The 40,793-nt window shown below is 37.6% G+C and carries 33 protein-coding genes (1 of these 33 running past the window's edge); 1 reads left to right on the forward strand and 32 read right to left on the reverse strand.

Annotated features, from left to right (window positions below):
- The 24 genes from BM201_RS11580 to BM201_RS11695 all read right to left on the reverse strand — a co-directional run.
- A protein-coding gene (locus BM201_RS11580) for an alpha-L-rhamnosidase-related protein (RefSeq protein ID WP_092542791.1) crosses the window boundary here: on the reverse strand, window positions 1–926 show its 5' end (the start). The gene continues 1,273 nt to the left of window position 1, outside the view; only the first 926 of its 2,199 coding nucleotides appear in the window; the start codon lies at window positions 924–926; the stop codon falls past the left edge of the window.
- Window positions 927–996: 70 nt separating this feature from the next.
- Window positions 997–3,732, reverse strand: coding sequence for an alpha-d-galacturonidase (locus tag BM201_RS11585; RefSeq protein WP_092542793.1), 2,736 nt, complete (start codon window positions 3,730–3,732; stop codon window positions 997–999).
- A gap of 9 nt (window positions 3,733–3,741) precedes the next feature.
- Window positions 3,742–5,325 carry a sodium:solute symporter gene (locus BM201_RS11590; protein ID WP_092542795.1) on the reverse strand — a complete coding sequence of 528 codons (1,584 nt, stop codon included), beginning with the start codon at window positions 5,323–5,325 and terminating at the stop codon, window positions 3,742–3,744.
- 13 nt (window positions 5,326–5,338) lie between these two features.
- Complete coding sequence (locus tag BM201_RS11595; RefSeq protein ID WP_092542797.1) at window positions 5,339–6,427, reverse strand: Gfo/Idh/MocA family protein; 1,089 nt, start codon at window positions 6,425–6,427, stop codon at window positions 5,339–5,341.
- A 1-nt stretch (window position 6,428) separates the two neighbouring features.
- Entirely contained in the window at window positions 6,429–8,309 is a 1,881-nt protein-coding gene (locus BM201_RS11600) for a right-handed parallel beta-helix repeat-containing protein (RefSeq protein WP_217643057.1), read from the reverse strand.
- Window positions 8,310–8,423: 114 nt separating this feature from the next.
- Window positions 8,424–11,234, reverse strand: coding sequence for a glycoside hydrolase family 2 TIM barrel-domain containing protein (locus BM201_RS11605; protein WP_092542801.1), 2,811 nt, complete (start codon window positions 11,232–11,234; stop codon window positions 8,424–8,426).
- A 40-nt stretch (window positions 11,235–11,274) separates the two neighbouring features.
- A complete protein-coding gene (locus BM201_RS11610; protein WP_092542803.1) occupies window positions 11,275–12,852 on the reverse strand; it encodes a glycoside hydrolase family 28 protein in 1,578 nt (525 codons plus the stop codon).
- A gap of 16 nt (window positions 12,853–12,868) precedes the next feature.
- Window positions 12,869–14,578, reverse strand: coding sequence for a hypothetical protein (locus tag BM201_RS11615; protein WP_092542805.1), 1,710 nt, complete (start codon window positions 14,576–14,578; stop codon window positions 12,869–12,871).
- 10 nt (window positions 14,579–14,588) lie between these two features.
- A complete protein-coding gene (locus BM201_RS11620) occupies window positions 14,589–16,088 on the reverse strand; it encodes a sodium:solute symporter family protein (RefSeq protein ID WP_092542807.1) in 1,500 nt (499 codons plus the stop codon).
- On the reverse strand, window positions 16,088–17,014 hold the full coding sequence (locus BM201_RS11625; RefSeq protein ID WP_092542809.1) for a dihydrodipicolinate synthase family protein: 927 nt from the start codon (window positions 17,012–17,014) through the stop codon (window positions 16,088–16,090). Before BM201_RS11625 ends, BM201_RS11620 begins: the two co-directional genes overlap by 1 nt.
- A gap of 94 nt (window positions 17,015–17,108) precedes the next feature.
- The gene (locus BM201_RS11630; protein WP_092542811.1) at window positions 17,109–17,963 is read right to left on the reverse strand and encodes a fumarylacetoacetate hydrolase family protein; all 855 of its coding nucleotides are present in this window, start codon (window positions 17,961–17,963) and stop codon (window positions 17,109–17,111) included.
- 11 nt (window positions 17,964–17,974) lie between these two features.
- The gene (locus tag BM201_RS11635; RefSeq protein ID WP_092542813.1) at window positions 17,975–18,736 is read right to left on the reverse strand and encodes an SDR family NAD(P)-dependent oxidoreductase; all 762 of its coding nucleotides are present in this window, start codon (window positions 18,734–18,736) and stop codon (window positions 17,975–17,977) included.
- A 6-nt stretch (window positions 18,737–18,742) separates the two neighbouring features.
- Window positions 18,743–19,372 carry a DUF3826 domain-containing protein gene (locus tag BM201_RS11640; RefSeq protein WP_092542815.1) on the reverse strand — a complete coding sequence of 210 codons (630 nt, stop codon included), beginning with the start codon at window positions 19,370–19,372 and terminating at the stop codon, window positions 18,743–18,745.
- Window positions 19,373–19,458: 86 nt separating this feature from the next.
- Window positions 19,459–20,370, reverse strand: coding sequence for an alpha/beta hydrolase (locus tag BM201_RS11645; RefSeq protein WP_092542817.1), 912 nt, complete (start codon window positions 20,368–20,370; stop codon window positions 19,459–19,461).
- 22 nt (window positions 20,371–20,392) lie between these two features.
- Complete coding sequence (locus tag BM201_RS11650) at window positions 20,393–21,631, reverse strand: tagaturonate epimerase family protein (protein ID WP_092542819.1); 1,239 nt, start codon at window positions 21,629–21,631, stop codon at window positions 20,393–20,395.
- 16 nt (window positions 21,632–21,647) lie between these two features.
- Window positions 21,648–23,021, reverse strand: a complete 1,374-nt coding sequence (locus tag BM201_RS11655; protein WP_092542821.1) for a glycoside hydrolase family 28 protein — start codon at window positions 23,019–23,021, stop codon at window positions 21,648–21,650.
- Window positions 23,011–23,358 (reverse strand): cupin domain-containing protein, encoded by a 348-nt coding sequence (locus BM201_RS11660; RefSeq protein WP_092542823.1) that lies wholly within the window; start codon window positions 23,356–23,358, stop codon window positions 23,011–23,013. The genes BM201_RS11655 and BM201_RS11660 overlap by 11 nt, the downstream gene beginning before the upstream one ends.
- Window positions 23,358–24,119 carry a rhamnogalacturonan acetylesterase gene (locus tag BM201_RS11665; protein ID WP_092542825.1) on the reverse strand — a complete coding sequence of 254 codons (762 nt, stop codon included), beginning with the start codon at window positions 24,117–24,119 and terminating at the stop codon, window positions 23,358–23,360. The genes BM201_RS11660 and BM201_RS11665 overlap by 1 nt, the downstream gene beginning before the upstream one ends.
- A gap of 135 nt (window positions 24,120–24,254) precedes the next feature.
- Complete coding sequence (locus BM201_RS11670) at window positions 24,255–25,241, reverse strand: pectinesterase family protein (protein WP_092542827.1); 987 nt, start codon at window positions 25,239–25,241, stop codon at window positions 24,255–24,257.
- Window positions 25,241–26,188, reverse strand: coding sequence for an alpha/beta hydrolase (locus tag BM201_RS11675; RefSeq protein WP_092542829.1), 948 nt, complete (start codon window positions 26,186–26,188; stop codon window positions 25,241–25,243). Before BM201_RS11675 ends, BM201_RS11670 begins: the two co-directional genes overlap by 1 nt.
- Window positions 26,189–26,191: 3 nt before the next feature.
- A complete protein-coding gene (locus BM201_RS11680; RefSeq protein ID WP_092542831.1) occupies window positions 26,192–27,448 on the reverse strand; it encodes a glycoside hydrolase family 88/105 protein in 1,257 nt (418 codons plus the stop codon).
- Window position 27,449: 1 nt separating this feature from the next.
- Entirely contained in the window at window positions 27,450–28,481 is a 1,032-nt protein-coding gene (locus BM201_RS11685) for a DUF4861 family protein (protein WP_092542833.1), read from the reverse strand.
- 133 nt (window positions 28,482–28,614) lie between these two features.
- Window positions 28,615–29,019 (reverse strand): carboxypeptidase-like regulatory domain-containing protein, encoded by a 405-nt coding sequence (locus BM201_RS11690; RefSeq protein WP_092542835.1) that lies wholly within the window; start codon window positions 29,017–29,019, stop codon window positions 28,615–28,617.
- Window positions 29,020–29,070: 51 nt separating this feature from the next.
- Complete coding sequence (locus BM201_RS11695) at window positions 29,071–30,513, reverse strand: glycoside hydrolase family 28 protein (RefSeq protein ID WP_092542837.1); 1,443 nt, start codon at window positions 30,511–30,513, stop codon at window positions 29,071–29,073.
- A gap of 237 nt (window positions 30,514–30,750) precedes the next feature.
- Here BM201_RS11695 and BM201_RS11700 point away from each other — a divergent pair, with 237 nt between their 5' ends.
- Window positions 30,751–31,773, forward strand: a complete 1,023-nt coding sequence (locus BM201_RS11700) for a LacI family DNA-binding transcriptional regulator (RefSeq protein ID WP_092542839.1) — start codon at window positions 30,751–30,753, stop codon at window positions 31,771–31,773.
- Here BM201_RS11700 and BM201_RS11705 read toward each other — a convergent pair.
- The 8 genes from BM201_RS11705 to uxaC form a co-directional block, all read right to left on the reverse strand.
- Window positions 31,768–33,384 (reverse strand): UxaA family hydrolase, encoded by a 1,617-nt coding sequence (locus BM201_RS11705; RefSeq protein WP_092542841.1) that lies wholly within the window; start codon window positions 33,382–33,384, stop codon window positions 31,768–31,770. The two genes, BM201_RS11700 and BM201_RS11705, sit on opposite strands and share 6 nt — an antisense overlap.
- A gap of 40 nt (window positions 33,385–33,424) precedes the next feature.
- Complete coding sequence (locus BM201_RS11710) at window positions 33,425–34,870, reverse strand: tagaturonate reductase (protein WP_092542843.1); 1,446 nt, start codon at window positions 34,868–34,870, stop codon at window positions 33,425–33,427.
- Between the two features lie 15 nt (window positions 34,871–34,885).
- Entirely contained in the window at window positions 34,886–36,175 is a 1,290-nt protein-coding gene (locus tag BM201_RS11715; RefSeq protein ID WP_175487029.1) for a TRAP transporter large permease, read from the reverse strand.
- Window positions 36,172–36,639, reverse strand: coding sequence for a TRAP transporter small permease (locus BM201_RS11720; protein ID WP_092542847.1), 468 nt, complete (start codon window positions 36,637–36,639; stop codon window positions 36,172–36,174). Before BM201_RS11720 ends, BM201_RS11715 begins: the two co-directional genes overlap by 4 nt.
- Before the next feature lie 4 nt (window positions 36,640–36,643).
- Window positions 36,644–37,627, reverse strand: a complete 984-nt coding sequence (locus BM201_RS11725; RefSeq protein ID WP_092542849.1) for a TRAP transporter substrate-binding protein — start codon at window positions 37,625–37,627, stop codon at window positions 36,644–36,646.
- Entirely contained in the window at window positions 37,624–38,295 is a 672-nt protein-coding gene (locus BM201_RS11730; protein WP_092542851.1) for a bifunctional 4-hydroxy-2-oxoglutarate aldolase/2-dehydro-3-deoxy-phosphogluconate aldolase, read from the reverse strand. Before BM201_RS11730 ends, BM201_RS11725 begins: the two co-directional genes overlap by 4 nt.
- Before the next feature lie 170 nt (window positions 38,296–38,465).
- A complete protein-coding gene (locus BM201_RS11735) occupies window positions 38,466–39,488 on the reverse strand; it encodes a sugar kinase (RefSeq protein ID WP_092542853.1) in 1,023 nt (340 codons plus the stop codon).
- A gap of 3 nt (window positions 39,489–39,491) precedes the next feature.
- Window positions 39,492–40,793, reverse strand: a 1,302-nt coding sequence (uxaC, locus tag BM201_RS11740) for a glucuronate isomerase (protein ID WP_092542883.1), incomplete at its 5' end; no start/stop codon positions are given.

Here is a 40,793-nt window from a genome sequence, read left to right on the forward strand (position 1 = left end):
GAAGAATTGAATTCCCCGCGATAGTCCAGCGGAAGATATTCGTAAAGCATTGAAATGGAATCGTACTTAATGGAAGGATCTGCCTGCACCTGGACATAGCGAAATGCCTTGGATTCATCATGAGTATATTCTGTAGGTTGATTGCCATCAAACTGAATATAATCCAGCGTTTCACACCTGGCAGAATCCATCGCTTCTTCGCGGGATTCTCCATAATATAAAGAAAGCTGCCCTTCTCCTTCCAGGCCATGAACTTTTATGTACCCAAAAGTTTCTTTACCAAAATCGACCAATTCCCCGTCTCCAATTTTCTCTCTTTTCTTCGCATTCCAGGGTTCGGTTTCCAATCTAAAATCTGAAGGATTCTCATCGGGCGAATCAAATTTCCAGGAACCCACAGCTTTCCAGGGTGTGCCCGATTGTTGTGCATTTCCTTCTTCATCGATCCATAGTTTATCTTCGTTGGTAACGATCCATGATTCGTCTGAATTGACATATTTCCCATCGATATAAATGGATGGCAGAAATTCCTGGTTATACACTTTCAGGGATATGGTATGCTTTCCTGGTTCAATGGTGATGGATTGTGGCTGACCGTAAATTTGTTTCCCATCAACCAGTAATTGGAATGAACCTTCAGAGTGAATACTTACTTCGTCTGCTTCGGGTAAATCTACTTCCGCCTGGAAAGTGACCAAGGGAAATGGACTATAATAACGCCACAGCGGTGGAAAAACAGCCTCTCGTTCGGTTCGTCGCACCTGCATTTTATTGCTCAGCCAGATTTCAAAATCCCCGGGATACCAGATCCAGGTCGCATCATTTTTTTGAGAATTCTGCTCTTGGGAGACTACAGAATTTAATCCGAAAAATAAAACTAAAACAATAGCCGCAATTTTGGCAAAGGAGTATCTCAATGATTTCATCAACTAATAAGCCTAAGTTATTGTTGAAATATCCTGAAAAATAATATTGAATATATCCTGTACCTCCCTGTTATTGTTTTGAAGCTGGATCCTGAAATAACCAGTCTATGGCTCTTTTTCCTATTAGCCCGGCATCCCTGCTTTTTATATTTTGACTTGCGGGTATAAAACCTAGAATTAAAACTCGCCCTTTTTCAAGTTTAAGTTCATTTTCTCCGGCATCAAAACGATAGGTATGTATATTAATTTTTGGGTAATCATCCAGTTTTAAGGCATTCGCTAAAGCGATATCCGCCTGCCCACGAACATTTCCTGCGGCGTGGTTTTCCAATGTAGGCGCAACAAGATTTTCATCATCGGTGGCATCCTCAAAAAAGCCTACCACGACTTTAACTGGTTTTTGATTTTTGAACTTTAATACGGTGCCACTTTCTATCTGTTCCTGCTCTTTAAATTTCACACCGGTAAGTTTCGAAATTTCTGGAGCTGTTTTGATAATCTGCGCACTCATTTTATCATATACCAGGCTACCTGTGGAAACCGGATACGTTTCTTGATTAGAAATTATTTGAACTTCAGCAGGTTGCCATGCATCGATTTTTTCGTTTACTGGATTTTCGCTTCCAAAGAGGCTTAATTGTTTTAGATTTCTACTGAAATTTTCCAATTCTTCTTCGTAAAGCGGCAGCATTTCAGACCATAACTTATACTTTCCTTCATCGCCACCAATCGGAATTCTTCTCATGGAAGTCTGCATACTGTTTGCATATCGATATTTACCTTCTGTCAGCTTCACTAGTTTCCGATAATGCTCGAGGCTTTTTTCCAAGTGTGGAATGGCCCTATTAAGTGCTTTTTTATCTCCTGAATGATCATATTCTAAAACGAGCATTGCCGCTTTTACTTTTTCTGAAAAGAAATCGGCAAATGCTTTATACGCATGAATATCATTCTGAAGTCGGTTAAATTCTTCGCTATTTTTACGAACACTACTTTCGGCTTGATCAATCGCTTCAACAGCTTTTTTACCGTGAGCCATAATTTCCTGAATAATTTGCGGCGGAGTTTCTCCTTCATGAGGTTCCTTATTAAACTCTTTCTCCGCATATTCAATCAGAATTTCTCCTTTTGGACCGGTAGACTCATAAAACCCGGGATAAACCCTCCATTTGTATGGGTTTACCAGCTGACTCATAAACATACCTAGTAACAACGTCTGCCTGTTTCCTTCGGTTATTCCGAAACGCCTCAGGGTTTTGGGAGCAATCTCTCCGGTCTCCTCATAGGCTGTTAGAATCTGTTCTGAAGCAGCCCGATCAGTACCGTATTTTTCAGAAAATTCATCGCTCCAGAATTCAATTTCTTCATTTCGGTCTCTTTCTTTTTCCCAGGCGTACCTTCCCCAGGCCTCATACCAGATCCAGTCGCGATCCATTTCCAACAAACGTGGTTCCGTGTCATCTGCCGCATATGGCCAATCCCAGTACGAAGCCTGCGGATATAAGTGCAGCGCGTTAGCACCATGAATGTCATGCATGGCTTTTACCGTTTTCTGAATAAAATCTGGCGAACCAAAACGAAAAGGTTCCAAATTGGCCAGAATATGAACGTTTGAAATATGGACCGATGCCAGGCTGCTCAAATCCTGATGAATCTTCGTCCATGGACCTCTGGGCTCATAAGTAGTGATCGATTCCCCTGTGTATTTATGAGTGGTATATAAATTTTTATAGAGCGGAAAAGCGGCTTCCACAACCTTCGGTGCATCGGTATCGTGGGCGCGTAGGATAATTGGTGGTTCATCTTCCCTTCCCAGTTTTTGCACACCATCCTTTACCCCGGGAATAATAGTATTCGTAAACCAGTCAATATCATTTTCAATCCCGCTCATGGCTTCTCCTAAAGCAACCAGCAATCCAACATTTGGATATTTTTCAATAAATGCTGAAATGGACTTTCTTGTATAATCCTCTAATAGCGGAGTAATTTCACGTCCGCGATCCTGGGTAACCATATTATGATGTTCAGCAAAAGGCTTGGAAACTATAATGTTATAGAACATCTGGATCACCCAAATTCCTCTTTTATTAGCTTCAGTAGTTAGGAATTCAAACATTTCCTCGTTCTTCCTGAAGGTCTCTTCATCTACTTCCAGAGCGTAAGGATAATCTTCCAGTTTCACCAGGGAAGCAAAAGGATGACCATTCCATAGATAAAGGGAATTATACCGATTTTCGACCAGCATATCCAGGTATTTTATCCAGAGTTGCTTATCATAAAACCAGGGGAAGTTTTCCGGAGTATAGGGATATTCATATACATGTCGCCCGGGAAGAATATTCATTTTTTGCATCCCGATAGCTGTTCCCCGTAAAACCATTTCGGGCTTATCGCTAAAATCGATATTTTCCGGTATTTTTCCTTCAGATTTAATTCTATCGGCAAGCTCCATTGCTCCATAAAGAGCACCAGATTCATTATTCCCAATGACATATATTGTATTGTCTTCGGAAAAAATTCTAAATGCTTCTTTAGAATTGGCAATTTTGGACTGATCTTTTTCGGAAATACTACTCTTATACCAGTCCGAATCTTTTTCAGCAATAATGATGAGTTTTTTAAATTTTGCATGATTCTTCGGAGTATTCTGAAAAAATTGAACCTCTTTTCCCTCGTTCTTAAGTGCTTCAATTAACTTTTCAGAACCAAAATTGATCCTTGGCGATTCTTTATCGAATGAAATTGCAATCTGAGCATTCAGTTGTAATGAAAAAACGATAAAAAATAGGCTTAAAATGGTTCTCATGAATGTTTTTTAATTTCCGTTGAAGAATATATAGAGACCTATCATTACGATAAATAAGGCTGCCCACATCACTTTAGCTGAAGGCTTCAATTTTGGCAATTCCCCGTAATCCAGCGTACTTACATACTGATTTTTGGATTTATCAGTAAGAGAAAGGATAACAATAAGCACCGAAAGAAATACAAAAATGTAAAAAGAAAGTAATAAAAAGTGAGGCCAGAAATCATAGTCCGCTGCGGGAAATATCCAAAGGTAAAACACTCCTACACCCATGCTTAAAATTGTTCCTAAAATAAGAATGGTATTAACCGCTCGCGTGGTAGTTTTTTTCCAGAGAACACCGAAAAGAAAAACTACGGACATAGGTGGCGCAATAAACCCTAGAATGGATTGAAAAACATCGAAAAGATTTAAACCTTTAATGCTATTTATGGCAAGAGTGATAAAAATGGCCAATATCGCTCCTACTACGGTGACGATTCTTCCTATTTTCACCACCTGCTTCTGGCTAGCTTCCGGTTTAAATTTCTTTACATAAATATCCATGGTGAACACGGTGCTCAATGCATTTAATGCCGAATCAATTGTACTTACTAAGGCAGCGATCAATACCGCCATCACCAGACCGGTCATTCCCACCGGGAACATTTTGGTTACCATCGTCATATAAGCTTCATCTGGGTTTTGCAATTCCGGGTACAAAATAAAACAGATCACCCCCGGCAGAATAAATAAGGGAACATCCAGAATCTTTAGCCATCCGGTAAAATTTGCACCCAGCTGTCCCTGCTTAATATTTTTCGCCCCAAGAACCGACTGCACCATAGACTGATCTGTACACCAAAACCACACACCCATTACCGGGTAGCCCAAAAGAATGGCAAGCCAGGGATAGTTAGGATCATCTGCCGGAAGAAATAAATTCCAGTATTCTGAAGGTGTTTCGGAAACCAGTGTATCTATTCCTCCAATCTTATAAATGCCTGTGATGGTTAAAGCTAAAGAAACAACGATCAGCAAGATCATCTGGAAAACATTGGTAGCTGCAATAGCTTTGAGTCCGCCTGCGATGGTAAAAAACGAAGCGATAATGATCAAAACGATGATCGATAACCACATTGGAATACCGAGAATTTGCTGAATTAGAATTCCCCCGGCAAAAAGTGTAAGCGAAAGCCAGCTAATTAAAACAGTAACGATAGTGTACCAGGCAAGAATATTTTGGGTGGAATCACCAAAACGCTTACCCATAAATTCGGGCAAAGTTTGTGTTCTCGCGCCCAGATAGCGAGGGGCAAAAACCACTGCCAGTAAAAATATGAATATGAAGGCATACCAGGCAAAATTACCTGCCACGATACCCGTAGTATAACCAATACTTGCCGAAGCGATAAGCATGGAAGGCCCCACGTTAGTTCCCCACATGGTAAATCCAATACTGGTCCAGTTCAGAGAATTTCCTGCCAGAAAAAGGTTTTCATCAACGCCCTTCTTATCACGAAAACTTGCCCAATAACCTATTCCGATTAGGATGAGTACATATACCCCAACTACAATAAAGTCGGTTACTGTCAATAATTCGTGAATTTCCATAGTAATTTAAAATTTATTGCAGATACTCTTCAAGGCCGAATTCCTGAATGATCTTTGAAGTTTTTTCTGGTTTGCCAGATGCAAGCGATCGTTCCATTGCTTTCAGAAGCACAATAGTTCCGATTCCTTCAATTAAATCTGGATAGGCCGTAAAGTCCTTTTGAATACTATCTGCGAAATAATTGAGGTAATTTTCATATTCTCCCGCATGATGGCTTTTGCCTTCAAACCTGAAGAAATGTTTCAATTTATGTTCCCAGGTAATCATTCTTTCTTCACCGTCCTTATCGGTAATCGCGTAGCGCAGATCCATATAATCTCCCTGGCTACAACCTAAATTTCCGCGAAGGATACAACTCATTTCACTATCTCGCTGTACGGGTTGCACAGGTCCCGAATAGGCGCCACCAACCCTGGCAATTCTACCATCTTTGGACTTGTAAATGAATTGCATGGTGTCGTAATTCTTTAGCCCACCCTTTTTGCCGTTTTCGCTAAGCATTCCGTAGCCCATCACCTCTTCAACCTCTGGTAGATACCACCTGATGAAATCAACGGGATGGCTCAACCCTCCATAGAGCCATTTAAAAGAATCTTCCAAAGCCCAGGGTTTTTCGAGAAACCAGCGATGATCTGCATTATAATAGGCTTCCACGGTAACTAAATCGCCAATTAGCCCATCTTCAAAGTCCATTCGCTGTCGCTTCATTGGTTGAAAGAACCGGCTACTCTGACCTACAAATAATTTTTTCCCGGTCTTTTTCTGAATTTCGATCAGTTCCGCGGCATCTTTAAGATCATCGATCAAAGGTTTTGTGCACACTACATGCTTATCATGCTGCAAAGCCAGTTTGATGTGGGATGCATGCAAATGATCTGGAGTATAGATCGCAATCGCCTCGATGGAGGCATCGTTCAAAAGATCCTCATACTTTGTGGTATAGTCATGAAAATCAAACTCCTTCGCGCGTTGTTTACAAACGTCTATATTCAGGTCGCACATTTTAACCAGTTCCACTTTTGGACTGGATAAGGCAGCTGAAATTGTGCTTCGACCTTCGCCTAATCCAAGTATTCCCAATCGGAGTTTTTTATCTTTCATGCTAATTTTTGATATTTTGAAATTCAGGCTGTAGACCGGCCTTTTCCTTTATTTCTTCAGAAACATCTGGCCCATTATTTTCCCATAGATTGCCGGGTCCAGGACTGTTCTCAAAAAACTTATCTCTTTCCGTCCAATTATTGACAGCTCTTATATAGGAAGAACCCTCATCATAATAAATGTATTGATGATGGTGTGGCATATGCGCATAAGGCGCTTCTACCAGATCATAGATGGCATTTTCACTGATTTCCGTATTAGGCTGAGCTGAAAGAGTATAAATTCCGCCAACATCATACATCTGCTTGGCAAAATGATGAATACGATTGGCATGAATCGTATTATTTCTGGCGATGGTGATGGTTTTTGTCCAACTCCAACCTACGCAAATTCCGCTATAATTGACATCATAAACTTCATTGTGTGAAATATTGATATCATGCGCTACACCCACACTAATCCCTACGCAGCCCCAGTCTTCATTGGTTACATCTTCGATATAATTATTCTGAATTTTTAGATTATGAACGATCTTCCGGTCGTCATCCGGATGATAAGGCAAGTGCGCTTCAAAAGCCGGACTACCAAAAAATGCCGCCTGGATCGCAGTACCTCCAATATCTTTAAAAACATTTCCGATAACCTCACTTTCAGAAACGCCAGTCACGTAATCCAGTCCCGTTGCAGCCATATGTTGAAAATCACAACTTCTGACTTGAATATTTTTAGCATTTGAAACTTTAAAAGCCGCTGGTTGCCTTTCAATCCAGGCCTGGTTTTCCAGTGAAGCTTTATCGGGTGTTCCCGGCTCCTGAAGTTTATAGGCATCTACAATAGACCAGCCAGCCTGTAAAGGAACATGACCTTTTTTGGATGGACGCATCCAGGTAGTATGCTGAAAACTGATATTTTCAAACCGGATGTTGGTTACAGGATTATCTAATGTTCCTTCTACTCTTACCAGCGATTCCAGAACCGGCACAACAATCTCGGCATCATTTGGATCTTCGCCGGGCTTTGGGTAATAATAGATTTTCTGATTTCTTTTATCCAGGTACCACTCACCCGGATCACTTAACAATTCTGAAGCACCGGTAAGATAGAACGCAGAGTTTCCGTTATATTCATTTTTTGAATCTATAAATGGCGCCGGCCATGGATGTTCAAATTCAATTTCACTCTCTGGCTGATGAAATTTCACTGCGGTACTGTCGCCATGATTCTCCATAGATTTTACCCGCAAATTGGCGATTGCCCACCATTGGTGAATTACAAATTCCAGGTCTTCCGGATTTTCAAAGTCCCATTCTGGTGTAGGGATCCACATGATTTCGTTTTTGGTATCTGCGGAAAGGATTCTGTCTAATTCTTGTTCTCCTAAATTGGTCGCTCTTTTAGCTTTTTTCCCGTCCACCCACATCTGGCGAAATTCAACTGTATTACCGCCGAAAGTTGACAAATCTGCGACCCAGAGTTTGTTTGCTATTTCCGAAGAAATTTTAAGATCAGAAATATGGGCTTTGTTCCATTCTTTAATCTCAACCCCTCCTGATAAAATAGGTTTCGAAGTATCAGCTGCTCTTATGATTGTTGCAGAATTTTCAGTTCCGGAATCTTCGTGACGTATCAAAATTGGTTCATAAAGCCTATAAATTCCTTTCTCTACGATAATTTCGATATTCTCATCTTTTTCCAGCTTGTTGAGTCGGCGTAACTCCCTTGCTTTGCGTAATGCTGCAGAAACCGTAGCCAACGGACTTCCATTTTTACCAGAATTTGAATCATTTCCGCTGGAAGAAACATAAATTTCCCTAGCATTTATGGAAAACCCAGAAATAAGCATAAGAATACATAAAATTATGAGTGCGTATTTAGAAAACATGAGCAGATCAATTGAATTTATCATTCAATAATAACCAAAGTGGGTATCGATCCTATCCTGTACCTACACGATTGAAAACGAAAATTTTCCGCCGCTTCTCAGCAGTAAGAAAATTTATTGATCTGCTGAAAAATTGAAGAATAGGGTCATCTTTTTACTACGAATTCTCCAGTCATCAAAAGTGCCGTAATCAAAGAAAATATTCTTTTGGCCGGCAGGCCCCAAACGTTCCGGCTGATTCGTTTTACTTCCTATTGCAGGAATAGCCTGCATAAAGGAAATATCCATTTCAGGAAATGCCGGTGAAGTTCTAGCCTCATATATGTCATGGGGATATTCCGGAGTAAAAAGTCTTAGAAAAACATCATCAGTTGAAGTCACTACCAAGAAATTTTGTTCTTCCGATTGAATTTCCGCCCAGTACAAATTGGCATGATATCCTTTAAATTCAGGATAAACCATTGGAGAAACACCAGTAATCATATTATTATAATCTTTCTGATGAATATCAAACTCTACACCATGCATCCTGTTTTTCCAAACGCGATACGGGCCTTTGCCTAACCATTTTACTCCTTTTACTAACTCTTCAGGATATGAAAAATCCAGGCCCATATAATCGAAATCTACGTCGTATTCTTCAGGTTTGTAAAATACATCCAGTTTAGCCCATCCCGATGGATAAAAAGTCCAGGTAAATTCTTTCATCCTGGATTCTTCGGTAAATGAGCTAATAATAGAAATAGAATCCTGCGATTTTTGAAGAGAGATAGAATCAAAAATCACTGTCCCGGCACTCAAGTGCGGCCCTTCTTTAAACGGAATTTCACCATTTTCATTGGCCACATACTTCAGTTTACCATCATCTTTTCCAATTCGATATTCAATATCGCCAGCGTTAATAATAAACTGATCACTTTTTTCATTGATGTTCAGAGAGTTCTTTTCAATCTTATTCATCATTTCAGTAATAATATCTGTCGGTAATTTGATAGGCCAGCTCCAGTTGTAAATTTCTTTTCCGAATTTATTGGTTGCAGTGATATAGAGCGCATCATAGGTAAACCAGTTTTCAGGTAAATCGAGTTGTAATTCCCCTATTCGGTTGGGCTCGATATCTGGTGAACTGGCTTTTCCCTTTTTATTTACTGCTGAAGTGTTTCCTCCAGGTAAAGGAAATTTTTTCAGTTCCCAGCTGAAATCAACCTCTTTTAAATTGGTGTAAAAATACCGATTTTCAATCTGAAATTTTCCTTTGAAATTTTCAGTGAGGTTTATATCCTGAAAATGCACGGGAGACCAGATCTCCTTAATAGCGTAATAACTGGCCTCTTTTTCATGAAATGGACCTAGAATTCCATCGGCCGCTGAACCGTTGTAGGTATCAATTTCCCCGGTATCGGTTCGTTTTACGCCTTCATCTGCAAAAACCCAAATAAAACCACCTGAAGCAAGAGGATTATCCCATATCATCTTATTCCAAAAATCATTAAGTCCTGCTCCCGCACCACCATCGTACATTCCATGTAAAAATTCGGTTGGAAAAACAACATTTTGACCATTCCAATATGTACCTACTCCATAATTATAAGGCCGGTAATGTTCATTTGATAATCCATTAAATGTTTGCCATGGATGAATCGTCCTACGTTTCTGAATGTCGTATTTCTGAAAAAGTGAATCTAAATCTGTATTATGCCCACCTTCATTTCCATTATCCCAAAATAAAATGGAAGGATGATTAACGTCCCGAATCACCATTTCCTTTACTAGCTTCTTACCCGTTTCAGTATCATAAGATGCATGCCATCCAGCAAGTTCGTCAAGCACAAAAAGACCTAAAGAATCGGCTACGTCAAGAAAATGTTGATCTGGTGGATAATGTGACATACGCACTGCATTCATATTCATACTTTTAATCAATTCAGCGTCTTCGATACTTCTAGTTTTACTTGACGCACGACCCGTAGTAGGCCAGAAAGTATGCCTGTTTACTCCTTTAAATTTTATTTTAGTTCCATTTACATAAATTCCATCTCGCTCACGTAATTCTATTGTTCTAAAACCAAATTCTTCAATAACCTCATGAATTATTTTTCGGCTCTCCTTTAAACTAAACTGAACTTTATAAAGAGAAGGATCTTCTGGATTCCAAGGTTTAATATTTTTGAAACTAGATTGGATTTTTACCGATTCTAAATTTTTATTCACTTTAACCGAAAATGGCTCACCGATTTTTTTGCCTTCCACATCGATGATTTGCCCATACAAACTTCCTCCGATTTCGATATTATTGAAAAAAACGTGAGCTTCAAATTTACCATCAGCATCGGCATTGATCGCGACTCGTTCAATATTCTGAATCGGCTTTGCCTGTAAATAAACCGGGCGAAAAATACCTCCGAAAATCCAGTAATCAGCATGTCTTTCTGCCTGATTCACGGATTCATTAGCAGAATGTTTTTTCACTTTTACTTCGAGTAGGTTAGTGGCGTTGTAGTTAAGTAGATTAGTAACATTATATTTAAACCGATAAAAAGCTCCTTGATGTATCGGGCCTGCCAGTTTACCATTGATTTTTACTTCGGTATCTGTCATTGAACCTTCAAAAACGATTTCTATTTGCTTCTTGTGCCAGTCTGAAGGAATACTGAATTCATATTTGTAATATCCTGTTTCTTTTCCCCGTTCTTCGTCCTTTGCATGTCCATAATTATAGGTACCAAAACCAAATTGCTCCCAATTGGAAGGTACAGGAATCGTAGTCCATTCATTCGCTTTTCGTCCTTCATCAACTTTAAATTTCCAGCTTACGGTTTGATCACTACCGGTACCTGACAGGTATTCAATTTGGGTTTGTTGCGATCGTGCCCATACGCATACCAGAAATAAGAATCCAAGAATAATATTTTTAGAGTAATTCACCTTTTCTACTATTAGTTTATAGTTCTAAAATTATTTGGGTTCAATTAAATTGAATTGAATCAGTTAAATCTCCACTCTTTTTCAATACAATTTTATCACCGGGTACCTTAAAAACTGCGTCTTCAAAACTGATATTTCTTGCGTCTAGAAATATCATTAACGAATCATTACTTTTTACCTTTATATGGTTAAATGATAGATTAGTAGCATCATTAACAACAAAGAGCTCTTCACTTTCACTAACACTAACATTTTTCATTTGAAGGTTAGTCATAGGTGATTCTGGGATTCCGTAAATTTTTAAAAAAGTTTTTGCATTCTCTACCAGAATATCTTTCATGTAAATATTCCTGAATTGGGGAGTAAGATCATTGATTTCTCGCCTTGGCATCCTTTCAGCTAGATTTCCAACATACATAGGCTGTCCAAGCATATCCCATTTAAATGCTGTTCCATGAAGATTCATTCGAATTCTTTCGTAATACAGGTTCTCACCTCCGCCTCCCCGAGGTCTTCTGGTTTTAAATCGAATACCTACTCCAGTATTGTCAAAAACACAATCTTGAACATAAAGATTTTTAATACCCCCAGCTGTCTCACTACCTACAGTAACTGCACCATGTCCTTGCTTGGCTAGGCAGTATCTAATTACAACATTTTCTGTAGGCATATTTACTCTTAATCCATCTTCGCCTCTTCCGGCTTTCATGGTAAAACAATCGTCTCCACTATTGAGGGTAGAATATTCGATAAGAACATTTTTTGAAGATTCGATGTCGATACCATCTCCTCTAGGTATTCCAACAGAATTTACTGTAATCCCTCTAATTATTACTCCATCACAATAGACCGGAACAATATTCCAGAAAGCAGTCCTTTCCAAAGTAACACCTTCAATATAAACATTAGTACAACTTGTTGGAGATATTAGCATCGGTAAAAAAATGGACTCCCCATTATAGCCTTCGTAAACTCTTTCTTCCACAGGCTTCTCAATAGGAACAAAATTTTCAGTAACATCTTCCGTCATCATCTGGCTTTTCACAGGGCCTTCTTCCGGCCCGTATATGGTTCCTTTTCCAGTCACTGCAATATTATCCTGTTCATAAGCATATATACAAGCTCCAAGAGACATCACTTCAACGCCTTCATGTCGTGTAAAAACAGCAGGTCTGTAGTCTTCTAATTGTCCTGAAAAATATAGTTCAGCCGCTTCCTCCAGATATAGGTTCACATTGTTTTTTAGTTCAATTCTTCCAGTTTTCCATTTACCATTTGGAATAATAACTTTTCCACCACCCTGCTGGCTAACCTCATCAATAGCTTTTTGAATAATACTTGTGACTATCTGACCTTCTTTCCCTCCTTGATTTCTAATATTTACTTCTCTATCTTCAAAAACTGGTCTTTTAAAGCCTGGCATCTTGAAAGGTGCTTGTATGGGAGCTATGGTATCGGGCATATTATCAGCTCCAACTTCATCTATCTTTACGATGCTATCTAAAGAAAAATACTGCTTATTTTTAATCTGAGATAATTTCTTTTTCTCAGGATTTTTACAAGAAACAACTGAAGATATTAAAATCATTAAAAAAATAAGATTGAATAATTTATTCATGATAAGTTTTTTAATCTTACTTTCCTGCTAGCTTCATTTTTGTTCTTTCTTCCCCTCCATTTAGCAGGTAAACCAGCGGCAAAGGTCTATCTTGATTTTCTATGAACTGAGGACGATTTTGCCATGGAGTAATGGATAGAACATTAGTAAAATCCATCCAATATTGTAATCTTGAAGGCTTTAAACCCCATGTCATGTGAAAGTGATTTGCAGGAGCATATTGTTTATATTCAATCATCGATGCATATCTGGGTATGACAAAGGTGTGAGGCCATGTTGGGTTGGCACCATCACAAATTATTTGAGCTAATTTTGATGGTAGCTCGACAGTTTCAGCCTCGTCCCAAATCATAGAGAACATTCCGTTTAAGGATGAATATGAAAGTCTTGCTGCAATTCCCTTAATTTCTCCTGGTGATTTAAAATGAACCGAATTTCCTAAGTAATAAAAATAATCTACTGCCTTCGGGAAGTTTATTTTACTCATAATTTCCTTTTCTGAAGCTCCGGGTTTTGCAGCCCAATTAAATGAAGCCGAACCTGAATTTACGCCATCTACAAAGCCTTTCTGCATCCATTTTTCATTGCCCGCAGTTTTGATTTCATGTTCTTGAGCTAATTGTTTTGAATCTTCCTTTTCATATACCTTCCTAAAGTCCATAAACAATGGAGGATTACCACCTGAAAGCCAGGTCATGAATAATTGAGTTAGGAGCCCTTGAACATCAGCCTCTGTTGCAAATGGAATAACTTCCTTTTCTCCGTTATGGTCAAAAGTTGAATTGAATAGAGATTCCATAATATCTGCCACTGGTAATTGTATCCCTCGATCATCAGAGCCCCACTCCAATTGACTCATAAAACCTCCACCTACCGCATCAAGATCATCAAGAAGATCTCGAACAATTAAATACAAAGCTAAACTTTTCTCTAGTAACTCTTCATCTTTTTCCTCAGGAAGTTCGATTTTGTCTTTACCGTATGAAAATAACCAACTTTTTAGTTTTTGGACTTCTTCTATATCGTAAGACTTTTTTTGAAGCATATCTGCTAAAAGCTTCATATCTAAACGAGTTATTTCTAATCCAAAACGATTTCTTGTTTCCATAACATGAGGTAAAGCCGTTTCCATGCCCATAGAATCGTGTCCAAATACCACAACTCGTTTACCTTTTAAACCCTGGAAAGTAGATGCTGCATAGCACCAATCTATCAAAGATGATAATGTATCTTCGCTCATCCTAGGGGATTCTCCTTTATCTGGCCATGATCCTATATTTATATGTGAAAGTTTACCGTATTGCGCAATTGCACCATTTGTTGCATGAGTATAGACTACACCTGGTCTGGTTGCAGAATTTCCAGTGGTGAAATTAATCGGAATGTCTTTAGGAAAGTGAGATAGTAAAGAGATTGTAGTCAATTGAGGGAATGACCAGGTATCTGGCACACAAACCAAGACATTAACGCCCGCCTGTAAAAATTGTTTTGCAACTAGATCTGCTTGAGGTTCTAAATCTACTAATATATCTGAATATACTACATCTACAAAACTATTATCTGGTAACTTTATTGTTCCAGCAAGTGATTCTGCAACATGTACTACCAAGTTTTTACACCGTTCTCGACTACTATTATCTATTCTTGGATCACATGGTGCAAACACACCAATTACAGCTTGGGATGTACTCTGATTTATTTCTTTTGAAAGTAATTTGGCGTTCATTTTGCTAATTTTAGATTAGACCATTATTTTTATTATGCAATAAAATATTTAAAAGAAAACCGCTTAGAAATATTACTATTGTACCGACTACGATTGTTAGGTTGGTATGCAGAGGGTTTTTAAATAAAATCCATTTCTCTGAGGTTACAAATACCGGTGTGAGACTCATCCAAGCTATAACCAGAATACCTATGATTACTGCAATTGTAGCTTCAATCTTTTTAATTTTTCTTGATAAAAAGCCAAGTAAGAAAAGTCCGAGTACACCTCCACTAAATATAGAAGATAAAGCCCACCATGTATCTAGGGCACTTTTTACAGAAGTCATAGCCAGAGAAACTAGAATGCTTAAAACTCCCATTATTATTCCTGAAATTGCTAAAATTCTAAATTCATTTTTACTAGAAAACTCTTTATTATTTCTTTTGAAAAAATCAGTTAAGATAACTGTAGAACTACTATTAATGCTAGTCGAAATAGTACTCATTCCTGCTGCAAAAATTGAGGCAATTAATAATCCTGTTACTCCTTTAGGTAATTCAGCTACTATAAAATATGGGAAAATCTTATCCGCCTCAATTATATTACCCAATGTACTTGGCAAAAGCTCAGGGAAAGTCTTGTAGTAAGCAAATAAAGCCGTACCTATCATAAAGAATAAGAGGGAAACAGGAATGTAAAGTAAACTTCCAAACCAAGTAGAACGTTTTGCTGCCTTCTCGGTCTTTGCACTCATATAACGTTGTACGTAATTTTGATCAATTCCAAAATTTTGAAGATTAATGAAGAATCCATAGAATAGAACAACCCAAAAAGTAGACTCTGTAAACTTGAAATTGAAACTTCCTAGATCGAATTTATTATTGTCTCTGCCTATTTCTATTATTTGGTCGGTTCCTTCTGGCATGGAGGCAACTATTAACAAAAGACAAGCTATTGCTCCTGATATCAAAACAATGCCCTGAATAGCATCTGTCCAAATTACGGCCTCTATTCCTCCCATAGCGGCATATACAATTACAAAAAGGCCTGTACCTATTATAATTGTATTAATATCCCACCCTAAAAGAGCATTAGTTGGTAAAGCCAGTAAATATAAAATCGTGCCCATACGAGCAAGCTGTGTCAAAAGATAACATATAGACGCATAATTTCTTGCCCATGAACCAAATCTCTCCTCTAAATGATAGTATGCTGATTGACTGTTGATTTTTCTGTAGAGCGGAACAAAAAATTTTACTGCAAAAAAAGCAGCTAAAGGAATAGAAAGACTAAACACGAAACTGTTCCAATTGCTTAAATAGGCCTTTCCTGGTAGCGCAAGAAAACTTATACTACTTACAAAGGTAGCGAAAATTGACATCCCAATAGCCCAAGATGGTATTCGCTGTCCTCCAGTCATATAATCATTGGTAGTTCTATTCTTCTTGAAGTAAAACGAAATCCCAAAAAAAAGAATAGCCGTCAAATAGAGAATAAAAACCAACAGATCAACAAGAGGTAACCCCATTATAGAATTTTCTTTTGAATTTTCTTAAGTATTATTTCTAGCCGATCTTTTTCTTCCTTATTGAACTGATGTAATGGTGATGACATATAACCACTGCACAGCCCCATAAGGTTTAGTGCACATTTCAAACCTTTAAGATAACTTGAACCATATTTACCAATAGAATAAATTTCTGTAGAAATCTCCATGACAAGATCATGTAGATCCCTAACTTTTTCAATATCGCCGGCTACAGCAGCACTATATAACTCGACATAAAGCCTAGGAAACATATTAGCTCCACCATTCACCCCTCCGGCACCACCTAACATAACGGTTTCTGCTGTAACTTCTTCAGGACCTACAAAAAGTGAGAAATCATCATAATCCTTCATTTTATAAAGTAACTTATTAAAATAAGCGGTATTACCAGAACTATCTTTTAGTCCGATAATTTTTTCATGCTTAGATAGATATTCAACCGTATCTGGCTCAATATTAATTTTGGTATGAGAAGGCATGTTATAAAGAAATAGTGGCAAAGGTATTCTATCAGCTAGGTATTCGTAATATTCTATTAATTCAGGCTGTCCTAAACTAAAATAGTAAGGCGGGGCTGCAACTAAAGCTGATGCACAACATTGTTTAGCAGTTTCAGCTAACCTTAAGCTCTCTGAAACTGCTGTATCCGTTATACCTACCAAAACGGGAACTCGACCTTTTACAATATCGCAAGTTTCCTCGATCAAACGATGTCTTAAGGCATAGGGTAGGCTGGTACTTTCCCCAGTAGTTCCAAGTATAAATAGTCCATGAACACCTCCTTTAATTAGGTGTTCTATTAAATTTCTAAGCCCTTTTAAATCAAGTTCACTTTCGTTGTTTAAGGGTGTAATCATAGGAGGAATAATTCCCCTAAATTGACTACTAGCAATATTAACAGCCATATAGTAAATAGGTAAGTTGGTTTCTATCAAACTTATTATTTACTTAGATAAAAACTATCCTGTACCGTCTTGGCACTAGCTAACTAAAGGCTTTTTAATCAAAAGAAGTTGCAATTTGTTTAGAACAACCTAAACCATCAACACCTAGTTCTACAATATCACCAGGTTTTAAATAGCGTGGAGGATTTAATCCCATTCCTACCCCAGATGGCGTACCTGTCGAAATAATATCTCCTGGCATTAAGCTCATAAATTGGCTTAAAAAGCTAACAATTTCTTCAACTCCAAAAACCATATCGCAAGTATTGCTTTTTTGCATGATTTCGCCATTAAGTTTCAACCAAAGGTCAAGATCTTGCGGATTAGGTATTTCATCTTTTGTTGCAATAAAAGGGCCTAGAGGAGCAAATGTGTCGCAACTTTTCCCTTTAACCCATTGTCCAGATCTTTCTAATTGAAAGGCTCTTTCACTATAATCGTTGTGCAAGGTATAGCCTGCTACATGATCCATAGCCTCATCCTTGGATACATATTTTGCTTTTTTGCCTATAACTATAGCCAACTCAACTTCCCAATCTGTTTTTTTGCTATTTTTAGGTATAACTAAGTTATCATTTGGGCCTACGATTGCGCTTGTAGCTTTGAAAAAGATAACAGGTTCTGTAGGAATTTGAGCTCCACTTTCTTTGGCATGCTCTGCATAATTCAGACCTATACAAATAAGTTTAGATGGCTTATAGACAGGTGACCCCAATCGGGTATCGGGGGAAATTATTTTACATTTTTCTTTGTTCTCTTCTACCCATTTAGATAGATTTTCAATTTCGTTATTACCAAAAAATTGGTCGTCATAATCAAGCCCAAATCCAGAGACATCTATTCTCGTTCCGTCTTTAAGCTGCACTCCAGGCTTTTCCTGACCAATTTGACCATATCTTATTAATTTCATGTTTTATTATTTTACCCATTTAGTTTAATAAACCCACCGTCTATAGGAAAATTAGTACCTGTTACGAATGCCGCTTCATCGGAACATAAATAAAGTGCTAAATTTGCTATTTCTTCAGGTTTTCCCATTCTGCCTAAAGGTTGAGTTTTTGAAAGTTCTTCAAATTTATCCTCAATCTCATTGGGATAATTTTTTCTAATAAAACTATCCACGAATGGTGTATGTACTCTTGCAGGAGAGATGCAATTGCATCTTATGCCATTATTTACATAATCTTTAGCAATTGAGTAGGTCATTGTTAAAACTGCGCCTTTTGACATTGAATATGCAAACCGATCTTGAATACCAACAACTGAAGCTATACTTGCCATATTTAGTATTACACCTTCATTTTTTTTCTTAAAATGCGATAGTACAGCTTTGGAGCAATTAAATATACCTTTTACATTAACTTTATAGATCCTGTCAAAATCTTCCTCGGTAGTGTTCTCTAGGTTTCCTACATGTGCAATACCCGCATTATTTACTAAAATATCTATAGAATTGTTTTTCAATATATCTAGAAAAACATTCTTTACCTCTTCATACTTAGACACATCGCAGGACATAAAAGTAATCGTTTCAGTTTTTATATTAAATGATTCAAAGTTGAGATCTATTACAAAAACCTGTGCACCATGTGAGATAAACTTTTTTGCAATTGCTTCACCAATTCCGCTTGCACCACCAGTAATGACTACATTTTTATTTGCTAAATTAAATTCTGATCTCATAGTACTCTAATTATTCCTATTAACATAATCTTTATATAATTGATGCCAATCTCTTCCATTAGAATTTAGATACTGCTCAGCTTTGGTTTTGTATATCTCAAATATTGCAGATATTTCTTCCATGTTTTTATAATCGATTGATTGCTCCCTAGCACTTTCTAAAAGTTTTCTAATATAAACTGCTTCCTCTTCTTTCAAATCTGGCACTATAGCATGATAACCTTTCATGGTAAAATCTACTTTACCAACGGTATATTTATCCAAAATTTGAATTACTTCTTTCTCAGAAAGGTGCTTACGTAATCCAGACATAAATTTTTCATGAATAGCTTTTGGTTTAGCTGAATGTGCAATTATTCTTCTATCCAATTCAGAGAGCTGATCTCCATTTTTCGGATTTATTCCATTAGGAACCTCAGTATATGGATGGGAATTATGATAATCACGAACAAGCTTAAGATGATTAGAAATAATTTTTTCGAGACTTTCTATTTTCTCATTATCTCTCAATTTTAAACTTGAAACCCACTTTGATGCCTTCTGATCTTGATCATGATCACTATTATTTTGAGCGAAGGCATTTTTCGGAAAAACAAGTATAAGAAAAGTTACAAAAGCTATACATTTAAGTGTCATAGAAAAAATTCATTAATTTTATAAACTTAAAATATTACAATGTAATTCCTATCCTGTGCCTTCCAGTACCAATTTTGAGTGAATAGTTATTTGAAGTGATGCAATTTTAGCCAGTTAAGTAAGCTAGTTGGCCAAGTATTATTGGTAAGCTGTATTCCCATCCCGAAGCCGTGCCCACCATTCTCAAATATATGAATTTCAGCAGGAACTTTATGTTCTTGCAGTGCCTTTAAATAGTTAAGACTATTTTCTACCGGAACAGCATGATCGTCCATCGCATGAATCAAAAATGTTGGTGGTGTATTTTCTGAAACCTGAGTTTCATTAGAAAAATGTTGTACTAATTCTTCTGAAGGTGTTTTCCCCAATAAGCGCTCTCTGGAACCTCGATGGGTAATTTCATTGGTTAAACTTACAACAGGATAAACCAATATTGAAAAATCTGGTCGTGCACTTTTTTCTATTTCTGCAGAATAAACTTTTTCATCAAAGTGTGTAGAAAGCGTTGCTGCTAAATGCCCGCCTGCAGAAAAGCCCATAATCCCGATCTTGTTAGAATCAAGATTCCATTTTTCTGCATTAGTTCGCAAGACTCTTACAGCGCGTTGTGCATCCATCAATGGGCCTACAGATTTATCTTCCATGATTTCATCTGAAGGTAAGCGATACTTTAAAACGAATGCTGAAATTCCTTCAGAAGCCAGCCATTCTGCCAGTTTAAAACCTTCTTTATCGATTGCCAAATGACTATAACCGCCACCGGGAAAAATAATAACCGCGCTTTTTAACGAATCTCCCTTTGCCAAATACGCATAAAGTTTAGGCTCTTTAACTTTGCTTACACCGGTTAATTGATCGCTATCAAACTTTTGCTCTTCCTGGTATTCATTATTTTCAATACTTCCGGGAATTTTCCCTTTCCATAGGTCTATTTTAAAATCTTGCGCATTTGAGACTGAAACAAAAAGAAAACTTATTACAAATATGATTTTAGACATTTCAATAAATATTATTAATGTGCTACGAACTATACAATACCTTCAAATGCCGTTCGTACAAATTTAAAGTTACATTTTCTTCAATCTTGTCTCGACAAGAATCCAATAACGAATAAAATTCATCTTTTTCACCTGCAATTTTATAAGCACAATGCATCAATTGCCGAAAATGAGGGTTATAATTTTCATTTTTTTGATCGTGTCGTAGCGCACTTGCAAAAGCTGCTCCGTTTTCAAATGCACTTTTCTGCGGAAGTTTTTCTTTTTTAATATTCAAAACTTCCGTATAATTTTCTGTAAGTTCTTCGTATCGATCTAAGGCTTCATTATACAAATTCTGAATAAATTTGAAAGCTTCCTCGCCACTTTCAGCTAAACCAATAGCTTCTTCAAGCCAGGTGGTTCCTGCGGTTTTTACGTGTAAACCACTATCATGCTTTTTTATCAGTTTATTGATGATTGGATAAATTGAGAATTTATCGCTCCCACTATGCACGCTTAACTTTAATTCTTTAGGCATATCAAATTCAGATTTCACGAATTTCAACACACATAAATCATCTTCAAATTCTTTACTGAATTGGTCTAAATCACCTTCGTAATCGATCCCTTTGTAAAAATTACCAGTAAATTTTGGAGCAATTGTATTTACAGGAACTTTATAGAAAGTTAAAGCGGCAAGAACAAAAAATAATTCGGTTGGTGTTTGTGGATTTTCAACCTCATCGATAGAAACTTCAGTAAAAAACCTTTCTTCCTTTTTTGATTTAATGTAGAAATACACTTCAGAAGCTTTTTTCATGGCAAAAAGAAAAGTCTTGGTCATTTCTTTAAAATCTGCTTCAGAAATATCGATTTTCGCGTCTATTCCTTCAATATTAAAAGATGATAAATACTGCTGAAAAAACTTTTTAAATCCTACAATATCTTCTGAAATGGACTGTTCACCAATAAATTTAGCAACATCGATGGTAAAAAAATTACTGTTTTCCAGAAAAGGATCTACTGTGTCTCTATCAATATGATCGGCATCGATAAAATAATCTTGGGTAAAATTTAAAGCTTTGATAGCATTTTTTGCTTCTTCTAACACACTTTTTGGCTTTGTATTTACCGTTTCGTGTTCACGGTTTGATTTATTCCAAACCGGAGTTACCGGAATACCATCTTCCTGTATTTTTAAAATGGCATTTAACTGCGCTTTTCCTTCTTTTCCAAATCGATCTCCTGTTCCAAATGAAAATCTCCCTAATTCTGCCATGTTTTAAATTTTGAGATTAATTATTTCCTACATCTTTTCCTGCTGCGCTTGGGACTCCGGCTTCTTCGCCGATAATTAAATTATCGACAACTACATTTTTGGTGTTGGTGATCGAAGTTCCGTTTTTTGCTTTCTTTACTTTTATATTCTGAAGCTGAACATTCTCCACCTTGCTATCTTCAAAACCTTGAATCACCACAGCCGTTCCTGTGGCTTCTTCACACTTAATATTATTGATATAAATATCAGAGATTTTTGAATTATGTCCCTCGCCTTCGCCGTGATAGAACGAAGTGATGTAAAAAAGATCTTCGGTTTTATCGAATTTCAGGTTATCGATGTAAATATCCTTGATATAACCACCACGATCGGGATTGGTTTTAAAGTAAATTCCGCGTTTTAGATAGCCGTGTGCTTTGCAATTCTGTACAAATACATTTCGCACGCCGGCGCTCATTTCACTCCCAATTACAAAAGCGTGTAAACCTTTCAGCAGGCAGTTTCTCATCACTATATTTTCTGAAGGTGTCGCTGCATTTGCTCTTCCTTCATCGTCTCTACCGGCTTTTATGGCTACGTTGTCGTCGCCATTATCGAAAGTAACGTCTTCGATTAAAACATCGCTGGTATATTCTAAATCGATGCCGTCGTTATTACTGTTGTGCGAATCGTAAGACAAGCCGCGCAAAGTGGCACTTTTACATTTTAGCAGATGAACACACCAAAACGGCGCATTTTTAATTCTTAAACCTTCAATTAAAATGCTTTCTGAATTCACCAATTGTAATAATTGCGGACGCAGATAATTACCTTCTCCAAATTGTCGATCTTGAAGCGGAGTCGAATTATGATTCATCTCCCTACTTTTTTGCTTGGCAGGATCTTCTTTGCTTTTCCAACTTTGCCAGAATTCTTTTCCGTTTCCGTTTATGGTTCCGCTTCCGGTAATGGCAACGTTTTTTAAATTATTACCATAAATTAACGGACTATAATTGTACAACATCGTCCCTTCCCAACTGGTTAAGACCATCGGGTAATCTTTAGGATTGGTGCCGAAATCAAGCAATACGCCTTCAGCTAAATGAAGTTCCATATTACTGATTAAATGAATTGGTCCTTCCAGCTGATATTCGCCTTTTGGAACGATCAATTTTCCGCCGCCTTTTTTCTTGAGTGCTTTTATCGCTTTATCAAAAGCTTTTTTACTGTCTTTTGCTGAATTTGGTTTTGCGCCGTAATCTAAAACCGAAACCTCAACTTCAGGAATTTCAGGCAACTGAATTCGGTTAACGATTTCATCAATTTGAGTTTGCTTTTCTTCCGAAGAAAGCTGAGCAAAACTCAGCATTGGAAATAATACGAGTAGAAATAGACTAATTTTATTTTTCATCTTCCAAAAAATCTTCCCGAATAGGATTAAACACATCGATTAAAACTCCGGGTTCGAGGCATTCAGCGCCGTGTTCGGTATTTGGTAATACAAAAAAACCATCGCCGGCTTCTAAAATATTCGATTCGCCATTGATCGTAATTCTGAATTTCCCAGAAGCCACATACGATCCCTGCGTATGAAAATGATCGTGTAAAGCACCAATCGCACCTTTTTCAAACTTTACCTTCACTAACATTAACTGCGGATTATAACCGATGAATTTTCGGGTAATTCCTTCCGCAGCAAATTCCCATTCGCTTTCGTTGTCTTTGAAAAAAATTGGTGGTGTGTACATTATAAAAGTTCTTTTTTAAGGGTAGATTCTTTGATGTATTTCTTTAAAGTTAAATCTTTTTTAGCGATTTCCTGTAGCGCCAAACTAGCGACCAAAGTAGCGCCTTGCTCAGATAAATGGGTGTTATCGCTTTTCCCATCGGGATAATAAGCCACTTCTCCCGGTTCGAAATGTAAATGCAGATCGGCCGATTCTTCAGCTCCAAATTTCACTTCTAATTGCTCGGTTAACCATTGCATATCGATAAACGGAACATCCAGATCTTTAGCGACCATTCGAACTACCAAAGGATATTCACCGTGCGTATCGACCAATGTGCCGTGTTCATTAAAATTTCTACGAACGATCGAACTCATTAAAATTGGCGTTGCACCTTTTTCTCGAGTTTCCTTTACGTATTTCTCTAAATTATAACGGTACTCGGTAAATGGATTGGTAAATCGATCGGGCGACTTGATTTTCTGGTCGTTATGCCCAAACTGAATGATCACAAAATCGCCCGGTTTAAGTTTTTCGTAAACCGTTTGCCATCTTCCTTGGCTAATAAAACTTTTGGAACTACGCCCATTCACCGCGTGATTTTCGATTGTGATTTCATCGCTCATTAACTCAGGCAACATTTGTCCCCAGCCGTGTTCAGGGTTTCCTTCGGGATTCTTTTTATCGGACATTGTAGAATCGCCGATAAGATATAATGTTTGCGCCTTTACCGAAATCACCATCAAAAAAATGGCTAAAAAACTAAAGAATTTTGATCTCATAATTGTATAATTTGGGCATTCCCTTTATCCCATTCGGGCTAAGGGTCAGGCTCTCGCTACTCGCTTTTTGCTTAGCCGAAAAAAGGCTAAGCAAAAGAGCTTAAACACGTCGCTCGATCCTTAATGCAATTAAACTTAATTGTTAGGATTCCAGTCGTTTTGGTTTCCCGAGAATATATTTTTAATGGTATATTTTTTTACTTCAGCTTCAGTGAGTTGATGTGACCAGTCCACTCGAGTTTTAGGATAAGCTCCTTTGCCTTTGCTTTGATATTCTGCGTAATAAGTTGTTTTATCTTTCTGCGGAAACATTTTATCACCCGTCCACGGATCCCAGCCTTTTTCAACAATATGTTCACCTAATGTTGAATTGATAAACACCGTTTTGGCGTAAGAACGCCAAGGCCTTCCTAAATAAACTTTATCGACACCTTCTTTAGCAATTAACTCGCAATCAAAAAATACATAGCCAAATTCCTGATTGGCTGGAGTTGCAGCTGCGGTGACATAAGAATTCGCCAGACTTTTGATCGTACACTCTTCAAAAACACAAGTGGCTTGCCCAAAAATAAAATCGGTTGTCCCTTCGATATAGCAGTTTTTGTAATATTGGCGGCTGCCCTCTGTTGCCGTGTATAAAGTATCCTGGCATCCTAATAAATTACAGTTTTCAGCAATAAATCGATCACCTTCTACATGAAGCGCAACCGCCTGCCCACTTTCACACCAGGTATTTTGAATCGTTAAATTTCTAAAATGAATATCATCTCCCTGAACTAAAACGGTGAACGAAGCAAATGTGTTTAGTTTTTCTCCGGTAACTTTATCGATCTTCCCCGAATAATCATTCCCCTGAATAATTGTTCCCTTTTGGCTCTCACCAATTAAGCTAAGTTGATGCTTCCAGGTTGGGATTATAATTTTCTCGTTGTAAACTCCATTTTTGATAAAAATCTCCACTTCCCCAGGACCTAAATCCCGAGTGGAATTTACTGCTTCCTGGATGGTTTCAAAATCTCCTGATCCGTCTTTTGCTACAGTAATTTTAAGATAAGGTTCCTGTGCTGAAGCAATTTGAACAGCGAAAAAAAGTATCCATATTTTAAACAATCTTAATATCATTATTCTCTAAAAATTTTATTCAAAAAGGAAACAGTATAATCTAAAGTCGGTTGAAACCAAGGCTCTAATAACCAAAAAGAGTGCGGAGAATCCTCTAATGTATGTACTTCATAATAGGTACCATATTTATCCATTATTTTGATCATATCATCACGCCCCGCGTGAAATCTTGGCATCGAACTATTAATAAATAAAGTTGGTGGCGTATTTTCACCTACATATTCCAGTGGTGAAGCCTCTTTCCAATTTTTAGGATTTTCCGTTCGAGAACCATCTAACCAAAGTCCTGCAATTTCACCTTCCGCGCTCGCTTCAGGATGAACAAAAGAAACAATACCGTCTACATTCACGATCGCCTGAACTTTCGAAGAAATTTCTTCATCCTCCTCGTTGTAGATTTCTGAATTTGGAGTTACACCAACCAAAGTCGCCAGTTGTGCACCGGCAGAAGTTCCTAAAACTGCTATTTTATCTGAATCGATATTGTAGGCTTTTGCGTTAGATTTTATCCAGCGTATGGCATCTTTAATATCGATCACCCCGGCAGGATACACTGCTTCCTGACTCAGCCTATAAGCAATAGTTATGGCTACAAATCCATTTTCAGCAAGGTTTTGCGCCATTATACGCTGATTTTCTTTGCTTCCGGAAATCCATCCACCACCGTGAATCAACAAAATTACAGGCGCTTTTTCTTCTGCAGAAAAAACAGGTCGATAAATATCTAATTTGAGTATTGAGCTTGCTGTTTCTTTATATTCAATATCTTCTTCAGCAATAATATTTTCAGAAATTAGAGGCTTAATAGGTTTTATAAACGGATAATCCTTTTTATATTTTTCTACAGTTGTGGAAATGGTATAAGGCCGCACCTCTACCTTTTTTTGGGCAAAGGTGCTTTGGCCTAAAACCAAAATTACAAACACAACAATGAAATTTTTAGTCACTTTTTATTTATTCAATTCTAAGCTGGCCAAAATAAATGGCCCTGTTCCCTTGGGATCGTTAGAGCGAATTTCTTCGTTTACATAATACTCGAAAGACGCATCGCGATAGGGGTCTCCGCCAAGACCCGCAACCGCACAACACTGATTAAGATTAACAGTTCCGTCTTCTTCAACAGTGATTAAATTATTTAAAATTCCCTGGTAGGTTTTTTCAGCTTCAGCTAAATATTTCTCTGGTAAATAACCATTATTAGCTGCTTTGGCGAAAGTGTATGCAAACATAGAAGATCCCGTAGCTTCCAGGTAATTCCCTTCTTTATCACCTTTATCCAAAACCTGGTACCAAAGCCCGGTTTCCTGATCCTGAACTTTTAATAAAGCTTCAGCATAATTTTCTAAATAACCAATTAATTTTTCTCTTCCGGGATGGTCTTCTGGCAAATAATCCAACACATCGACCATAGCCATACCGTACCAACCCATTGCTCTAGACCAGAAATTTGGCGATGTACCGGTTTCGTTATTTGCCCATTTTTGCTCTTTACTCTCATCCCAACCGTGGTATAAGAGTCCAGTTTCTTCATCTAATGTATGTTCCTGGATAAGATCGAATTGACGTACAATTTCGTCGTAAGCTTTTTGAGCTTCCTCACCTTCACTAAACATTTGCGTATAATGCGCGTAAAAAGGTTCCGCCATATATAAACCATCTAACCACATTTGGTGTGTATAGCGTTTCTTATGCCAAAATCCTCCGTCTGAAGTTCTAGGTTGATTTTCTAATTGTTTTCGTAAAGTATCAGCTGCTTTTTTGAAGCGCTCCTCTTTAGTTTTTGGATATAGATACAGTAAAACATCTCCAGATTTTATCATATCCAGATTATATTTTTCGATATCGTAAGTTTTTATAGTCCCATTGTCCTCTATTAAAACATCGGCATAATCATAAATATAATCATAATATTTTTCCTTATTGGTTTGTTGAAAAACACCTTTAGCTGCTGTTAAAACCAAACCATTAGTGTAACTCCATCTAGCTTTATCTACAAAATCCAGCTTTGATGCTTCTGGAAATCTTTTTATTTCTGAAAGCAACATACGCTCAGACCATTTAAGATCTTTTGAAATACCTTCTTCTGTAGTATCAATATTAGATGTTTCAGCGGTATTTTTGTTTTCATTTTTGCATGAAAACATCATTAAAATAACCAGCAGAATTACTGCCGTACTAAGAGCAAAACTATATTCTTTTTTCTTCATGTTAATTTAATTTACCATTTTCCTGAAGTGTATTTAAATGCTCATCTAAACTTTGCACAAATTCTTCTTCACTTGCTAATCCATTCTTTTCCTGCTCCCAAGCTGCCAAAATATAATAAGAAACTGTGCTTTTAGTTGGTTTAAAGATTACTAAATGATCATGTGGGCCTTCCTGAATTTTTTCTACTTCTGAAGTTTTGTAAAATATCGCCATACCCAGTTGATCCTCGTCATTTACCAGTGTTTGTGTACCATAAGTTGCGATATAACCCCACTCGCCATCTTCACTCTTCTTCTCCGTTAAAGGAATATCTTCAAATTTTACAATTCCGGTAGTTAGCCCCTCTATTTCTGCGGAAGGTTTTAAATCTATCTTACTAAATCTTCCTTCAGGATAAATACTGAAAGTGGCATCAAGATCGATGGAGTCTTCTCCGGTTACCCAATCATCATAATCGATAAAAACTGATGATTTATTTTCGCTATTTTCTATGGAAGCTATGGTGTTACCTACGTTTCTAAAATGAGCGACAGAATCGTTCATGTATCTCCCATAACCGCCAAGTCCTACAGATTTTCCCGCTTTTAAAATATCCTGCCCCCATCCTGAGTCGTGGTGGTAATCTTCATAATTTTCCTGCCCAACATAAGGCAGTACAATAGTATCTTCTTTCTTTCCCCAAATATCTATAGCGTTTCTCCAATCCAGATAAAATCTAAATCCAACCTGACTATTTTCCCATCCCGGACCTTCGTACCGAATATAATAAGCATGATCGCTATGGCCTTCTGGCAACTGTAACGAATCGACATTCATAAACTCGCCCCCACCAAATTTCTCTGGCTTCCAATCGTCACCTTTTCTTATGGACAACTCGGCATAAGTTTTTGCGTCCTTATCTGGTTTTTGCCAGGCAGTTTCGGTTTGTGATTCTTTTGTTTCAGTTTGAGTTTGGTCCTGTTTCTTTTCTTCTTTGCAGCTGGTTAAAACTAAAAAAGAAGCGAAAATTGTTGGTAAAAAAAATCTATTCATAATTTACTGGTTATAGTTACTTAAAAAAGCCAAAGAGAAGCGTGCAAATAGCCGCTTCCCTTATGACTAACCAATCAACTTAAAATAATCTAAACATCTACTAACTTAAATAGGATACTGTTTAAAGTTCGATTTATTTCTCTATTTTGATAATGCGGGTTCTAGGTTTATTCTTTTTATTAGCATAACTCAGTTTAACCGTATCTTCTTGCAAATCTTCTTCTTTTTGAAGCTTTAATTGAAAATCTGCTTCTTTTGAAGCATCAATCGTTTTCGTAGTAAAACCAATATAATTAACTACAACTTTAGAATCTGCCGGAATATGCATTTCAAAATTTCCCTTGGCATCGGTAGTACTTCCATAAGCAGTATTAGGAACAAAAAGATTTACGCCTTTCAGGGCCTTTCCTTCTTCTGAAGTAACGGTACCAGATATAGTTTTAAATTCCTGTGCATTTATTTGGTTAAACAAACCCATCCCCAGCATTACTAAAAATACCATTAAAAATTTGCTGTAATTTCTATCATTCTTTCTCATCGTTCATCCAGATTAATTAATTAGTAATTTATTTTTTGTAGTAATATAGAACTACATTTTTTCGCCATTGATGATCACATTTTCATAATTCACAGGATCTGCATCAGTAATTTTTTCAGCAGTATCTGCACCATCAATAGTTATATTTTTAAGATTAATATTTGAAACTTTAGATCCTTCACGGCCAGCGATTAAAATTCCGTATTTACCTGCATTTTTCACCGTCACGTCTTCCATGTAAATATTAGAGATTTCAGGAAAAAATTCTCCATCCTGATTATCATAAATTCCGTAGTGAAGATTTACTTTAAGCATGGCTTCTTTTACCTGGCCAACCTGTACATTTTTCACATAAACGCCATCTACAAAACCTCCTCTTAAAGTATTGGTCTTAATCCTAATGGCTCTATCTAAATTAGGGCTATCCATCGTACAGTTTCTAACAAATACATTTCGTACACCGGCTGAAATCTCACTTCCCATCACTACTCCACCGTGGCCATCTTTCATTTCGCAATCCTCTACGATGATGTTTTCACTAGGAATATTTACCCGGCGACCGTCGTTATTTCTACCAGATTTGATGGCGATACAGTCGTCTCCTGTATTAAACAAACAGTTCTTAATATGTACATTCTTAGCATATTCTGGATCACAACCATCATTATTTGGACCGTGGCTATTTACGGTCACACCATCTACCGTGATATTATTTGATTTTATAGGATGGATTACCCAAAATGGTGCATTGGTAAAAGTTACTCCTTGAACGAGAACGTTTTCGCAACTAAAGGATTCAAAGAAAGTAGGACGTAATTGATGTCCCTCTCCAAAAACACGATCTGCAACAGGAGTACCCTCTTCATTCATTTTTCTTAATGAAGGTAAGTTATGATCATCTTTTTGTTGTGGTGTTCCCTCCTTATGGCCGTATCTTTCGGCACCACACCACGGCCACCAGTTTTCATTATCGGCCTGCCCGTTAAATGTACCTTTGCCTGTCACCGCAATATTTTCCTGTTCGAAAGCATAAATTAAGGGCGAATAATTCATTAGCTCTACACCTTCGTAAGAAGTATGTACCACTGGCAAATAATCCTGCTTTTCTTTGCTAAACAATACTTCTGCTCCTTCTTCTAAGTGAAGGTTTACGTTACTTTTTAAATGAATTGGCCCGGTTAGAAATTTCCCTGAAGGAACAATTACCATCCCGCCTCCTGCTTCGTTACAGGCTGCGATGGCTTTTTTGAAAGCTTCAGAGTTTTTCGTTGTTCCATCGGCAACCGCGCCATAATCGAGTACATTGAATTTTTTATCCTGAAATTGTGGAATTTTGATCTCTTTTAAAATGGCTTCAGCTTTATCCCATCCTTCCAAATCCTGGATTTCCTCTGTTTTAACTTCAGCAACATTTTCACTTTCCTTTTTTTCATTTTTACATGAAAACAGGATAGCACAGGATGCAAAAATCAATATTCTTAATCTTGAAATCATAAATTATTAAAATTACAGGTATATTTTTGTAATCGATTGCACTAATTTAAAGTTTAATTATTAATATGCCAAAAAATTCCACTTAAAAATAAACATTTTCTAGTTCTGAAGTTTAAAAATAATAGATAATTACCTTTTAAACACCCATAATAACTAGAAGTCACTCTGGTTTTTAAATCTAATTCTTATATTGTGAAATATTTTATTCGAAATAAATTTAATAATACTTCACGCTAAATGGCAGAAAAAGTTACCATTTATGATATTTCTAAAAAGCTTAAAATAAGTGCAGCAACGGTCTCACGAGCATTAAATGATAATCCTAAGATTAGTGCAAAAACACGTGAGCTGGTTTTAAAGACCGCTGCAGAAATGAATTACAAGCAAAATAGATTGGCGCAAGCTTTAAAAAGTGGTCGTACCAATAATGTTGGGGTTATTGTGCCATATATTAACCGGAGCTTTTTTTCTAGTGTAATTCGTGGTATCGAAGAAGAACTTTCTCCGCATGGTTATCATGTAATTATTTGCCAGACTCATGAAGATGTGAATAATGAAATTAAGCAAATCGATACACTTTTAAATACTCAGGTAGACGGTATATTTATGTCGGTTGCTAAAACCACACAAGATACTTCTCACATAAAAAAAGCACTTGCTGAAAATACACCTTTAGTATTTTTTGATCGTAAAAAAGAAGTAAAAGGTCTAAGCTCTGTAGTGATAGATGATTTTAGAGGAGGTTATCTTGCTACTGAACATTTAATTAAACAAGGTTGTAAAAAAATTGCTCATTTTTCTGGCGATCTTAATGTTGAAATCTATAAAAACAGGCATCAGGGTTATCTAAAAGCTTTGAAGGATAATGGAATCACACCTTTAAAGCGTTTTAGTCTTCAGGTAAATAGTAAGCTAGAATCAGGAATTTCAGCAATTAAAGACTTATGGGAATTTGATGAAAAACCGGATGCTATTTTTTCGTCTAGTGATTATGCCGCTTTGGGAGCCATTCAGGAATTAAAACAAATGGGGATTAAGATTCCAAAAGACGTTTGTGTGGTAGGTTTTAGTAACGAACCTTTTACGAAATATATGGAACTGCCTATTACCTCTGTAGATCAGACTCCGCTTGAAATGGGTAAGATTGCAGCTCAAGTATTTTTGGAACAAATTGAAGGAAGCCAGACACTTACTGTAGAAAAGGAAGTAATACTGGCTCCCAAACTTTTTGTTAGAAATTCTTCTAATCGGAAATTATAAGGAAACGCCGCGTTTCCAGGGAATAAAATCGTTTTGATTATTTTGATCGGCCTTAGCTATGGTTTCTCCACTAGCTACGGCTATTATATATTCCAAAATCTCTTCACCCATTTCTTCGATGGTCTTTTCTCCTTTAATCACGGCTCCACTGTCGATATCTATAATATCTGGCATTCTACCCGCTAAAATCGAATTAGAAGCGACTTTAATCACGGGAGCAATGGGATTACCTGTTGGTGTTCCTAAACCTGTTGTAAATACCACAACATTAGCACCAGAGCCCACCATGGCCGTTGTACTCTCTACATCATTACCCGGCGTACAAAGCAAGTTTAAACCTGGTTTTGTAACGTATTCACCATAATCTAAAATATCCTGAATTGGTGAAGTCCCTCCTTTTTTCGCTGCTCCGGCAGACTTCATCGCATCGGTAATTAAACCATCTTTGATGTTTCCGGGAGACGGATTCATATCGAATCCCGAACCAGAAGCTTCAGCTGCATCTTCGTAAGCACGCATTAATTCTAGAAATCTTTTCGCTTTTTCGTCGTCTACACAACGATTCACTAACTCCTGCTCTACTCCGCATAACTCCGGAAATTCAGATAAAATAGGTGAACCTCCCAAAGCCGAAAGTAAATCTGAAGCATATCCTAAAGATGGATTTGCTGAAATTCCTGAAAAACCATCTGAACCACCACATTCTAAACCTAATTTTAGTTTAGATAATGGAGCCGGTTTTCGTTGAATTTCGTTCGCTTTTTTAATTCCGTCGAAAGATTCCAGAATAATCTTATTCAGCATATCATCAATCGTACCTTCCTCTTGTTGCTCATAAATTAAGATTGGTTTCTTCAAATCTGGATTAATAGCATCCATCGCTTTCTGAAAAATATCGATCTGAAGATTCTGGCAGCCCAAACTTAGTACCGTCGCACCTGCAACATTTGGATTGTTTACGTACCCTGCTAACAATTTAGCTAAGGAAACCGAATCCTGGCGAATACCGCCGCAACCTCCCTGGTGAGTTATAAAACGAACCTCGACATTATCGAATATCGCATCCTCTTCTTCAGGTTCTTCTTCGCTGAGTTCTATATTATTCCCACTAATTAAATTCCGCAGTAATTTTCGCTGTTTAGTGGATTTATGAAAAGAAAGTTCTTTCTCAAAAACATCTTTTAGTAATTCTACATTTCTGTTTTCACAGAAAACTAGCGGAAAAAACAACCATGTATTGGCCGTTCCTACCTGCCCATCTTCACGATGATATCCCATAAAGGTTCTATCTTTCCATTTCGAAATATCTGGCTCTTTATAGCTTACTTTTTCTGTTCTACCAGTTGTTGTGCTAGCCTGATGCTTTACATTATCTACGGTAAGAACATCGCCTTTTTTAATATTTTCTGTAGCTTTTCCAACCAAAACGCCATACATAAAGATCTTACTTTCTGGTTCTAGATCGACCATCGTAATCTTATGTTTCGCCTTAACATCAGAAAGTATTATTACATCTTCCCCTTCAAAATTTATAGTATCACCCTGCCAAAGATCAGTTAAGGCGATCGCCACATTGTCTTCGGGATGTACTTTTATTAGTTTGCTCTTCATCCTTCTTTTGTTTTATACTGAAAAAATGCTGAAATGATTGCTATGCTTTTTCAGTGAAATTTTTATAAGCTTCTTCAATTCCTTTAGTCTCTATAAGTTCTAGAGCTAATGCTACTTTCTCCTGAAGTTCAGGAACCTCTGTTAGATCTGCATCCCAAAACTTTTCGTTACTCAAAACAGCATGACTAATTTCCTGGTAACTATGATTTTCCCAAATTCGTTTAATTTCGTTAATCACGGCTTCATCATCTTTTACCGGTAATACCTTATTGTTCCATTCACCTCTGTAAAATCTTATTAAACAAGCGAATGCAAATACTAAATGCAAAGGTAATCGATTACAGTTAGTTTGAAAAACAAGCAAACTTGGCAAAACTCTAACTTTAAATTTCGAAATCGAATTTAGCGCAATACTTGCCAGTTGGTGTTTGATAAATGGATTTCTGAAACGATCTAAAACCTCTTCAGCAAATGTTTTTAATTCTTCTTCTGAAAGTGATAATGTTGGTATGATTTCATCAAAAATAGCTTGTTTTACGAAAGCTCCGGTGAATGAATCATCTACGGTTTCTTTTACAGTTTCATTTCCGAAGAGTAGAGAAAATGGAACCATCGTAGTATGCGCTCCATTCAAGATTCTAACTTTTCTTGTTCTATACGGCTGCATATCCTTTACTACTACGATATTTTCGTCGATCTTATCAAAAGGAATTTTAGCTTTTAGCTTCTCGTCTCCCTCGATAACCCACAGTAAAAATACTTCAGCAGAAACAATTAATTTGTCTTCAAATTCAAGCTGACTCTGGTAGGCTTCGATATCATCTTTTGGATATCCAGGAACAATACGATCTACCAAAGTGTTATGAAAACTATTACTGTTATCGATCCAGGAAATAAATTCATCTTCTAATTGCCATAATTGGGCATATTGAAGGATAATTTTTTTCAAGGTATCTGCATTGTGATTAATCAGTTCGCAAGGAATTATAGTTAATCCTTTTGAAGCATCTGCACTAAAATGTTTAAATCGTCTATAAAGCAAGGCTGTTAATTTCGCCGGAAAACTTTTATGCGGAGTATCTTCTAATGTATCTGAATCGTCATAAGCTATCCCGGCTTCAGTAGTATTCGAAATAATGAATTCCAGACTTTCTTCTTCAGCTAATTTTAGATATTCATCGTAATCTTTATATGGATTTATTCCTTTCTGAATACAGGAAATGGTACGTTGCTGCTGAATTTCTTCTCCTTGCTTAACCCCTTTCATAAAAAGGTTATATAAGCCATCCTGTTCATTCAGCATTTCTACTAATCCACCCGCTAAAGGCTGAATTACCGCAACACCTGCATTAAAATTTGCCTCCTTGTTTAATTTGTCAATTATATAATCTACAAAAGCACGAAGAAAATTTCCTTCTCCAAACTGGACTACCTTGATTGGTAAAGCCTCTGTAAGTTTTGCGTTTTCTCGAGTTAATTTTTCCATATTTAAATTCTTATCTTATTCAAATAATTTTGGTAGCCAAAGGCTAATTTCCGGGATATATGTTACTAAAAGCAAGACGATAAACATCACCACATATAATGGTAGCAGTGGTTTCATCACTTTCTGAATTGTTGTTTTGGCGACTCCTACCCCGATAAATAAAACTGCTCCTACCGGCGGTGTACATAATCCTACACATAAATTCATTACCATGATCATCCCAAAATGAATAGGATCTACGCCCAAATTCTGCATAACAGGTAATAAAATAGGTGTGAAAATAAGTATTGCCGGCGTCATATCCATAAAGGTTCCTACGAATAAAAGAAGTAGGTTTATAATAATTAGGATTACGTATTTATTTTCGCTTAAGCCTAGTAATAGATCACTTACCGTTTGCGGGATATTCTCAAAGGACATTACCCAACTCATACTCATCGATGTTGCGATAAGTAGTAACACGATTGCTGTAGTTCCTACTGAACTTAAGAAAATATTGTAAAGTTTCTTCAGGTTGATTTCGCGATAGATCGTAGCTAAAATTAAAGTATAAAGTACTGCAATTCCTGAAGCTTCCGTAGCCGTAAAAATACCAGATACAATTCCTCCAATAACAACTACCAATAATAATAAACTTGGTAAAGCATCTAAAAAACTAACCGCTATCATCTTTAGGCTTGACTTTGAACCAGCAGGATATTTTTTCTTTTTAATCCATACCGATGCAACCAACATCAAAGCTAATCCCATTAAAATTCCCGGGATATAACCAGCAAGAAATAAACTTGCGATAGAAACACCTCCACTAGCTAATGAATAAACGATCAAAACATTAGAAGGCGGAATAATTAATCCAGTGGTAGAACTGGTTACATTAATTGCCGCACCAAATTCTTTGGAATAATTCTCTCGCTCCATATGCGGACCTAAGATTCCACCGATTGCTGAAGCAGCAGCTACGGCAGATCCAGAAATAGCTCCAAATAACATGGCTGCAATCACGTTTACGTATATGAGTCCGCCCGGGAGTGAACCAATCAAGGCTTTTGCAAATTTGATGAGTCGGTTGGCAATACCTCCCTGATTCATGATCTGTCCTGCCAGTATAAAAAATGGAATAGCCAGTAATGAAAAACTATCCAATCCTGTTGCCATTCGTTGCGCTACAGTTGTAAATGCAGCTATAGATTCAATAGAGAATAATATTGTTACCAAACATGAAATCCCTATCGACCAGGCTACTGGCACCCCGATACTTAGTAAAATCACGAAGGAAATAACCAATATTAGTATTTCTGTAATCATAATAAGTACTTTTTAGGATTGAATATTTCGTTGAGTTTATAAATGATGATCAACACACCACTTATTGGAATAACCGTGTATACTACTGATAAAGGAAGATGAAGTGCAGCCGAATTTTGACCGAGTTCAATATTCATCAAAACCAGGTTTCCACCTCCGATAATTAGCACTGTAAAACAAAATGCAACGATCAAAATATTAATAAATATCATCAGTTTTATTCGATTTTCAGGATTAAGTTTAGGTGGTAAAATATTGATGGATAAATGTTCCTGTTGTCCAGAAGCATAAGCTGCCCCCAGTAAACCTATCCAGATTAAAAGATACCTGGCGATCTCTTCAGTTACCGAACTTGGATTTTGTAATACATATCTGGAAAATACCTGCCATAATACAGCAAGCACGATCAATCCCATTAAAAAGACCAGTGCGCCTCCCAGTAATTTGTCTAAAATTTTCTTCATAATCTTAATCTACAGCCTGAATAGCTTCTATTGTTTTTTTCATTACAGGATCTTCTTTAAACTTATCGTACATAGGAGCTACTTTTTCGCGAAAAGCTTCCTTATCTGGATAAGTTACTTCTACTCCTGCTTTCTGTATTTCTTCTAATGCATGTAGCTCTGCTTCACGCCATATGGTTTTCTCATATTCAGCAGATTCTACCGCTGCTTCTTTAAGCCAGTCTTGTTGTTGCGTAGTAAGCTTGTTCCAAATTGCGGTGCTTACAATAAGTTCGTCTGGCAAGGCTGTATGTTCATCTACCATAAAATATTTACAAACTTCATAATGATAAGAGAGATAAAAACTAGGCAAATTATTTTCAGCTCCATCTACGATACCCTGCTGTAATGCAGTGTACAATTCTCCCCAACTAATTGGAGTTGGTGAACCTCCAAGATTCTTTACCATGTTCATGGCGGTTTGGCTTTCCATTACTCTAATTTTCTGTCCAGCCAGATCATCAGGATTTTTAATTGGCTCTGTACTATAAAAACTTCGACTCCCGGCGTCGTAAAAAGTAAGTCCCCTCAAACGATTTCGTTCACTCGCGAGTAAAAGCTTTTGACCTATCTCTCCTTCCAGAACATTAAATCTATGCTCCCTGTCACGAAATAGAAAGGGTAACCCAAATACTTTTAACTCTGCCGCGAAGTTCTCTAGAACGCCCGTAGAAACTTTTGTCATTCCTAAACTTCCTATCTGTAGAAGCTCTAGACATTCACGTTCTGATCCTAATTGCTGATTGGGATAAATATCTATGGTCATACTCCCTCCAGATTTCTCTTCAAGACGCTGAGCCATAAATAGCATTGCTTTATGCACCGGGTGCGACGTATCAAGCCCGTGCCCTAACCGAATAACCTTTGTTTGATCTTTAGCTTCGCAACCTGCCAGCATTACGAGAATGCCCAGCAAAATCAGAAGGCGCTGCTTTTTTAATATTTTCATCCTCTTAGTTCTTTAACGATTTGAATAGCTGAAGCCACCTGTTCCTGCACTTTTTTATAGTCGAAGCTACCGTCTTCATTTTTGATGAACAGCTTGGAACCAATTCCCACACAATGCACCCCGGCTGTAATCCATTCTTTTAAATTCTCTGCAGTTGGAGATACACCGCCCGTTGGCATAATGCTCGACCAGGGTAATGGGCCTTTTACTGCTTTTACGAATGAGGGGCCGCCAACCTGTGCTCCAGGAAAGATCTTCACTACTTCGGCGCCCAGTTCTTCCGCATAACTAATTTCTGTGACCGATCCACAACCCGGCATCCAGGCTACTTTCCTACGGTTGCTGGTCCTGGCCATCTCAGCATTGATCAGTGGAGAAACAATAAAATTAGCGCCCAATTGCAGGTAAAGTGCAGTTGTTCCCGCATCGATCACCGAGCCAACGCCCAGCATCATCCCGGGAAGCTCCTTGCTAGCATACTTTACCAGTTCCGCGAAAACCTCGTGAGCAAAATCTCCGCGGTTGGTAAATTCAAATACCCTCGCACCACCTTCGTAGCAGGCATTTAAAATTTCTTTGCAGGTGTTCACATCCTGATGATAGAATACCGGAACAATTCCCGTTTCCTTCATCTGTGTTGCTACCGCTATTCTTGAATATTGTGCCATTTTTTTAAATGGTTATTTGTTATGTTTTTTAAATCATAAAAGCCTTAATCTGGATTAACTAAACCTTATAAGAAGCTTTCCATCTATTGTCAGATCGAGTGAATTTCAATGTTAATTGAAATTTGTATCGAGATCTCATTTCTAGAATCTAGTATCAATATTCTAAAATCTTATCTCTTAATTCGTCCTCCGGTGCTACCGGCCATTACTTCTTCAACTTCTTCCGGACTTACCTGATTTACATCTCCCAGTATCGTATGTTTTAAAGCGCAAGCTGCATTGGCAAATTCCAGTGCCTTTTGATCTTCAAAATGAATCAGTCCGTAAATCAGTCCGGCGGCATAGGCATCGCCGGTTCCGATTCGGTCCACCACATCGGTAATCTCTAGTTCCTGGGTTTCTAGGTATTCCGTCCCCGTCCATGCTCTTCCGTACACCTTCTGCCAGCTTGCACTGAGTCCGGTTCTTACCTTATCAAATACTTTTTCGATCGAAGGGCATTCTTTGATCAAAGCTTTACTGGCTTCAATAAATCCTTCTTTCGAAAAATCATAGTCGGTCTTTAAAATCTCATTGATTTCATTAACCCCACCCACAAAAATTGTGGATAGGCTTACCAGTTCTTTTAAAACCTCATGACCGTCTTTCCCATATTGCCAAAGATTGCTGCGATAAGCAGGATCAGCAGTGATCGTAAGCCCTTTGGCTTTTGCTTTTTCGAGTCCGATCTTCAAGGTTTCATAAGCGCTTGCTGAGATCGCCGGGGAAATCCCCGTCCAATGTAAATAACCGGCGTCTGCTAAAATTTCATCCCAGTTTACCTGTCTTGGGCTAATATTGGCAAAACTGCCATGCAAGCGATTATAGGCGATCTTACTAGCCCGCATCCCTGAACCGACTTCTAAAAAGTACAATCCCAAGGGATGATCGACTTTGCTAATAGCCGAGGTATCGATCCCATATTGACGCATTTGCGCAATGGCGGCATCTCCTACTAAATCATTAGAAACATTAGTCACCTGTTGGGTATGTTCCCCAAAATACGAGAGCGAGGCCGCTACATTCATCTCGGTCCCTCCAAAATAGAAATCCATTTGGTGGGTTTGGGAGAGTTTGCGGTTCTCCGATGGACTCAGTCGCATCAGCACTTCGCCAAAAGAAACTATTTTGTGATGTGAGTTTGAGTTTTTCACCTTTTAAAACTTAAAGTATTCTTTGGCATTGCCATAGCAGATATTAGCTACCGTACTTCCGATGAGTTCCATATCTTCAGGAAGTTCGCCTGAAGCGATTTCCTTTCCGAAGAGATTGCATAGAATTCGTCTAAAATATTCGTGTCTTGGAAAGGATAAAAAGCTTCTGGAATCGGTTAGCATCCCAATAAAACAGCTAATTAATCCCATATTCGATAATGCGTTCATCTGTTTTTCCATCCCGTCCTTTTGATCTAAAAACCACCAGCCGGATCCCCATTGTACTTTTCCACGAACACTACCGTCATTGAAGTTCCCGATCATCGTGGCAAAGACTTCATTATCGGCCGGGTTTAGATTGTATAAGATCGTTTTAGTGAGTTTATCCTGGCTATCCAGTTTGTTTAAAAACTGAGAGAGTTTTTCCGCTTGTGAATAATCACCGATCGAATCCCAACCGGTATCGGGGCCCAATTGTGCCAGCATTCGTTTGTTGTTGTTTCGAAGCGCCCCTAAATGAAATTGCTGTACCCATCCGAATTTATGATAACACTCACATAAAAACAGTAAGATCGCGGTTTTGAATTTCTCAGCATCAAGATTTGAAACTGCTTTCCCGGCCAGTTTGTTTTTAAAGATCGCATTGATCTCAGCTTCGGTAAATTCAGTATAGCTCATCGCATTTAAACCATGATCACAAAGTTTACAGCCATGTTTATCGAAGTATTCGATACGTTGCAATAATGCATCTTTGAGATCCTGGAAGCTTTCAATAGCGATATTGGTGGTTTTACCCAGTGTTTTTAGATAATCGGTATAACCTTCCGCATCGATCAAAATAGATTTATCGGGACGAAAAGCGGTGCTCACTTTTATTCCGAAATCCTCGCCTGCCATCGCCTGGTGATGTTCCAAAGTATCGGTAGGATCTTCCGTGGTACAAAGCGTATTGACGTTCATTTTATGCAACAAGCCGCGGCAGCTGTTTTCTTGTTGCTGCAACTGATTGTTGATCTCCTGGTAGATCGAGGTAGCGTTTTTTTCATTTAAAAGTTCATCGATCCCAAAATAGCGTTTCAGCTCTAAATGCGTCCAATGATACAGTGGATTACGAAGCGTATGTGGCACCGTTTTGCCCCAGGCTTCGAATTTTTCCTGGTCACTGGCATTGCCAGTGATATAATGTTCATCGATTCCCAAAGTTCGCATCGCACGCCATTTATAATGGTCGCCGCTTAGCCACACCTGGCTGATGGTATCGAACTGCATATCGGCAGCGATCTGTGCCGGTGGCAAATGATTATG

It is taken from the genome of Zunongwangia mangrovi (assembly GCF_900112105.1).
GTDB lineage: Bacteria > Bacteroidota > Bacteroidia > Flavobacteriales > Flavobacteriaceae > Zunongwangia > Zunongwangia mangrovi.

Coding starts and splice junctions, on each gene's coding strand:
- BM201_RS11585 (WP_092542793.1), bottom strand. CDS start 3,732: ATGAGAACCATTTTAAGCCTATTTTTTATCGTTTTTTCATTACAACTG.
- BM201_RS11590 (WP_092542795.1), bottom strand. CDS start 5,325: ATGGAAATTCACGAATTATTGACAGTAACCGACTTTATTGTAGTTGGG.
- BM201_RS11595 (WP_092542797.1), bottom strand. CDS start 6,427: ATGAAAGATAAAAAACTCCGATTGGGAATACTTGGATTAGGCGAAGGT.
- BM201_RS11600 (WP_217643057.1), bottom strand. CDS start 8,309: ATGTTTTCTAAATACGCACTCATAATTTTATGTATTCTTATGCTTATT.
- BM201_RS11610 (WP_092542803.1), bottom strand. CDS start 12,852: ATGAATAAATTATTCAATCTTATTTTTTTAATGATTTTAATATCTTCA.
- BM201_RS11615 (WP_092542805.1), bottom strand. CDS start 14,578: ATGAACGCCAAATTACTTTCAAAAGAAATAAATCAGAGTACATCCCAA.
- BM201_RS11620 (WP_092542807.1), bottom strand. CDS start 16,088: ATGGGGTTACCTCTTGTTGATCTGTTGGTTTTTATTCTCTATTTGACG.
- BM201_RS11625 (WP_092542809.1), bottom strand. CDS start 17,014: ATGGCTGTTAATATTGCTAGTAGTCAATTTAGGGGAATTATTCCTCCT.
- BM201_RS11630 (WP_092542811.1), bottom strand. CDS start 17,963: ATGAAATTAATAAGATATGGTCAAATTGGTCAGGAAAAGCCTGGAGTG.
- BM201_RS11635 (WP_092542813.1), bottom strand. CDS start 18,736: ATGAGATCAGAATTTAATTTAGCAAATAAAAATGTAGTCATTACTGGT.
- BM201_RS11640 (WP_092542815.1), bottom strand. CDS start 19,372: ATGACACTTAAATGTATAGCTTTTGTAACTTTTCTTATACTTGTTTTT.
- BM201_RS11645 (WP_092542817.1), bottom strand. CDS start 20,370: ATGTCTAAAATCATATTTGTAATAAGTTTTCTTTTTGTTTCAGTCTCA.
- BM201_RS11650 (WP_092542819.1), bottom strand. CDS start 21,631: ATGGCAGAATTAGGGAGATTTTCATTTGGAACAGGAGATCGATTTGGA.
- BM201_RS11655 (WP_092542821.1), bottom strand. CDS start 23,021: ATGAAAAATAAAATTAGTCTATTTCTACTCGTATTATTTCCAATGCTG.
- BM201_RS11660 (WP_092542823.1), bottom strand. CDS start 23,358: ATGTACACACCACCAATTTTTTTCAAAGACAACGAAAGCGAATGGGAA.
- BM201_RS11665 (WP_092542825.1), bottom strand. CDS start 24,119: ATGAGATCAAAATTCTTTAGTTTTTTAGCCATTTTTTTGATGGTGATT.
- BM201_RS11670 (WP_092542827.1), bottom strand. CDS start 25,241: ATGATATTAAGATTGTTTAAAATATGGATACTTTTTTTCGCTGTTCAA.
- BM201_RS11680 (WP_092542831.1), bottom strand. CDS start 27,448: ATGAAGAAAAAAGAATATAGTTTTGCTCTTAGTACGGCAGTAATTCTG.
- BM201_RS11685 (WP_092542833.1), bottom strand. CDS start 28,481: ATGAATAGATTTTTTTTACCAACAATTTTCGCTTCTTTTTTAGTTTTA.
- BM201_RS11690 (WP_092542835.1), bottom strand. CDS start 29,019: ATGAGAAAGAATGATAGAAATTACAGCAAATTTTTAATGGTATTTTTA.
- BM201_RS11695 (WP_092542837.1), bottom strand. CDS start 30,513: ATGATTTCAAGATTAAGAATATTGATTTTTGCATCCTGTGCTATCCTG.
- BM201_RS11700 (WP_092542839.1), top strand. CDS start 30,751: ATGGCAGAAAAAGTTACCATTTATGATATTTCTAAAAAGCTTAAAATA.
- BM201_RS11705 (WP_092542841.1), bottom strand. CDS start 33,384: ATGAAGAGCAAACTAATAAAAGTACATCCCGAAGACAATGTGGCGATC.
- BM201_RS11710 (WP_092542843.1), bottom strand. CDS start 34,870: ATGGAAAAATTAACTCGAGAAAACGCAAAACTTACAGAGGCTTTACCA.
- BM201_RS11715 (WP_175487029.1), bottom strand. CDS start 36,175: ATGATTACAGAAATACTAATATTGGTTATTTCCTTCGTGATTTTACTA.
- BM201_RS11720 (WP_092542847.1), bottom strand. CDS start 36,639: ATGAAGAAAATTTTAGACAAATTACTGGGAGGCGCACTGGTCTTTTTA.
- BM201_RS11725 (WP_092542849.1), bottom strand. CDS start 37,627: ATGAAAATATTAAAAAAGCAGCGCCTTCTGATTTTGCTGGGCATTCTC.
- BM201_RS11730 (WP_092542851.1), bottom strand. CDS start 38,295: ATGGCACAATATTCAAGAATAGCGGTAGCAACACAGATGAAGGAAACG.